Raw genomic sequence first — 52,113 nt, forward strand, 5'->3', positions numbered from 1 at the left:
AATCTTTGGTCGCTAGTCGATCGTTGCGAACTGATTCAATGCGCTGACTGACTTCGGGAAACTGATTGGCAACGTCCAGATCGGAATCCTCCAGCCAAAGGCAATACCTCTCCACGCCGTTGATGAACTCTGTCGAGCCCAGAAACCGCTTCAGCAACTGAATAGGGAATCCATCAGCCAATAGCCTACGCACTTCGCCCGGCGTCAAGATTAGGCCCGCCGATTTAGAATAATAGACACCGTAATCCATCGCCTCCTCAATAAATATCGGATTACGCGATGCCGGAACAATGTCTATTTTGTGCTCGGTCAAATAGGGATTGATATTACCAACCGCTCGCCTGCTATCTCCTTCTATCAAGTAGCGGTCACCGGCATCGTTCGCGTCAAGGCCGACAATTATCACGGTTACACCTGCGCGGTTCCTTGCCAGGTTAGACCAAATGAATGACCTGTACGCAAAGCGTATTCTAAAACCCAAATCTGTCAGTATTTTCCAAGTAATCGGGACTTGCTGTCCCTGACAAAGACTGTTGGTCGCGACAAAAGCGAACGGCGCACGACAATGGCTATTGTACTGAGCGGCTTTTACAAGCCACGCTCCCACGTAATCAACGTTCTTCCATTTGTTTGTGTAGCGAGAAAATACGGCATGCAGATCTTCCTTTTGATCGTCAGTTTGCCTGCGAGTACCGGTAAAGGGCGGATTTCCGCAGATGTAAGTTTCTCCGCCCTCGTTTTCGAAGTCGATTTGCGCCTGATCGATCGGCGTGTGAAACAGGTCATCGGCGTGGTGCTTCACGCCCGTACCTGTGGGTGGGCAAATGCTTAGCCAGTCCAGCCGCAGGGCGTTGCCACAGGTGATCCAGTTCATCGCATCGAGCGGCAGGAAGTCCCGCAGGGCTTCCTTCTGGCCGCGATAGAGAACGTCGCACTGATATTCCGCGATGATGAGCGCCAGCCGCGCGATCTCCGCCGGGAAATCACGCAGCTCTATGCCGCGGAAATTGGTCAGCGGGATATCGGACTTGCGGTCGTCCTCTCCGCGCCGGCGGTTGATCTCGGCTTCTATGCTGCGCATTTCCTTGTAGGCGATGACGAGGAAATTTCCCGATCCGCAGGCCGGGTCGAAAACCCTGATCTTCGCCATTCGGTTTCTGAGATTCAGGAGCTTGCGTGGGTTGTCGCTGGCCTCTTCGAGATTTTCCCGCAGATCATCGAGAAAAAGTGGATTGAGCACCTTCAGGATGTTGGGCACAGACGTGTAGTGCATCCCGAGCGCGCCGCGCTCCTCATCATCGGCGACAGCCTGGATCATCGAACCAAAGATGTCCGGGTTGATCTTCTTCCAGTCGAGATTGCCGATATGGATGAGATAGGAACGCGCGATTCTCGAAAAACGCGGCACCTCCACCGACCCGGAAAACAGCCCGCCGTTGACGTATGGAAACTGGTCCGCCCAAGGGCGGAAGCTGCTCGCTTTCCGATGCTCGGATTTCGTGTTCATCGCCCGGAAGATTTCCGAGATCACGAAATCCGTGTTGGAGGCATCGCGATCCGTGTATTGCTCCAGCGTGCGTGTAAACAGCCCTTCACCGTTGAAGATGTCGGTATCTTCGGCGAAGAAGCAGAAGATGAGCCGTGCCATGAAATGGTTCATGTCCGGCCGACGGGCAGCGCTGGCCCAATCGGGATTGTCCTTGAGCAGCTCGACATAAAGCCGGTTGAGCCGCCCGGTCGCCTTGATGTCGAAGGCGCTTTCGCGGACCTGCTTGACAGTAGTGATGCCGGCCAGCGGTAGGAAGAAACCGAAATGGTCGGGGAAATCAGGATAGTCGCAGACGACGACCTCGCCGCTATTCAGATCCTCCGCCTGGAATTCGTTTCCGTCGGTCGCCAGCACGAACTTGGCCTTGGCGCGCGCCGTGGCGGGGCTGGCTTTCAGGGCTGTGACTGTACTCGTCACCTCGCCTTCGGGACATACCTTGATATGGATGTTGCTGGTTTGGAGGACACCGCCCAGGTCAGACTTGTTCGATGCACCAGTGCGAAGGCGCTTGATGGTGGTCGGCTTGTTGCCAAAGGCCTCGAGGAATGCGTAAGGAAACTCAGCCGGGTCGAACGGCTGCTGGGCCAATGCTGATATCGCCTCCTCGATTTCGACCGCGTTCATACCTACTCCTAACAGACCTCTTTGGTGCTAACGCTGCGTTTCGCTCTCCTCGTCGCGCTGCGCCTGCCCGTTTTGCTGCTTTTTTACATATTCCCTCATGAACGCACGGATGACCTGGGCTGCGGGCAGGTCCTGCGCGCGACACGCTTTCAGGAACTCTTCTCGTAGGGTGCGCTCCACACGGATGCGCATCCCGGCGTCTTTTTCCGACATCCGGGCAGTGTAACCATCGGTTACACATTTTCCTAGTTTGAATTTAGAGCCTCTCAACGTCTGCTCACAGATTCGCGCTATTCTCCTTGGTCGTGTTTATGGCAAGAAACCTGCCCTGCCGACGCTTAGTCCGTCTGTGCTTAAGCTCCATTTCGAAGCAATTGACGATGTTCAGAGCAAGTATCGTGGGAATCATGAAATAATATATCCTCCATTGTGGAATGACGATCGTGAAAGAACAGACTGTCGAGTATGAGATGAAAACAATTGATATCGCACCCTTTTCCGATATCGCCGGCGAGGATGTGGTGTCGTTCATTTTCGAACACGCACCCCGGAAGGTGACGACGCGGGTTGCCAAAGCGCTCGATCACTATGTTCGCGCAACGATGCTAATCGACCTCGATGAGGAAATGGGGGCAATTCGGCTGATTGCGGCGGAAGAGGAACTAGTCGTAGCGATTTTTGAGTGGCTGAAGCTGAATGAGGACCGGTTTCCTGAACACAGGGACTTCGTTCGCAAGTTCAAAAACCACGTCGTGAAACTGTCCTTCTATCCGACCCTGGCTCAGTTCCGCTTTATCCTAGGTGACATGCTGGCGCACGGCTTTACGATGGAAGGACTGGAGGATGTTTTGAACTGGACCGCAATGCCAGTGATCGATGGCAAGGAGATCAAGCTGGCCATCATCGATGGCAAGGGAGAAGAGCTTATCCGGCATAATCCACTTGCAGTTTCGATTTCCCGAGATGACATTCCCGATGAAAAAATCGTCGAGACCCTGCTGAAAGAATTTACCGGCTTGGTCGAAAGGCAGCAAAAGAAAACGCTGAAAGCGTTTCTTCTGGAGCGTGCTGATTTTCGTAACAAGCTACTTTACGCAAGTGATGCAGGGTCGCTGGAAATGGCAGACCGGTTGGTCGACCTCATTGACGAATTCAAGCAGACCTATCACGATCTCTTGTGGACGCTCGCCGTGCTAATCGGTGCCGAACCGGCCATCAAGCATTGGGGACTGGTCAGCCAGTTCATCGCACTTTATCGCCGCGCGCTTATCGAAGCGGGAGTGCTGCGCGCCGACAACACAGTGGCTGAAGCGGAATAGGTCGCGGGCTCGGCCAGTATTCAAACCATTACGAGTTGTATTCGGAAAGACTGGGATCAAGTAGACCTCTTTGCCATGGGATGTCGGGGAGCCTGGAAGCGTACTGACTGGTGGTGCAGCGGCCAAACGACTGCGAGTGGGTTCAGGGCGGCGCGATAGCCCCCTGATCGCATGGGTGCAGGGAGGAGCGAAATCTCCCTGCGAGTGATCAATCGGCGATACGATTGGATGGCGGGAAAGGCTCGATGCCGGGTCCCGCCACGGCTTGAGGGATGCAACGGGAGAGCGCCAGCGTCTCCCTTGCCAAGATGGTGTGGTATTACCGCACACATCTTGCGAACCGCGATAACGGCAGTTCGGGTAATACATCGCTCTTTTGAAGTTGATCTGGCGAATTCGGAATGAGGTTCACGAGCAGATCAGACAATCAACATTTCGGTTTTCCGGCCATGCTCCTGATGAGGACATGGCGACGGGCATAAGCGGCACGTTCGCGCAGGTAGAGACTCATGACCGTCTGCATTTCTGGTCTGCCAGGCTCCAGTATCGCCGCAACCTGCTCCGGGCTCATTCTCAGCACAAACAGACAGCTGAATGCCATGTCCTGCCAGTCGCGCTCCGGCTTAGGTTTCGCTTTCATATTTCCCGTGCTTTGGCCCGTATCGCTTTCAAACTTTCATAGAGCGGGCTTTTCGAACAGGAACACGCTCGATCGCGTTCCGGCTACGAAACGAAGCTGCAGTTTCGAACTTCGGTCAGCGACTCAGTTGGGGAGCCCCGCTCCATCGTCAGGAAGTTTCGGGTTTGGCGGCTTAAAACTTCCACCAGAATAGAACCCGGCGGAACCTCCGGTCACAGCGGCGATTTCAGATGCTATATTTTCGATCCTGGGGATAGGCGTAGGATTGAAGCCGGGGACAATACCCGGCGCAGCGCGCGGGCGGCCTTTGCCCATTTTTTCAATCAGCGCCTCAGAGATATCAGAAACAGTTGTTTCCAAATACTTCATTAGCGTTCTGACAAATCCGTAGTCTTCGGCTTGCGCCGGGGTCGCGGCGCTGGAGAAAATGAGGGCTAGTGACACCGAACCGGCCTGCAAATATCGTTTCATTGCGCCGCTCCAATCACCCTAAACACACCTTGCCTGATGATCTTCTTTCCTTCTTTTACAGCCAATTCAGCGGTCGCCTTCCTTTGTTTTGTGCGGATACCGTCTTTTCCCTTGAACGATTCATTATACACAAATGTCGAAAACGCCATTTCGTGGTCAGAGCATCGATCAAATGATGCATCTAGCGCATCATTTGGAATAACCGTTTCTCCCCCATTCGTTTCGAAGAAATCAGTAAACACACAGGCAGTCCAACGATCCAGTAAGGGTTTTGAACCATCAGGAAAAGGTTGCGTATCTGTGATGCACCCCGCGAGCAGGAATATAGAACCTAAAATTGATAGAATTAAAGTATTTCGTTTTGTCATTACACACTCTGTCAGCGTATTTATTTTCCATGGTACATGATGTGATTTCCTTGGACAGGAAGCAATCCTTTTTCTCGAAGGTTCTGTCGACAGTCGCTCAAGCCCGGCGTTTTCAGGCTCCAGGGCTTCCACCATCACCATGCCCTGCATGCCGCGCCATATTCGTTCAGGGCGCTTCGTCCTTCATTCTTCATAGCCGCTTTTCTCATCTCGCATAGCTTTCAGACGCTCATAAAGCGGGCTCTTTCGAGCAGGAACACGCTCGATCGCGCCCCACACGACAAAGGGACCCTCGGGGTCGTGCCCGGTGCCGCCGCATTCCTCGCAGGGTTTCATCGGCATCGTGCCGTGAACGTCGTACTCCCCCGCTCCGTCACATACGAAGCAGGGGGTGATGCGCTTCTCGTGAAGCCGTCCGTCAATGATCTTTCGTTCAGGCATTATCGGCACAGGGCCTCGTCTTTCTTTGCATCAAGGAATGAGCCGAAAACACCGCCGTTTTTGATTGCCGCATAAATTCCGCCCGGCGAAGATATCTTTTCCTGAAACAGGTCCACGGCATGGTCAGCCAGACAAGTGCAAAACGTCGTCGCGTCATCCGCGGTCATCTTATCGAAAATCTTCGACTCCGTAACGCACTCGGGCACGCCTTCCGCGATCGCTACCTCCCTGTTCACGCATTGAGCGGGCATCGGCTCTTCAAAAATCCTATTCAACTGGTTCACCGAACCGACATAACCGTCGCCGTTAATTTCAGGGTGGTGTTCCTCCACATAGTCGAGAAACTGCCCGGCGACGCAGTCGCAATCGAATACGTCCAGATTTTCGCACTTGCGTCGAATTTCTGCTTCAACCTTTCGTACGGTCGGGGAGTTGCGGCCGGCGCCTTTCACGATGGCGTGCCAACCGTCTGGAACGGACGGACCAATCTTGCCGATATCCTGATAGGGAACGGCAATCGCGGTACACTCCCCTTCCGACAATCGCTGCATACCCTGCGCCAACGTGTCATACGGGATCGCTTCCGATTGCAGCCTGTAAGAACGAAGAATGGCTTCGCTCCAATACGTTGAGACACAAACCGGCTGCTCATAGAGGTCCATGAAATAGGTGATGGATTGTTCCCCAGTGAAAATCGCGTGGCCATGAATCCGGTCGAGCGGAACAGTTTCCTCGGCCCATACGCAGGTCGCCATGGCGAACAGCGCCATGGCGATTGATGCGGATCGGAGCGTCGCCAGCAACATTCGTCGCCTCCCTGCTTCCCGGCTACTCTTTGTTGAGCGAGGGGATGGGCTGAAACTCATCCGCCATCGTGGCACCCTTTAGGGCCTTCTCGCTTTCTTTGCGCTGCTCTCCCTCCGTCCACTCCAGAGCAGCCAGTTCGCAAAGAGTACCGACAGCAAGGAGAGCCTCGGCCGCTGATTGGGAGAACACGACGCCAAAGCCTTTGACCACATCGGGCTTGGCGGAGTAGAGCGGGCTCCATTCTTCGGTTGCGCACAGTTTGTAGCCGCGCACATCCTCCCCGTTTTCGATTTTATTCAGAACGTCCTCGAGCCATGTGAAGTACCGGAACTCCGGTTCCTGTGCTCCGGCCTGTACCGTGATGAGAGAGATCAACGCCGCAAATGCGACCGCGAGTATGCGTTTCAGCGAGGACATGCTGCTTTCTCCTTTGAGATTTTGGGGTGATGTGAAACCGTTCGGGCTACCTGACGAACAACAGATAGATCAGGCCGAAGAAGGCTCCGGCGAAGGCGGCAGCCATGGCGGCCTGCAAAAGCCAGTCGATGGCATAGATGAGCCCTGCCAGCGCGACGTGACCGGCGAAAAAGCCGCCAATGGCCGCCGCCGGAAAGGCGAGCCACGCCAGCCAGCCCGCATTGAACGCGAGAATGTCAGTGGCGATCGCGGGGAAACCGATATGGAGCGCCGCCATCGCGATAATCGCTCCAAGGCAGGAGAACAGGAGAATGACAGCCGCCGGCATGTTCTCGATCAGCTTTTCGGTCGTGCGAAACGGTCTGTAACCGGCGCCAAGCGGATGAGGCTCCCCAGCCGCAGTCGCCGGTCTTTTTCGCTCGTCCTTCAGGCGCCGTTGCCTTTGGTACTCGGCACGGCCCAGCTGCCCCAGGCCTGACGTGGCATAGGGATCGCCGTTCAGTCCCCGTAGTAAATCCAGGTGATCGTTAGACATATCCGGTGGTCTCCCGTTTCTGATGCAAGAGCAACCGGCGTCGGGGATGCGATAGTCTATTGTTTCTGCGCCATTTAATTCATTGGACTACAAGATAACAATAGGGGTTCCTTTTGATATATTGCCATAAACCAAGTTTTCGTGTTGATTTTTATTCGCTTCCCTGATTCGATAGGCGAAACGACCGGCCAGCGCGGCTTTCCGCCGGATGCTCAAAAGGGACCCCTTTTGTCAGCGACCAGCCGGAGCGTTTGCCATGCACCAACCACCTGAAATAGCAACGTTTTATTTCCCGTTGCGGCCCGCATCCGGCCCACGCACAATCTTCCCATGAGGATTGGCTATGTGCGGGTGTCCGATGACGATCAAACCGAAGCGCTGCAAATGGATGCTTTGCAGGCCAGTGGCTGCGACCTGATCTATGGCGATCACGGCATTTCCGGCGCACGAGTTTGCCGCAAAGGTCTGGACCAGGTTCTCGGTGGCTTACAGTCCGGCGATACGCTGGTCGTCTGGAAACTCGATCGTCTCGGCCGGTCCACCGTGCACCTGCTTCAGCTCCTCGATGATCTGAGAGAGCGACAGGTTGATTTCATATCCGTGACGCAGGGCATCGACACGACGACGTCGGTCGGACGGATGGTCTATGGCCAGCTTGCCGTCTTCGCGGAATTCGAGCGCGAGCAAATCCGCGAGCGGACAAAGGCGGGAATGGCTGCCGCCAGACGTCGCGGAAAACATATCGGCAGACCCCGCAAGCTGACAGCTGTTCAGGTTTGTCTCGCAGCCAAACGGCTGGAAAACCAGAGCGATACGATTATTGGTATGGCAAGAGATTTCGGGGTTGCGCCTGTTACGCTCAGCAGGGCGCTGAACGCACGGCGAAATGTGAAGGTCAGTCGGGCACGGGACCTGACTTAGGCTCCTTCCATTTCATATGGGGATGCCTCACGGACATTATGCTAGCGACTATGTCGGGAAAGTGCCGTCCGTGTTCCATGGCCGTCTTTCCGGTAAAGTCAGTTATTCCAGTGTCTATCCCCTCCTGTCGAAGAAGGAACTCGGTCAGACGTTTAAGACCGCTGCCCGAAGCGGCCATCAATGGAGTTACGCCAGTCCGCTTGTCCTGATAGTTCAAAGCAGATGGATTATCTTGCAGAAGGGCCTCTACGCCTTCGATGTTGTTTTGCAGGCTCAACGATATTATTTCCGCGGGATCACGCTCTGAAATTTCGATTTCAAGAACTTCCTCGTCCTTAAGCCGGCGAATAAGCTTCTGGACCGCTTGGTTGTCATTTTGGAAGGCGATATCCCAAGGCGTTCTCAACCAGCTATCCCGCACTGCCATATGGTTGCTGCCGCGCCTGAACAGTTCTTCCGCGAGTTTCAAATGCTCAGATGATATCTCAACTTGGCCTTCCGGAAGAACCGCAACTGCATGAAGCGGCGAAAAATCCAGTCGCTCTCCGGAAAGATCGATTTCACCGCCGAGAATCTGCCACGCCAAATTCCATTTTTTTTCGAAGATAGCCAAATTTAGGCGGTAGGCGGCCATTTGTGCTTTGCTAAGGTTTTCCTTCTTGTCCATCGAATATGAATTCTACGAGTCTTCTCGACCTGTAAGGTGGCTGTTTGTCCAGCCTACCGGCCGATAATAACCCGTCATTTATAGCTGAATTATACATCTATATATTATATCCTTTGTCAAATAAATCCAAGTATTTTTCGTCATAATTATGATTCTTATAAATAACTACTCCAGTATCGTTTGGTTTATCTCTAGCCATCATCTCTCTGTCTGGTCTGCGCCCTTTTGACCAGTTCTTAAAAAGCCATTTTTCAAAACGGACCAGTTTTTCAAAAGCAACGTCGCTATCAAAATCGATCGTACCGAGGCCTGCTTCTTCTGAGAAGTTCAAGTGTGACCACTTCTTAGGTTCACGCAAACGATTGTCGATTGCTCTGAATTGCATCGCAATCGTAACTCCGTTTTCAAGATTTCGCATATGGAGTTGGAGTTGGCCATTTGTCGGTATGGCAAATCCATCAAAGAAGAATCTTTGATATTCAAACGAATAACTAAAAGATAAAACTGCCCTCATAAGATGGACATTGTGTTCAGGAACATAATCCAGCAACAAATCACATAATATCGATCTGTTATCTTCCGATGCTAATGAGTAACATCCTGAGAACGATTTCATCGTCCCTGGATCTGTGTGTCTGCGTTTCATGATGGACATATAGGATTTCGCGCATTCCACTAAGTTCTCGTCTACGAAAAATATATTCATCCCAAAGGGTGAAGCTTGCGCAATGAACTCTGCAATTTGAAAGATTGTATTCTCGTGGCAGTTTTTGCCGTTACGTAGATTGTCAATAGCTTTGGCAGATATTTTTTGCCCGTTCGCACGACGGGGTGCGTTTACTGATCTTGCGGCCGCGATACGCTTGGCAAGTTCCCAGCTTGTCCAGCGCTGTTTGAGCAGGAGGATTTCAACCTCACGCTGAACCCGTTCTCGCAGAATGTCCTTCATTGCGGTCATTGGAGAAGTCTAGGCAGAAAACGCCGGATGGGAAATCCGATGCACTCACCAAATGGGACGAAATCCCGCTCAGTTGGTGAGTGAGAATGCAGTATTTCAGGGCTTGGTCGAATGGTTTGGCCAAGAACTGAAAGGAAAAACGATGTCCAACAAAGACGCTGAGCAAGGCCGCAGGGATGCCGGAAACGGCCTGCGCCCGAACCCCAATGGCAACGCGACTTACCAGTCAGCCTTCAAGAAGGCTGGCAAGTAAGGAAGCAACCCGCCGTCCGGGCTTTGCAGAGCCCGGACGGCATCTGCCCGGCTCTGGAAAGCCGGATGCCACACAGGATCAATTGGAGACTGACCGATGCGTGACCCATTCATCATTAGCGGCGATCCGTTCTGGACGCCACATCCCGAATGCCCTTTTTGCGGAAGTCCGTGGGGCAGGTTCGTGGTGGCAAAGCCATTTACCCGGCGGTGCCGCTGCATTCCACTCGGCCCGATATACCTGGCCTGATGGGTGCAGCGATCACTAGCGCCGCTTGAGAACCCAAACCTTTGTCACTTCCTGCAACGTCCCGGCCCTTCGCCGGGGCGAACGGGAAAGGTGCGTCCAAAACCGAGGAACCATTGTCATGAAGAAGCTGATCTCGATTCTGAGCAAAGCTGCCACGCTCGTTTTAGCCGTCTTTATCGGCGTCGTTGCCACCCTTGCACTCCTGACCACCAATGAACCGATCATGGCGGTCTTCGCAGCGATGGCGGATGATATTCCTGCCCGCTTCACTGTGGACTGCCGACAGGATGCGTCCGGGCAGGTCTGGTGCCGGAAGGTGTCGCCATGACGCCGTTCCATCGTTCCACCGGTGCCATCGCCACGATCAACCTGAAGTTCGCCTATGGGATTTGCTTCGGGTTCATCGCCTGGCTGATCTGGCCGACCGGCATCAATTATTGGGGCTTCGGCCTGCTGAGCATCATGATCGCGCTTTCAGCGCTTGCCGTAACGGGCGGGGCCATTGTCACGCTTGTCAAACTGCTCGCCATCGAAAGCGCCATCCGGAATTTCTCCAGGCGTGGCCGTCAGCCCAAATCCGCAAAGCTCGCCGGTGACGACGACCTCGAACAAGCGGGGATGTTGTGATGCGCCGGTTGTTCGAGAAATATTTCCGGCGAGCTGCTGACAACCGCAAGCAGCGCAGGAAGATACAAAGTCAGATCAGACGGGTTATCGGCCTGAGCCTCAAACTCGGCAAGCCGATATTCGAACCTGACAGCACGACCTCCTGGATCGTTTACGCCGCTTCGGGTGGCGGCAAGACAACCTGTGTTGCGGTGCCCGCAGTCCAAGCCATGCTTGCCGATCATCGCCGGGCCATCGTCATCAATGATGTGAAGTCGGGCGAGATCGCATTCCAGATCGCCAATATGTGCGTCAAGTACGGACGCAAGTTCGCGGTCATCGACGACAGTTTCGTCATGGGAGCGGATTGCCCCTACCGGATCAGCATCAATCCGCTCGGCAACCTCATCGACGCCTATGAGCGAAGGGCTCCGGACCTTGCCCTGGAAGTCGAAACCGCCTCGCACACCTTTATCAAGGAACCGGAGGGAGGCGAGGACAAGAACTATTACTTCCGGCAGACGCCGCGCGAGATCATCGAACTCGCCATCCTTACCCTTCTTTCGCACAACTCGCGACTGTGCACGCCAGGTGGCCTTGCTGCATTTCTTGGCGACCCGGACGTGTGGAATCCCGCCGTCGATATCGAGGCCGAAGAAGGCGACGAACTGACCCGCTCGCGCGCCAAGCAGGTCCGGGAACTGCGCGACAACGACCCTGAGCATTACAGCCAGCACTATTTGGCCGCGCTCTCTGCCCTCCGCATCTTTCAAGTCGGCGGGCCGATGCACGAGGCCGGGCGCGATGCCGATATCACCCATGCCGAGCTGCTTCGCGAGAGTTACATCGTTTGCCTCGTACAGAACCAGAAGAATGCCGCGCGGCTCGGCACCTATTACGGCCTTCACTTCAACGCGTTTCTGAGCGCCCAGCTCTCAGGGACATGTGGGCGCACGGACATCATTCTCGATGAAGCGGCGAACACGCCCGCCAGGGATCTGATCGAAAAAGTCACGATCTTCCGCGCTTACAAATTGCGCGTCATCTATATCGCCCAGTCGCGCGCCGACATGCAGCGCCAGAACGGCGAGAAGCTGATCGCGACGCTGGAAGATAATTGTCACAAACAGTTTCTGAAGCTGGCGAATTTCGAAGAGGCCGAACGGCTGTCAAAGGCGCTCGGTGAAGTCGACAATGTCAATTTCACCCAAGCAGAGAGCTTCGAGAAGCTTGACCTAACGCGAACCCACCAGACCGGCCGGGAGCGGATGTTCCCCGCCGATGAACTGCTCGCGCTCCCGAAAGACCAGCAAATATTGCTCCTCTCTGGGGTGGGCTTCGTTCACTGCCACACCGTTCGCCAGAACATGCTGGCACCAACCTGCGGAGGACCAATCATGATCGCTCTATTCCGCAGCTTGCGTTTCTTCGTGTGGGTTGTCGTGCCGGTCGCCGCATACCTGTTCTACCAGTTCATCGGCCTGCCGCACGTCATCTGGTCCTACTCGTTCCGCGACAACGGAAGCCCGTACGATCTGTCGGTGCCGCGCTATTACACGCGCTGCACGTTTGTCGGGCCATACGGCGCCATCAACGCCCTCCCCAAGAACGGGAAGTGCGAATGGGTCCGCTTCTTCCGGGAAGAGGATGCGGGTTAATGGTTAGAGACAACTTTCAGCCACGGCGTCACCGGCCTCCACTTCAACCCGTGGCGCTCCCTCAGTTCAACACGCGTCATATGTTTCAGCACGGCCAGCACGGTGTCTTCATCGACTTCGCCGGAACGGATTTGCGCATCGCAATGCGCGCGATCCTGCAGGACCAGATTGAAGGGCGCAATCGCGGTCCAGAACTCAAGATAGCTCATCGGCTCAAGCCAGGATTCGACATCATCGATGTATCTAAAATTTTTCACGCATCGATTTTAGCGAGCACGGTTCGGCGACTGCAAATTTCATGCGGAAAACGAGGCCAGCCATGACTTCCCGGCCGCCCAACCTTTCCGATCAAATTCGCCAAACCTTCAGGCTGGCAAACCTGCGCCATGAGGCTGCAAAAAGCCTGCGCGGCGAAGATCAGGTCGCCTACAACAAAGTGAGGACCGCCTATGCGGAGCAGCGAAAGACGGAAATCCACGCCTATCAAAGCGAATATCAGACGCGGGTCGAAGCCGAGCGCAGAAGGCTGATCGACAAGGCGGGACAGAAGAACAAGAGCTACCAGCATCGCGGGATGGGAGCCGACAAGTTCGACGGCGACGCCATCACACGCCAGGCCGAGCGCAACGTCCGGCAGGATCATGAACAGACGCTCGCCCGCCTCGACCAACAGGAAACCGAAATCGTGGGCGGCATCCTGGAGCGCGCCGCGCATCGCCAAGAACAGCGCGAAACCCCCAAACGCCATTTCCAGAAAGCCGTCGACCGCCGCAGCGGCCAGGAACGCAGAACCACGCGAAGTCGAGAGTGACCGGAGGCTTTGCGAGTAATGAGCAACAGAAATCAAAGCTTATTTCAAATATTACTTGAAATATATAGGAATTAATTCATAGTATGTTCCCTGTTTGTTCTAGATAACCGAAGAAAGGAGACGGAAATGGAACACTACTACAATAATAATGAGAAGGAACGGGTCGCCAGTGCCCGCGAAAGCTTCTCAGGCCGGTTGCTCACCGACGCGCAATTCGGCGAGGCCATGGCCATCACCGGCATCATCGAGAGAGAAATCAAACGCGCAGGCGCCTTCAAGGAAAAGTTGGGCGACTATGCCCATGCCTTTGCCCGCACCGAAAGATTCGATGCGATGAAAGCCGAAACGATCCTGCGCGACCTCTTCAAGGAACGTACCGGCCAGACCATGAACCAGATGCGTGAAAGTCTGATCGAACGCGAGCAGGCAATCACCGATGATCAGCGCCAGCAGGCTTATCAGTACGCCTGCGATATCGGCGACATGATTGAGCAGGGAAACAAGCTGACATTTCATCGTGCGTGCGCGAGCCAGGCGCAAACTCTGGCGGGCGAATTGGGCGTAACCGATGTGGCCGCAAGGCGGATCATGTCGGAAGAGTTCAATGCAGCCGAAGGGTCGCAGCTCCATGAGTGGGGCAAGGAACTGGATGAACAGTTCTACCGACCTCAGGTCGAAGCCGAGAAATCCCAACGCGAACAGGAACCGCAAGCACGGCGGCAAAACCGCACGAGAACGCGCCAGCGCGCACCAAGCCGATAACAGGGCGGGAACGGATAATGACAGACCACAAGACCAAAGAAGACAAAGCGATCCCTGACGAGCCGCGTTTGCCCGCTCGCCCGACGCTCACGCTCGATGTCGCGTTGTACCAGGAGTATCTGGACGACGCCGAACTGAGCGCGGAGCAGAAGCAGGAATTCATCGAGACGCTCTGGAACATCATCGTCGCCTTTGTCGATCTTGGCTTTGGAATCGACTCCGTTCAGACTGTTCTCGATGAAGCTGAACATGGAGATGATGTTGGCGCATTGCCAACGATCTCCGGTTCGGCGTTGTCGGAAAAATTCGATCATTCAAGAGACAAAAAGGAGAAGTCCGGAAAGGCAGTCCAGCCATGAACTATGAATACGGCCCCCGACACGGTGTCACCAAGGCGGTGATTTATTGCCGCGTATCGTCCAAGGCGCAGGTGCGCCGTGGCGACGGACTCGGATCGCAGGAAACGCGGTGCCGCCAGTATGCGGAAAGCCGCGCCTATTCGATCGAGCAGGTCTTCACCGACGACCTGACCGGGCAAAGGATCGACCGTCCCGGCGTCAATGCGCTGCTGACCTTCCTGCGCAAGAACCGCAACGATCCGCACGTCGTCATCATCGATGAACTGTCGCGCTTTGCGCGCAAGGTTCCCGTCCACTTCGAACTGCGCGAGGAGATACGGCAGGCTGGCGGAATTCTCGAATGCCCGTCAATGGAGTTCAAGGACGATGCCGACAGCGAGTTCAACGAATATATACAGGCTTCGGCTGCGCAATATCAGGCGCGCAAGAACGCCGAACAAACCCTCAACCGCATGAAGGCAAGATGCTTTAACGGCTATTGGGTGTTCCAACCGCCAATCGGATACCGATACGAAAAGCAATCCGGACACGGCAAACTGCTGGTGCGCGACGAACCGAACGCCTCCATCATTCAGGAAGCATTGGAAGGCTATGCGTCAGGCAGGTTCGACACACAGGCCGAGGTGAAGCGTTTCCTCGAAAGCCAGCCGGAGTTTCCGAAGGACCTGCCGAACGGGCAAATCCGCAATCAGCGGGTCAAGGACATCCTCGTCCGCTCGGTCTACGCCGGATATCTTGAAGTACCCAACTGGGACATTCCGCTCCGCCAAGCGCGGCACGTCGGACTGATCAGTCTCGAAACGCATCAAAAGATACAAGACCGTCTGACGGGCGGCGCACGCGTGCCCGCGCGCAAAGACATCAATGCCGACTTCCCGCTTCGCGGTTTCGTATTATGTGGTGACTGCCACAAACCTCTCACGGCCTGCTGGTCGAAGAGCAAGACCGGCAAACGTCACCCCTATTATCTCTGCTACAATCGGGAATGCGAAAGCCATCGCAAATCCATTCCGCGCGACCGGCTCGAAACGGACTTCGAAAAACTGCTGCGCAAACTCGGCCCCACCGAGTCGGTCTTCAAGATGGCCAGGGCCATGTTCAAGCAGGCATGGAACATTCGCCTGGGGCAGGCAGAAGAACGCCAGAAAGCAATTGGCCGTGACATCGTCAAAGCCGACCGCCAGATTGAACAGCTTGTCGATCGCATCGTCGATTCCGAGAGTGCGACCGCCGTCAAAGCCTATGAGCAACGGCTGGCGAAGCTGGAAAAGCAAAAGCTCGTTTTGAGCGAAAAACTGAAAAAAGGCACAGGGCCGAAACGCACCTTTGAGGAAATGTTCGAACTCGCCATGGGTTTCCTGTCAAACCCTTGGAATCTTTGGACTTCTGAGCACTTGGCGGACAAGAGAACCGTGCTCAAACTGGCGTTTTCGGACCGATTGGCATACCAGCGAAATGAGGGGTTTCGAACCCCGCAAGTCTCTGTTCCGTTTGAGTTTTTTCGAAATTTTACGGGAAAATGTGAAATGGCGCACCCGACAGGATTCGAACCTGTGACCTCTGCCTTCGGAGGGCAGCGCTCTATCCAGCTGAGCTACGGGTGCTTCGCGCAGCTCGTCCCATACCAAAGCGGTGCGTGCGCGTCCAACCCAAATTGACCGCACCCGCCGTGTCGGGAACGCGGCGGCCGGTTGCGGGTTATCCCCCGAACGAAGGGGCAATCGATGACCGAAAGAGACAATGACGGGTTTCTCGACTGTCTTGCCGCGCGCAATGCCGGCGAGGACGAGTTCCTCGAGGCGGTGCGCTCGGTACACCGGGACATCGCGCCCGTGCTCGACGCCAACGAAGCCTACCGCGAGGCGGCGATCCTCGAACGGCTCAGCGAGCCGGACCGGATCATCAGCTTCCGCGTCACCTGGCAGGACGATGACGGCGCCATTCGCGTCAATCGCGGCTGGCGCGTCCAGCATTCCAGCGCCATCGGTCCCTACAAGGGGGGCCTGCGCTTCGCGCCTTCGGTCAACCAGTCGGTGCTGAAGTTCCTCGCCTTCGAACAGACCTTCAAGAACGCGTTGACCGGCCTTCCGATGGGCAGCGCCAAGGGCGGCGCCGACTTCGACCCGCGCGGCCGCTCCGAGGGCGAGGTGATGCGCTTCTGCCAGGCGTTCATGCAGGAACTTTACCGCCACATCGGACCGAACACCGACATTCCGGCCGGCGACATCAATGTCGGCGAGCGCGAGATCGGCTTCCTGTTCGGTCAGTACAAGAAGATCACCAACACCTTCTCCGGCGCCATGACCGGCAAGGGGCTCGAATATGGCGGTGCGCCGATGCGCCCCGAGGCGACCGGCTTTGGACTGGCCTACTTCGTCGACCGCATGCTCGAGGAGCACGACCGCTCGATCGAGGGCCGGGCGATCGCCCTGTCGGGTGCCGGCAACGTGGCCATGCACGCCGCGCGCAAGGCGCTCGAACTCGGCGGCCGGCCGGTGACCCTGTCGAACTCGGACGGCTTCCTGCACGCCGAAAGCGCCTTTACGAGCGACGATCTAGATCTGATCGAGCGGTCCGAGGCGCGGCTCGAAGCGCTGGCCGACCGGCTCGACGCCACATGGCACGGCGGCGACAAGCCCTGGGGCGTCGAGTGCGACATCGCCTTGCCGTGCGCCACGCAGAATGAGCTCGATGCCGATGATGCCCGCGCGCTTGTCGGCAATGGCGTCGTCGCCGTCGCCGAAGGCGCCAACATGCCGTGCACGGCCGATGCGATCGAATGCTTCCAGTCCAGCGATGTCATCTTCGGGCCGGCCAAGGCGGCCAATGCCGGCGGTGTCGCGCTTTCGGGGCTGGAAATGAGCCAGAACGCGGCGTTCCAGTCCGGCGACCGGGAACATCTCGGCGAACGTCTCAAGGCGATCATGTGCCGGATCCACGACCGGTGCCTTGAACATTGCGGGGAGGGGGACGTCGTCGACTATGCGCGCGGCGCCAACATCGCCGGCTTCCGCAAGGTTGCCGACGCGATGCTCTCGTTCGGCGTGTCGTGAGGCGCGTCCCGCCTGGCGACGCGTTCGGACGATCAGATCGCGATGAGCAGAAGGCCGATCAGCACGACGGCGGCCCCGATCGCGACCGCAAGACGCCACCACGTACCGCCCGGCGAACGCGGCGGCACATGGGATTCAAGCTCCGTGTCGGTCTGCGCATCCTGCGCGATCTCACGGTTGCGCAGATCGGTGTTGGAAATGTCGGGGCTGGCGGTCGGTTGTCTGCTCATGTCGGTCTCCATCGCCTCGCGGGCGCCTACAACAAAGCGCTTCGCACGCCGAATGGTTCCGCAGGGGCCGTCGGGAACGCCGGGCGCGGTGCCGCGTTCGGCCCTGACAAGGCAGGAGTGATTCATCACCATGAACAACAACGACAACCCCATCGACCCGATCGACGTTCAGGTCGGTGGCGACGCCGATCCCGGCGGAATCGCCCAGACGATCACCTCCGAGGACATTCAGGCGTTGCTGCTGTCGCCCGATCCGGTCGACACGCGCCTTGAGGCGCTCAAGCAGATGCGCGCGGAGCTGGAAGCGCGCGCCGCAGCGGATCGGGGCGAGGAATTCGCGCCGCTGATCGCCGAGATCGACGACGCGATCGCGCAGCTCTCAGGCGGCGAAGCCCTCGGCTGAGCAGGGAACGGCGGAGCCTCCGAGCCGCATTACCTTGCGGAACCTGAATGCTTGACCGTGCGTTGGACCGGGTGAAGCGCCGTTTTCCGCGCTTCCGTCCGGCCCAATGCCCCATGGGGACCGGACAGGCGAGGCGCGCGTCGATCACAAGCGGCGCGGCGCCTCGCCATCCCCCTTTCCTACATGCCGGCGTCCCGCCCCATCCGCGTACGGATTTCCGACCTGTCGATGGTCAGCCGGTAGCGCAGACGGTCGTCGGCGATCGCAAGCTGCGCCTCGCCCTTCACCGCGCCCGGAACCACCCGTTCGAGCACCGCGCGGCTGAAGCCGTCGGGTTCCTGCGCCAGGCCGCCACGGGAGCCGAACAGTTCCTCCCACCGCATGCTCGCGAAGGGCAGGCCGGCCTCGTTGCGTGCGAGCACGCAACTGATCGAGACCGCGCCGTCGGGGCCGGTCAGCGTGCCGTTCTGCCAGGCGCGGGCGATCAGTTCATGAAGGGCAAGCCCCACATGGATCGCCGCGCTCGGCGAGAACAGGAGATCGTCTCCGCTGACCGTCACGCCGCGCGTATCGGAAGGAACGCGGTCGATGACCTGCACGCGCACCAGTTCGCGAAAGGGCGCGCCGCGCCATTCGCTGTCGGTGATCACGTTCTGGGACATGGCCAGCGACTGCACCCGGCCGGTGAGCGTGCGCGAGAAGCCCGCCACCGAGGCGGAGGTGCGCGCCGTCTGCGATGCGAGGCTGAGCACCATGGACAGCATGTTCTTGGAGCGGTGCGTCACCTCCTGCATCAGCGCCCGCAGCGTCTGCTCGCGCAGATACTCCTCGGTGACGTCGACACAGGAGCACAGATAGCCGCCGACGGCGCCGTCGCGACCGGCAAGCGCGCGCACCGTCGCCTTGACGAAACGGCCGTGTCGTTCGAGACCGACGGCAGGCAGGGCCTGAAGCTCGACGGTGACGGGACGGCCCTCGCGCGCGGCCTCGCGCCGGGCATCGCGGAGAACCGCGACGCTTCCCGGCTCGAGGACGTTGTCGTCGCGCAGCCCTACCAGATCGCCCCGCGCCCAGACCGACTGTTCGTTCTCGAACCATCGAAACCGTCCGTCGACATCCTGAAGAAAGATGGTGACGGGCGTGCCCTGAAGGGCGGTCGACAGGCTCTGGCGATCGGGGGCGCGCTCATTCATCTGGGGAAACGGAATCGACGGGCGGGATGGTCCCGCCCGCCGCAATCATGATGTTCGGGGCTCAGGTCCGGCGAAAGAGCCGGAACGCCAAGCTGATGACGAACAGCACCAGAAACAGAATGAACAGGATCTGGGCGATGCCCGCCGAAGCGCCGGCGATGCCGCTGAAGCCGAGGACGCCGGCAATCAGCGCGACGACCAGAAACAGAAGTGCCCAACCGAGCATGATCTTCCTCCATCGTTGTGATCGTGACCTGAACGGTTTGCGGGCCCTGGCGGTTCCCTGCCGTGCGGACGAAAGGCGTGATATCAATGGCAAATCCGCATGCGAACGCCCGACTTCGCCCCGGTTCAAGCGCCATGCCTGAGCCGTGCGATCGCCGCCTCGAGCCTGTCGCGCTGACCGATCAGCGTCGATCGCTCGGAATCCGACCACAGGTCCTGCGCAAGCACCTTGCGGGCCTGCTCGAGCACCCGCTTTTCGCCGTCGATGAGGCCGGGCAGGGCGTCCTTGTCGACACCGTCGAACAGGCCGCGCGCGGCCATCACGCCCTCGTGGACCCAGGACATCCAGCTTCCGTCGGGATCGGGCTCGCCGCCATGGTCGGCGAGAATGCGGGCGGACTGATCGGCCATCGTATCGTGCATCTCGACGAGTTCCGCCAGGATCGGCGCGACTTCCGGCTTGGCGCGGTCGAGGCCGGTCTTCATGCCGTTGGCGGCGTCGACGTGGCGCACCTGCAGGGTCGCCAGTTCGCTCAGCGATCCGTCGGCCTTCAACGAGGACGGGATGAGGTCGTCGCGGTTCATGACATTTCCTTTCGCGGCGGGTTCGCGCAGTCGCGCATGCATCGGCACCGCAACGCGCGGTCATCGCCGCCGGTTGCATCGGCGCGGACGGGCTTCGCGTCGCCGGAACCGACCGGCCGGTCGCGCGTTCAGGCTCAATGACAGTGCAGGAACGGCCGCCAGAAGGTCAGGACGCCGAAGTGCGCGACGTCGTCGAGGACGCGCGTCACAAATCCGTCGAGCAGGCAGCCAAGCTGTCGCCACGGCTCATCCACGAAGTCATCCGCTACGACGGCGAGGAGGAACTCGACCGGCCGTTCCGGTCGCTGTTCTGGTCGGGCATCGCCGCCGGCGTGCTGATCAGCTTTTCGGTGATCGGCAAGGGCGTGTTCCGCACCTATCTGCCCGAAACGGACTGGCGTCCGCTCGTCGAGAATTTCGGCTACAGCTTCGGCTTCCTGCTCGTCATTCTGGGGCGAATGCAGCTCTTTACCGAAAACACGATCGTCACCGTCCTGCCGGTGGTCGCGCAGCGCACGTTCGACTGCCTGCGGCGTCTGACGCGGCTATGGCTGATCGTGCTGGTCGCGAACGTGATCGGCTGCTTCATCGCGGCCACCGCGCTCGCCTACGGCAACATGATGCCGCCCGAACTGGCCGCCGAGGTGCGGGAGATCTCGGTCAAGGCCATGGCGATGCCGGCCGGCGAGCAACTGGCGCGCGGCATTCCCGCCGGCATCCTGATCGCCGCGCTGGTGTGGATGCTGCCGCAATCGGGCGCTTCGAGCTTCTGGGTGATCCTGCTGTTCACCTGGCTGATCGGCGCCGCCGGCTTCACCCACATCATCGCCGGCTCGGTCGAAATGGCCTATCTGGCGGTTCAGGCCTCGATCGGCCCGTGGGAGGCGTTGGCGGGCTTCTTCCTGCCGGTGCTGATCGGCAACATCGTCGGCGGCACGGCCATATTCGCCTTTCTCGCCTGGGCCCAGGTGCGCGACGAAATCGTCGGGCCGGACGGGGAAGGTGGCAACCGCGCGTCCAGCCTGCACGACTGAACGGAACTGGCCTCTATTCCTCGAAGACCAGCCCGTCCGTGTCGGCGCCCAGTTCCTTGAGTGCGTCGTTGATGTCGTCGACCATTTCGGGCGGGCCGCACACGTAGAACTTCTGGTCGAAATCGTCGATCCGGTCGCGCAGGAAGTCCTTGTCGATGCGACCGTGCTCGTAGGGCGCTTTCTGTTCGTCACTGAGTATGTGCACCACGTCGAGCCCCGCCATCGAATCCAGTTCGTTGGCGCAGAAGATGTCGCGTTCGGTGCTGTTAGCGAAGAACAGCCGGTGACCGGGCAGGTCGCCCTTGCGTTCCAGATCGCGCAGGATCGCGATGAAGGGCGTCATGCCGGCGCCGCCGGCGATGAACGTGCCCTTGCCCTTGTACTGGATCGTGCCCCACGGCTCCTCGATGATCAGTTCGTCCCCGACCAGAAGGTGCGCGAGCTGTTCGGTCACCCCGTCATGGTCGGGATAGCTCTTGATCGTGAACTGGAGGCGCTCCCAGCCGGGCAGGGAGGTGAAGGTGAAGGGCCGCTTCTCCTTCTCCCAGCCTTCCTTGGCGATGGCCACCTCGGTCGCCTGACCGGGTTCGAAGTCGAAGCCTTCGGGCTTTTCCAGATCATATTGGTAGACATTGTGCGCCAGCGGCGTGATCGCCCGTATCGCCAGACGATGTTCCATGCGGTTCTCCCTGGTTCTGATGCGGTCCGGTGCCCCGGGTCAGGCGTTGCCCTTGCCGAGATCGCGCTTGGCGCGTTCTTCCTTGTCGAGCTTCTCGAAGCTTTCGATCACGTCGTCGGGCTCCTGCTTGACCTCGGGCACGGCCTTGCGCTGGTTGCGAACCTTTTCCTGGTCGTCGCCCTGCAGCTTGTTGTCGCCCATCTCGTCGGACGCCAGATCGCTGCGATGAAGCTTGCCCGGCTTGTTGTCGGTCTTGCTCATGGCTTGACACTCCTTTGCCTGTCGTTGGTTTCGCGGCCGTCGCGCGACGGCCGTTTCATCGGCACGACGACATCGTCGGCCACGGTGTCGGCCACATACGCCCTGCGTTCGCCCATCGGCCGGTCGGGTCCGACCGTCGTGTCGCGGCGCGTGCGCCATTCAAGCTCGGCATTGAGCGTCGCGCCCGAAACCAGCACGATCGCCGAAAAGTAGAGCCACAGCATGAGGATGGCGGCCGCGGCGATCGATCCGAAGGTCGCGTCGTACCGGCCGAAATTCTCGATGAAGAACGAAAGGGCGGCCGAGCCCAGAAGCCACAGAAGCGTCGCCAGGGCAGCGCCCGGAAAGACCCATCGGGTTCGCGGCGAGCGCCGGTGGGGCGCGTGACGGTAGAGCAGCACGACGGCCACCCAGAGCACGGCCGCGACGACCGGCCAGCGAAGCCACAGGATGGCGTCCTCGCGCGATTGCGGGAAAGGCCAGATCATCGCGATCGTCGGCAGAACCGTCACGGCGGTCAGGATGATGGCGAGCGTGACAAAGGCGCTGACCGTTGCCAGCAGCGAGGTCACGATGCCCGCCAGGAAGCCGCGCTCGTCGCTTTCCTTGTGTGCCCGCGTGATCGCGAAGACCAGCGCGTTCATGCCGCGCGACCCGGTCCACAACGCGATGAGCAGGCTGACGCCGAGGCCGATCCCGAGCTTGGTCTCGCGTTCGGAGAAGGCGATCACCTGTTCGGTGATGACGACGGTCATGTCCTCGGGCAGTGCGTCGGTCAGCGGCAGGTCGCCCACCGCGATGGCGGTGGGGTCGGCCACGAGCCCGAACAGCGAGACCGCCGCACTGAGCGCGGGAAAAAGGGAAAGAAAGCCGAAAAAGGCGACGCCGGCGCATCGAAGGCTCGTGTCGAGCGCAAGGGCCTGTCCGATGGTGTTGCGCGCGGCCGACAGCCACGCCCGCCAGTCGAGCGCGGTCGGAACGCGCGCGCCGGGCGCCTGCTTCGGCTCCGGCGTGGACGCGTTCGCCGCGTCGGCGGATTGACGTGTGTCTTGCTGCATCTGGCTGAACGGCTCCCGTTCAGATTACGCGCCCGATGCGCCTCGGTTCCCTTTCGATTTCCTGTCGTGCGGTTTCCGGAACAGGCGCGGGTAGTAGGCGCTGCGCACGCGGAGCCGCGGTGCCAGCTTCCATGACAGCGGAATTGTAAGTGCTGCCGCCGTGACGATTACGACGGGCAGGATGACCTCCCGCCAGGGCTCGAGCGCCGGGATGGCCAGAACCGTCGTGAGGGCCACGCCGAAAAGGACGGCGTTGAGCGGCAGGGCGATCATGCCGGTCATGAGTGTGCGGGTGCGCATGGCGTTCCTCCGTTCGCATCTGAACGTTTCGGATCAGGAACGCGCGCCCACGCCCGGATGTTCCGGGCGGTTGTCGCAATCAACGCCGGCGGTCAGGACGGAACCGGTATCTCGCAGCGGAACGTGTAGCCGCGACCCGTCTCCACGGTGATCGCGCCCCCCCATTTCTGCTCGATCAGCGCCCGCTTGAGGCGGCTGCCGAACCCGCGCCCGGTCCCCTGACTGGAATCGGAGGGATGTCCGTCGCGCCATTCCAGCATGAAGGCGCGTTTCCCGTCCTTCGGCTGGCCCAGCGACCATCGCAGTTCGACCGTGCCCGTATCGCCTGCGAGCGTGCCGTACTTGGCCGAATTGGTCGCCAGTTCGTGCAGCACGAGGCCCATGTCGAAGCACAATTCCGGCGGCAGAAGGATGTCGCGGCCGGAAACGTCGACGCGGCTGGAGAACGTCTGCAGGGTCTGACCGACGATGTCGTGCAGCCGCGTCGGCGACCAGCCGCTGCGGGTGATCAGGTCGTTGGCACGCGACAGGGCGGCAAGGCGCTCGCGGAACGCCTCCTGCGCCGACTTGGGATCGGCCATCGCCCCGAAGGTCTGGTTGGCGATGGCGCTGACCAGTTGCAGCAGATTGCCGGCCCGGTGCGCCATCTCGCTCATCAGCAGCTTGTTCTGCTCGCGGGCCTCGGCCTGGCGGGCGCTGTTGGCGACGATGTTGGCCAGCGCGGTCAGCGTCTCGACGTCGAGTTCGTCGAACACCCGCACGTCGTTGGCGTGAATGCCGAATACGCCGAACGGGCGGGTGCCCACGCCGGCGATGATCACGCTCATGCCGCTGCGCACGCCGTGCTCGTGCAGAAGCGGCGGCCCGTCAAACCGGGTTTCCGTCCTGAGGTCGTCGACGATGATCGGATGGTCGCTGGCGAGCGTGTAGCCGGCCTGCGACTCCATCTCGACACCCACGCGCGCCTTGCCGACGAGGCCTTCCGCCCAGCCGACACCGGCCTTCAGCGTCAGTGCGTCGGCGGCGCCTTCAAATTGCAGGATCTTGGTCAGGGGAACATCGAAGATGTCGGCCGCAATCGCCACAGCCCGGTCCATCACCTCCTGCAGATCGTCCTGCCTGAGCGCGAAGGTGCCCAGTTCCTCGACACCCTTGTGCTGGGCGATGCGGCGGCGCAGATCACCTTCTGTTCTCACCCGATCGGTGATGCGCCGGCAGCTTCCATGGCAGGCTGCGCCGGCGCCTTCATCCGGGTGACCGGCGCTCGTCAGCTCGACCCATTCGGACGGGGCGTCGCCGCCTCCGGTCCGGTAGCGCAAGGAAAATGGCGTGCCGGACCGCAGGCCGTTTCCGAGCGCGGCCTCGACCGCCTCGCGATCGTCGGAATGGATGGCCGTGCAGAACGATTTGAGCGCGATGCGTGGCGCCGCAGAAGGCAGGCCGTGCAGGTTAAGCGCGGCTTCCGATAGGTTCAGTGTCGGGCCGCGTTTTTCGAGGACCCAGAGACCGATATCGGTCCGGTCCGCAGCATCCAGCAGTCGCCGATCGATATCCGGCAATGCACGAAACGAAGACTCGATGACGGCCATGGGCGGTTCCCCCGTCAGCTATGTCACGCCCCCAGATTGCAGAGAATCTGCCGCAAGGGAAGTGGCAAAATTAAGGCCTTGGCGTCCCGGCGGCGCGCGGCCGCCGGAGCACGGCTTTGGGGCACAACGCTCTGTGGTCGGTTACGCCTCTTCATCGCGGTCTTCGTCACCTTCGCCGAAAATCTGTCGGGCCAGGAAAGCACCGCCGACCAGCGCCGCGAGCGGCAATGCCGCGGTTCCCGATCGGCGCAGGCTGACCAGCGCCGTCGCGATGGCGGCGCTGCGAACCGCCGAGTTGCGACGGATTCTTCGCTTGGCGCGCGCCTGCAGGACGGCATTGATGATAAGCGCGATCGCGGCCAGCGCCAGGAACAGGCTGGCCGTGATCACCAGTGCGATCAGGAGATCATAGGTCTGCGCGATCGCCAGCGTCAGCGCGGTGGCGCCGAAGCCGAGCGCGAACAGAAGGCAGATCCCGCCGATCCCGTACAGCACCGCCGCCATCACGAGCCGCCGTTTGCGGCTCTGCAGGTCGGTGGCGGTCAGCTGGGCGAATGCCGTAAGCGGTGTCAGCATCTCAGCGGCGCAGCAGGATCGCCGTCAGGAAGCCGGCGCCCGCGGCGAGAGCGAGGGTCTGCAGCGGGTTGCGACGCACCGCCTTGCCTGCGCGCCGCTCGATGTCCTCGAGCTGCGTCGTCAGATCGTCGATCAGCGCGTCGGACTTCTCGCGGACCGTCAGGGCCGCATCGTCCCGATGGGTACGCGCGGTCTTGGCGCCGACCGTTGCGATCTTGCTCAGCCGTTCGGTCACGGCACCGACATCGGCGCGCAGCGCCTCGATTTCCGCGGCGAGATCGTCGTTCTTGCTGCGCGAAGTGCTGTTGCGCGTCTTGGCGCCGGTCGTCGTCTTCTCGGAAGCTGCTGACATGTCTGTCTCCTTTCAAGCGTCAAATGCGGTCGGGGGGTATCGGGTTCCTGGCCTCAGTGCCGGGCCCTCGGGCTGAGCATGCGGTGCAGCGCCGCAAGGCTGCTCGTCTTCTCGGCCGTCGCCTTGAGCACGACGAGCATCGGCACCGAGATGAACAGGCCTGCAAAGCCCCACATCCAGCCCCAGATGAGCAGGGACAGGATGATCGCCAGCGGCGCGATGTTGGTGCGCCGGCCGACAAGGTTCGGGGTCACGAAATTGGCTTCGAGGAAGTTCACGGCCATGTAGGCCGCCGCCGGCGCGAGCACCTGCCAGAGCGTGTCGAACTGGACGATCGAGACGGCCAGAAGCAGGCCGACGCCGATCGCCGGCCCGACAAAGGGCATATAGTTGAGAAAGGCCACCACGGCGCCCCAGAAGATCGGCATCGGAACACCGAGCTGCCACAGGATGATGCCGACGATCACGCCAAGCGCTATGTTGATAAGCGTCGTCACCAGCAGATAGTGGCTGACCTGCGCCTCGACGGCCTTCCACACGCGTGCGGCATGGAGCTTGCCGCCCATCGTGCCGTGCGGGATCGTCGCGATGGTCAGGAACGGCCGCCGCATGGCGAGGATGAAGCCGGCGATGGTCACGGTGATGACGATCGTGGTCAGCGACGATGCGAAGTTGGAGGCGGCGCGAACGAGGAAGTTCGGCTCGCGCACGACCACTTCCTCGACATTTTCGTCCTCAAGCGCCCGGCTGACTTCCTCGCCCACGTCGGAGATCGCCTTGCCCACCTCCTGGGCCTCCTCGAGCGAAAGCTGCAGCGTGAAGATCTTGTGGCGAAGCTGCCGCACCATGTCGGGATAGTTCTCGATCATCCGCTCGGTGGGACCGGACAGGAAATAGATCAGCGCGGCGATCGCGCTCGCAACCGTAAGGGTGAGGATCAGCGCCGACAGAAGCCGCGGTACGCCGGCCTTCTGCATCGCGGCGAGCGGCAGATGCAGCACGATCGCCAGAAAGAGCGCGATGAAGATGGGCACGAACACGGCCCGGGCGAGGACAAGCGCCGCCACCACCGCGAAAATCAGCGCGAGCGCCGCCAGCGTTCGAAACAACAGGCTGTCGAATGCGATCATGGGCGCCGGGGTTCTTCCTACCGAGGTAACGCGTGCGTGTGCGCCCCCGGATGAGGCGCGATATTCCGCCCTTCAACGCGCTGACCCCGCTTTGGTTCCCGAGGGCCGGCAGCATTCCGTTCGGGAACCGTCGCGCCCGATCCGGCATTTGTAAGGCGAAAGGAAATCATTATGGAACCGATCGTCTTTGCCATGTTCATTATGGGTTGCGGCCATAATCTGGATGTCTGCCGACCCGTCGACACATCCACCCAGCAATTCGAGACACGCGCCGCGTGCGAGGAGGCGATCCCTGACGCCGCGCGCGACGTGACCGGCTTTCCGACCGCCATCGGCGCCTGCGTCGGCCTGAGCGCCACCCAGGCGAGCGCGCGCCCCGACTATCTGTGGTACTTCGCCGCCGACGGCCGGCTTATCGTCGAGCCGAAGGACGAGGCGATCCAGCTCGCCGGCGGCACCGGCGGCTAGGTCGCCGATCCTAGTGCGGCGTCCGGATGGGAAAGCTCAACTCGACCCGGTAGGCGCCATCGGTCGCGTTGCGTTCGATGGTGCCCCGCTCCGAGCGGATGAGCCGGTCGATCAGCCGGGTGCCGAAGCCCGAACTCTGCGAGGCGACGGCGATCTGCTCGCCGTCGTGCCGTTCGTCCCAGAGCACGTCCAGATGCCGGCCTTCCTCTCCGATCCGGTTGGAAACGCGGATCGATCCGTCCTGGTAGATCAGCGCGCCATATTTGATGGCGTTGGTCGCCAGTTCATGGATCGCAAGCGCCACCGCCTGACCCAGCGACGGAGCGATCGGGACGTCCTCGATCGCGATCTCGATGCGCCGCTGCCAGTCGCGCGTCGCAAGAAACGGCGCCAGCGCTCCCTCGACGGCATCGCGCAGATTGACCAGCGTCGTGTCGCCGGTCGTTCCGATCGTCCGTTGCGCCCCGGCGAGGGCGTCGATGCGTCCGCGCAGCTTGTCGGCATAATCGTCGATATCGTCCGCCTCGCGCGCGGTCGCGGTCACGAGCGCGCTCACCATGGCGAGCGAATTCTTGATCCGGTGGCGCATCTCGCCGACGACGGCGATGAGCCGTTCCTCGCCGTTGACGAGGTCGGACACATCCATGTTGACGCCGATCACCGTCTCGGCGTCGCCATTGGCGGCGGTCGCATGCACTTCGCCGATCCCGCGCAGCCACCTGATGTGACCGTCACGGTCGACGACCCGGAAGCGCTGGTCGAACGGTTCGCCCGTCGCCACCGATCGGGCGAGCGCCTCGGCTGTCCGGATCCGGTCGTCGGTGTGGATCTGCTCGAGCAGCATCTTGCTGGTCATCGGTATCGCCGGGGGCAGGCCGAAAAGGGCGTTGAGGCCCGGATCGGCGTCGACCCGGTCGGACGCCACGTCCCACGCCCACGTCGCCACCTTGGCGTATCTCAGCGCCAGCGCGTGCCGCGCCTGGATGGTCATGTCGCCGAACGGGGCCCCGTTCGGCGCATCGATCATGTCTTCGCCGGCCTCGGCGCGCCAGTCGGCCTCGCCGGGTCGGATCGTCTCGGGATATGGTATCGAACGACCCATGTGTGCGACTCCGCCTCATTGCGTTGGCGTGATCGCCAGCATTTGCAGAAATTCCGGAACTGTCCTGCGATCATTACCGTACCAAAGCTGATCGCGACGCGAAAGATGGCCCGCCGTGGCGCAGAATAACGAATCACTACGTCATTTCATTACCGCCGAGGAGGCGTTTCCGGAGATGGAAGCGCTCGTCCTGTCGGCGACGGAGCGACTGTGCTGCGGCCTGCACATCTTCTCGCCGCGCACCAAGATGCGCTCGCGGCAGGCGCACCGGTCAGGCATCGTCGACTGGGGCGGGCTTCTGGCGGACGCGCTATCGCGCGGCGTCCACATCCGCATCCTGCTCAACGATTTCGACCCGGTCGGCGCCCCGGACATGCATGCCAGCGTCTGGGAGCGTATCGGCCTGTTCGGCGAGGCGCTGGCCGATCTCGATGCGTCGGCGCGCGGCCGGCTCGAAATGCTGGTCGCCCATCCCGGCGGGCAGGCGGGCTTCGTGCTGCGTGCGGCGATCTGGCCCAAGGTGCGCGCCATGATGCGATCGACCCGGCGCCAGTTCGCCGAGGAGGGACGGCCGCTGCCGCCCGGTCTCAGACCCGATCTTCCCGGCGATGCGACCATTGCCTGGTGGCCGCCCCGGCCCAATTTCACCCAGACCATGCACCAGAAGTTCCTGGTCGCGGACGGCCGGCGCGCCGTGCTCGGCGGGCTCGATATCGACGAACGCCGCTACGACGATCCCGGTCACCGGCGCAAGGCGGACCAGACCTGGCACGATGTCAGCGTTTCGTTCGAAGGCGACCCGGCGGCCGATCTTCAGGCCCATTTCGACACGTGCTGGAAGGCCGTGCGGCGCGACGGAGCCTCGCATGCCGATGCCTACCGCCGGCAGCACCCCGAAAGCCCGATCAAGTTCGTCGAGCCCGACCCGGGCTCGAAGGGCGAAACCGGGCCGCCTGCGCTGCCAGACCGGAACGGGCTGCGGATTGCGGTCACCCGCCCCGTCATGGGGCGCAGCCCGCTGCGCTTCGGCCCCTCGCCCCGCCAATGCTCCCTGGAAAGGGTTCACGTCGACCTGATCGGGTCGGCCCGCCGGCTGCTCTACCTCGAGACGCAGTTCTTCCGGTCCTCGATCATTCGCGATGCCCTGGCCGCGGCGATGGCCCGGAACCAGGGCCTTCACGTGATCATGCTGCTGCCGGGCGCGCCCGATGTGGTCGCCTATGACGGCAAGAAGAGCGGCGTGCATCGGTACGGGGAATGGCTGCAGATGCGCGCCCTCAACCGGCTCAGCAGCCAGTTCCCGGACCGCTTCGGCGCGTTCTCGCTGACCAACGACCGCACCCGGTCCGAACAGCACGAACGCGACGCGCTGCACGGCAAGGCGATGGTCTACGTCCATTCCAAGCTCGCCGTCGCCGACGACCGCAGCGCGATCGTCTCCTCGGCCAACCTGAACGCCAGATCGATGCAATGGGACATCGAGGCCGGCATCGCCGTCGACGATGCCCGCTTCGCCGCCGCCCTGCGTACCGACCTCTGGCGCAGCCATCTGGGCGATGTGGCCATGACGCTCGATCCGAACGACGACCCCGCCGGGGCACTCGCGGTCTGGCACGAACAGGCCGCCGAACGCCGGGCGGCCGGCAGCGCCCCGGCGAAGGCGGGGGTCGTTCCGTTCCCGCTCGAACGCACGAGGCGCTTCGCCAAGCGGCACATCTTCCTGCCCGAACAGCTCGTCTAGAGCGTTCGCCGCCGGCCGGAACCGAACGCGCGCTGACGCGTTGAGGCCCCGATATAGGACGGAGCAAGGAGGCAAGATGACCACCGAAGTGAGAACCGACCAGGCACGGCAGGGCCGTCGCGGAAGGCGCGTCCTGATCATTCTGCTTGCCGGTCTGGCGCTCGCCGTTGTGGGCGCCGTGTTCATGGAAATCATCGATGACGACACGGCAACCGACAATATCGGCGCGCCCGGCGTCGAGCCCGTCCCCGAGCAAACCGAAACCAACTGACTGGGAGATCCTTGATGAGCCAGGCCGTTCTGAAACCGGAACTGACCGCCGAGAACCCGTCGACGGGGATCGATGACGAATCGCGTCGCAAGATCGCCGAGGCGTTGTCGGCGGTGCTGACCGACACCTACTACCTCGTGATCAAGACGCACATCTATCACTGGAACGTTGTCGGACCGCTGTTTCACGCCGTCCACGAGATGACCGAAGAGCAGTACCAGAACCTGTTCGAGGCCGCCGACGAGATTGCCGAGCGCATCCGCGCACTGGGCCACAAGGCTCCGATCGCCGATTCGGCCGGTCCCGGCGAAGCCGTCGTTTCGACGGCCGCGTCGGCCAAGTCCGCCCACGACATGATCGCCGACCTGATCGCCGACCACGAGGCGGCGATCCGCAAGATGCGCGAAGCCGCCGAGATGGCCGAAGAGCACCGCGATCTGGTCACGCACGACATGTTGACGGCCCGGCTGACCTACCACGAGCAGGTCGTCTGGATGCTGCGCGCACTGGCTACGGAGTAAGACGATGGGTGTTGAAGTCGGAGGCCTTCTGGGCCTGCTGCTGCTGATCGCCATGGTCTGGGCGATCTACAGCATCTTTCAATCGACCGCCTCGACGGGCGCCAAGGTGCTCTGGACGGTTCTGATCATCGTCGTGCCCGTCGTCGGTCTCATCATCTGGCTGATCTTCGGACCGAAGGGCAAGAGCAGCCACGCGGTCTGACCGACCGCGTCCAAGCGAAAGGAGTTCGTCATGTCGACCAATCGCAGCCCCGGCATCATCAACCAGGCGCTCGGTGTCGAAAAGGACTACACGCCCGAGGAGATCGCAGCCCATGACGAGTGGAGCGACCAGCAGAAGCTGGAGCGTCTTCAGAAGATGAAGACCGACGCCATCGCGCTCCAGCGTGCCGAATCCGAGGGCATGGAAGGCGGCGAGAAGATGGACCTTCAATCGATCGAACGCGCCATCGAGGCCGTCAAGAAGAGCCAGAGCCAGGCCGACCCCGGCGACGGCAAGAAGGTGCGGCCCGAATGGACGTCGGGCGTCCAGTAGGACGTTCGACGCGGTTTTGAGCGAAACTGAGCGCATCCGGCGCAGCGCGCCGGGTGCGCTTTTTCGCGCGTGGCGTCCCGTTGCTTGCCCGGAGGGCAGATGCGTTCAGATGAACGGGCGCTTTTCGTCGGGCAGGCCGTCCCAGCCGGCGATCTCGCAGAGCTGGTCGAGGTCGGTGATCGAAAAGCCCGATTCGCGCCAGCCGATGACGCCGAGCTTCTGCAGCTTCTTGAGGGTCTTGTTGGTGTGGACAAGCGACAGGCCGAGCGTGTCGGCCACGTGCTGCTGGGTCAGTGGCGCGATCAGTGGCTTCTTGCCGAACAGGCCGACGCCCTTGGCGCGCTCCTGCAGATAGGCCAGCAGATAGGCCGACCGCTCGAGCGCCGACCGCCGGCCGATGCTGAGCAGATGCTCGTCGAGGATCTGCTCCTCGCGCGCGGCGAGCCATGTGATGTCGTAGGCGAGCGCCGGAAACTTCCGGTACAGTTCCGTCAGCCGGTCGCGTTCGAACAGGCACAGATGCATGTCCGACAGGCATTCGACCGAATGCTGCATCTCGGCCAGCAGCGAGCCCTGCAGGCCGACGAAATCCCCCGGCATGACGTAATTCAGGATCTGCCGCCGGCCGTCCTCGAGCATCTTGTAGCGGAAGCCCCATCCCGAAATCACCGTGTAGAGGTGCGGGCTGTTGGCGCCTTCCACAAACAGGGTCGAGCGGGCCTCGGCGAACAGTTCGCCGCGCTTGAAGCCCGAAACGTAGCTCACCTCGTTGTCGGTGAACTCGCGGAAGAAGCCGCTCGCACGCAGCGGGCACTCCTCGCACGGGATGGCGCGTGTCTTCGATGGCGGTGTCGTGTCCGGGCGCTTGTTCATCGCGCCGATGGCCCGTCGATCGGGTATGTCAAAGTTAAATGATCCCCTTTTGAGACTTTCGTATGAGCGGTGCGGCGCACGAATAAGAACTGGGGACTGCGTTGCCTGCCACTTTCAACGTTCTGATCATCGAGGACGAACTGCTGATCGCGGTCAGCATCGAACAGGTCGCGCTCGAGATGGGCGCCAGCGACGTGGCGATCCTGCGGCGGCAGGAAGCGCTGCGCTTCGTCCCCGGCAGCGATTTCACGGCCAACATCGCCATCGTCGACGAGCGCACCGCGAACCAGCATTTGCATGCCATCGTGGATCTGGTCGTGGAGACCGAGGCGGTGCTGATCGTCATGACCACCGACAGCGAGCCGGCCGGAGACGGCCTTCTGGAATCGGCGGCGGCGCTGCTCAAGAAGCCTTTCGGTGACGAGGACATCAGGCGCGCGCTCATGGCCGCCCTTCAGCGCATAAGGTCCTGATCGCCCGCCCGGCGGCCCGTTCATTTCGAACCGCTGGCCTTTTCGCTGCGCTCGAGTTCCTCGAGCAGGGCGGTGAACCGGTCCGGCACCGCCTCGCTGGCGGTCTCGTCATAGGTCTGGCGCAGCCGTTCGCCGATCTTGCGGACGACATCCTCGTCCACGCGGCTCCCTTGCGCCGGGTTTGTTTTCTTGTCAGTCTTCGATGTCATCACGTCTGGCCCTGTCCCGATCGCTGTTCAACGCAGCCGCCGCAAAAAAGTTCCGGGCAGGGGAACCCAATCGCGCAACAGTCGTTGAACGCTTGAATCTATGTTGTGTTCCGGAGGGAAACCAAATGCCGCTTGCCTCGCAAATTGCCCCGCATATTCCGCTCTTGCGCCGATTTGCCCGTGCCCTGACAGGTTCGCAACGCGCCGGCGACCGCTATGTGACGGCCCTGCTCGAGGCGCTCGTCGCCGATACAAGCATATTTCCCGCTCAGGACAATCCCAAGGTCGGCCTTTATCAGGCTTTTCTCGCGCTCTGGTCGTCGCTCGACGTCAATCTGAAGGCCGATGAACCCGGTGGCGGCGTCCTGCAGCCGGCCGAGCGCAATCTTCAGGCGATCGCGCCGTTGCCGCGCCAGGCGTTCCTGCTCACCTCGGTCGAGGGCTTCAGCCGCGAGGAAGCGGGCGAGATTCTCGGCGTTCCGGCCGGCGAGGTCGACACGCTGATCGATCAGGCGTCCAAGGACATCGCCAGCCAGGTCGCGACCAGCGTCCTGATCATCGAGGACGAGCCGCTGATCGCCATGGACATCGAGGCGATGGTCGAGGATCTCGGCCACCGGGTGACCGGCATCGCGCGCACGCACGAGGAGGCGATCGGCCTGTGCCGCAAGGAACGTCCCGGCATCGTTCTGGCCGACATCCAGCTTGCCGACGGCAGCTCCGGACTTGAGGCGGTCAACGAGATCCTCCAGTCGATGAGCGTGCCGGTCGTCTTCATCACCGCCTTCCCCGAACGTCTTCTGACCGGGGAACGGCCCGAACCGGCCTATCTGGTCACCAAACCCTTCCAGCCGCAGACGGTGGCCGCGCTGATCAGCCAGGCCCTGTTCTTCGAGCAGGGGGCGGAAAAGGCCGCCTGACCTTGCGCGGCGTCAAGGCATCGGCGGACATCCACTCAAGGCCGGCCCCTACGTCGGCGGACCCCGATGCGAGTACCAATGGAGTGACACGGCTTGGCGCAGCCAATGGCCTCGCTTGAACCGATAGCGGCGTTCGACCGGCCCGATCTCGACATGCTTTCGACGGCATTGGAGGGATCGCCGGTCACCGTCTTCTTTCAGGATGCCGACGACCGGTTCGTGTGGATCGAGAACCAGCAGTCGATCTGGGCGAGCGACAATCTGGTGGGCCTTACCGATGCCGAAGTGTTCACGCCCGAAAGCACCGAGCGCCTTGCCAACGTCAAGAAGCAGGCGCTCGAGGACGAGGCCAAGCAGACGGTCGAACTGACCCCGCTCGAAAAGGTCGTGGCGGACGGCTCCGAATGCCGGCTCAAGGTGACGGTCCAGGCAATGCGCGGCGCCGATGGCGCGCTGCGCGGCTATCTGTGCGCCTCGCTCGACATCACGCTGGAGATGCAGCGCGAACGCACGCTCAAGAGCCTGCTGCGCGAGGTCGCGCACCGGTCCAAGAACATGCTCGCCATGGTGCTGAGCCTGTCGGCGCAGACCGCGCGCTCGGCGAGAACCACCGACGGGTTCCTGCGATCGTTCACCGGCCGGGTACAGTCGCTCGCCAAGTCCCAGGACGTCATCACCGAACGCAACTGGACCGGCGCCGGCTTTCGCGACCTCGTCGACCAGCAGGTCTTCAAGGTCGTCCAGCTCGGCGGCGCCCGCATCGAGGTCACCGGCTCGAACCCTAACTTCACGCCCTCGGCCGCCCTGCATGTCGGACTGGCGTTGCACGAACTGGTCACCAACGCGCTCGTGCACGGCGCGCTGATCCAGCCGCAGGGGCGCATCGTCATCGATTGCACGATCGTCGAGGAGGCGGGCCATTCGCCCACCGCGCGTCTGACCTGGAAGGAAACAACGCCGGAGGAATTGGCGGTCCCGCCGGCGAGCGAGCGCAGTTTCGGGCGGACGATGCTCGAACGGGTCGTCCCCGCCGCCGTCAACGGCACGGGGACGCTGTCGTTCAGCACCGACGGCGTGCTCTACACGCTGACCATCGCCTCGACGGAGTTCTACTAAAGGGATTGGGGTGACGATCGCCGTCAGGCGACCGACACCGTCTTGGCGTTGACGAAGGCGAGGATCCCCTCGCGCGACAGCTCGCGGCCATAGCCGGAATTCTTCACGCCCCCGAACGGCAGGCGCGGATCGGACGCGACCATCTGGTTGACGAACACCGACCCCGCTTCGACCTCGTCGATGAACCTGTCGATCTCGGCCTCGTCGCGGCTCCATACCGAACTTCCAAGACCGAACGGCGTCTCGTTGGCGATCGCGATCGCCTCGTCGATATCGCCGACCCGGTGCAGCATGGCGACCGGGCCGAACAGTTCCTCGTAACGGCCGGGCGCGTCCCCCGGAACGTCCGTGACGATCGTCGGGGCAAAGAAGTAGCCCTGCCGCTGCACGGGCTTGCCACCGAGCATGATCGTCGCGCCGGACCTCGCCAGCGCGTCGACCTGCTCGGTCAGCGTGTCGAGCGCATCGGCGCTCGAAAGCGGACCAAGTTCGGTGTCCTCGTCCATCGGATCGCCGATCGCCAGGTCGCCGAACCGCTTGGCCATCGCCTCGGCGAACCGGTCGTGAATGTCGGCGTGGACGATGAAGCGCTTGGCCGCGATGCACGACTGACCGTTGTTGATCATACGGGCCTTCACCGCCGTCTCGACGGCCGCCTCGATGTCGGCGCTGGGCATGACGATAAACGGGTCGGAGCCGCCGAGTTCGAGCAAGCTGGGCTTGATCCTGTCGCCGGCCGTCGCCGCGACGGCCCGGCCGGCGCCCTCGCTGCCGGTCAGGGTCACCGCCTTGACGCGGTCGTCCTCGATGATCGCCTCGACCTGGTCCGAACCGATCAGTAGCGAGGCGAAGACGCCTTGCGGAAAGTCGGCGTCCAGGAACAATTCCTCGATCGCCTGGGCGCATTGCGGCACATTGCTGGCATGCTTGAGCAGGCCGACATTGCCGGCCATCAGCGTCGGCGCGGCGAACCTGAAGACCTGCCAGTAGGGGAAGTTCCACGGCATGACCGCCAGCACGATGCCAAGCGGCCGATACCGCACGAAGGCCCGTGAAGCGCTCGACTCGCGCGGGCTGTCGGCGAGGAAGTCCTCGGCATTGTCGGCATAGTAGCGGCATACCCAGGCGCATTTTTCGACTTCCGAGCGCGCCTCTGCGATGCGCTTGCCCATTTCCTCGGTGGCAAGGCGCGCCAGCGTCTCGCGGCGCGCGTCGAGAAGATCGGCGGCGGCGTGCATCAGCTTGGCGCGCTCCCCGATCGGGCGACCCCGCCAGTCGCCGAAGGCGCGCGCGCCATTGTCGATGGCGTGGCGCACGGCGGTGTCGTCATGACGGGTGAAGGCCTTGCGGGTTTCCGCCGTGGCCGGATTGACGCTGTCGGGCATGTCCTGCTCCAGAAAAAGTGGGAGAGAGGCCTTAGCGGGGGGCTTGGGGGAGGTAAGGCCTCTCTCCTACCGTCCGAAGCGTGGGACGGAGCCGGACGGCGATCCAGCGGATCATCGCCTTAACGCACCGTTCACCAGATCGTTCCTGATCGTGCGCAACAAAATCAGTGGTTGCGCAGGGCCGTGATCAGATCATCCTTCGACATGTCGGACCGGCCCTCGATGCCGATCTCCTGGGCGCGCTCGTAGAGCTCGTCGCGCGTCCATTCCTCATAGGCATCGGCCTTGCCGCCCTTCTTTGACGGGTTCTGGCTCTGGTTGGCCTGCGCGTTGGCGATCCGGGCCGCCTTTTCCTTCGACATGCCCTTGTCGCGCAGTTCGTCATAGGCGTCGTCGTTCTTGATCTGGGGTCCGTGGTCTTTACCGGGCATGGCTTGCCTCCGTGTCTGTTTCGGGTCTCAGGCGGCGATCATGGTGAAGCGCCAGAACAGCCAGAGCCACAACGGGCACAGCACCCAGCCGACAAGCGCGCTGAGCCCGTCGCGGGCGATGATCGCCACGGCGAACAGCAGAATGATCAGGCTGGGCATGACGACCGCCCAGGGAATGAGGACGACGGGAAGAAACGACAGCGCCAGCAGCACCGACGCCGCCGCCATCAGCTGGTTGGCCGGGCCCGACACGAACACTTCCAGCCGGCGGTGAAGCCAGCGGTCGATGCGCTCCGACCAGCGCCGCATGAAGGCCGTTCCGCGGTCGACGCGGTCGGCGGACACGGTCCGGTTGCGCAGAAAGCCGGGCAGCCAGGGGTTCTTGCGGCCGGCGACAAGTTGCGCGCCGACGAGGACGAGCAGGACGGCGATGATCAGCGATGCACCGGGAATGGCGCCGAGCGGCGAGATCGAGATCAGGGCGGGCACGCCGAGCAGCGCGCCGAACCCGCGATGCCCGAACGCGTCGACGATCTCGCCGACGCTCATCGTCTGTCCGTCATTGGCCTCGCTGAGGTCGTCGACGATCGATGTCAGGCTCGTCGTCCCGCTCATGGTCAACTCCGGTCGCCATTGGGCGGCGTTCAGCCGACCGCCGGTTGGGCCAGCACGTGGATCGACACCGAATCCGGGCCATAATCGCTGCTGTCGTCGACCTTGAGGATCTCGGCGAGCTTGTTGCGGGCGCGCGAGACACGGCTCTTGACCGTGCCGACCGCGCAGCCGCACACGGCCGCCGCTTCCTCGTAGCTCATGCCCGAGGCGCCGACCAGAATGATCGCTTCGCGCTGATCGTCCGGCAGGAGCTGCAAGGCCTTCTTCATGTCTTCCAGATCGAGCATGCCCGACTGTTCGGGATGCGTTGCCAGCCCTTCGGTGAGCGCGCCGTCGGCGTCGGACACCTCGCGGCCCTTCTTGCGCATCTGCGAATAGAACTCGTTGCGCAGGATGGTGAACAGCCAGGCGCGGATGTTGGTGCCGGGCATGAAGGTGCTCTGCTTGTGCCACGCCTTGACCAGCGTTTCCTGCACCAGATCGTCGGCGCGATCGGCGTTGCCGGCCAGCGACATCGCAAATGCCCGCAGGCTGGGAATGGATTGCAGAAGATCCGCCTTGAACTCTGCGCGTTCTGTCATTGACGGTGTTCCCTGTTGGAGGACGGCATGCCATCGATCGACGAGGCGCCCCCATTTGTGGCCGACTGGGTTTCGACCTGTTCAAGCTGCTCGAGCAGTTCGGCGAAGCGATCCGGCACGGGCTCGCGGGCCACCTCTTCATAGGTGGCCTTCAGGCGTTGGCTGATGCGATCAAGCGACTGCCAGTTCAGCCCGAGGGGCGGATCGGTCCGATATTCGAAGGGATCGGTACTCATGGACCTCTCATTTGCGTTCGCATTCGGTTCATAACGCCGCAGAGGCGCTCTGGTTCCGGGCGCCCGGGCGGGCATCAGGACTGCGGCTGCTGGCTGCCGAGGCGCTTGATTGCCTCGTCGATTTCCTTGGCGATCGGCTCGAGGTCGTGGTCGGGATCGGCCCGCATGCGCGCGTCGACCTCCCGCTTCATCGCTTCCAGCTCGGCCAGTTTCTCCGATGCGGGGGTCGCCGAAACCATCACCGCGCGCACGTCGCGCGGCGTGATCACGAGCGCGGTCTGCGCGACATCGGTCTCGTCGCCCACATCGGCCTTGACCGGCTTGTCCGTCTGACTGGCTTTGGCATTCATCGTTCTCTCCTTCCGGTCAGGCGCGCCTCGTGAAACGCCTCGGAACCAGCTCGTCAGGCCGGAACCCGGGCCCATCCGAGGCCGTTATCGATCCACCATAGGACGACAAGAAAGGCGCATTATGACCGACCCCGAACAACGCGACGATGTGGACCGTTACCACGATATCGAGGCGCGCAAGCGCGGCGTTCCCGAGCAGGCGGGCGATCTGGCCGATCTGCAATCGGTGACGCCGCCGACCTGGGGGCCGGGCATGTGGTGGCGTATCGGTCTTGGTGCGCTGGCGGTTCTCATTCTGGTCCTGCTCGTCGTTCGCCTCGTCTAGCCGCCCGACATAACAGGGTCGTCCGCTGCCGGACGACCCTTCTCTGTGACGGGCACAATGGCGCTCAGAGGCGGGCGGCCCATTCGTCGACTTCGCGTTCGGCCTCTTCCTTCGACTTGCCATAGCGCTGGCGGACCTTGCCGGCCAGTTCCTCGCGGTCACCGCGGGCCTCGGCGATATCGTCGTCGGTCAACTGGCCCCATTGCTGACGGGCCTGACCCTGAAGCTCGGTCCATTTGCCTTTGACTTGGTCCCAGTTCATTGCGTGCGCTCCTTTCTGAAGTGTGACGGCCAATCAACGCCGGCGACGGCCGATCGTTCCTTTCCGGAAAGGAGCCGGTGACCGATCGAGCGGGTATCCCCGCATGGAACCAATTGGAGCGCGTCGCGCTTGACGATTGACCACTCAGACCGACAATCGGAGCGAACCATGTTGCGAATCATCACGGCGACCATGCTGGCGACGAGCCTCGCATGCCTCCCCGTTACGGCCGCCGCCCAGACCGGGACGGGCGGCCAGGCGTCCTACGCGGCCCTGACCATGACTGCCGGCGCGCAACTCGACAGCATCCTTCTGGCGATGGCGCAGCGCAAGTTCGGGCGCACCGAGGAGGCGATCAAGCTGACGGGCGATGCGATCGAATATGCTGAGCAGCTCAACGCGACGCTTAAGCGGCTCGCCTCCGATCGCTCGGGCGACCAGGCAACGCTCTATGGCGAGGCCGAGCAGCTCTCCACCGAGATCCTCGAGCTGCTGCGCGAACAGCGCACGGCGCTCGAGCAGGGCGACCGTCAGGCGTTCGGTCGAACCCGTGTCGCCATCTATCAGCGCGTGTCCGATCTGCCGGATCCGGTCTTCGTCGGGCCCGAGGGCCAACCGGAAAATGAGCGGTGAAGTCGGGCGAGTGTCCATGTCGCAGGAGGAGGACCGGGCCGGGCAGGACGATGGTGACGAGCTGCGGTCGCTGACCCAGATCGTCGACCGGACGCTGCGCGAGACGCGACGCGATCAGGTGGCCGTCGCCGACGTGCTCGACGCTTTCGGCCATGCCAGCTTCGCGCCGCTGTTGCTGGTGCCCGCGATCGCCGTGGTCACACCCTTGAGCGGTATTCCCGCCTTCTCCGCGTTCAGCGGCATATTGATCTTTCTGATCGCCAGCCAGTGGCTTGTCGGACGCGACCATATCTGGTTGCCGCAATGGGTCTCGCGCCGCCATGTCGCCGGAGACCGGCTTGCCGCCGCGATGCGCAAGATCCGCCCATGGGCCCAGCGCGTCGACCGGCACACGCGGCCACGGTTGCGGTTCCTCTTTCACAGGCCCTTCCGTTTCCTGCCGCCGCTGGCCTGCACCCTGTTCGGCGCGATGATGCCGTTCCTCGAACTGGTGCCGTTTTCCTCGTCGCTGCTCGGTGCGGCCGTCGTGCTGCTGTCCCTGTCCATGCTGACCCGGGACGGTCTGTTTGCGCTGGTCGCCCTGGTGCCGGTCGGCGGCGTCGGCTGGGCCATCGCCACGCTTATCAGCTAGAACGTTCAATCTCATCACGGAACGCTCTGAAGACCTGACCCGAAGGCATCATTGGCACAGCCGGCCGCCCGCCGTAATGTGGCGGCGGAGAGAAGAGGCGGGAGTTGCCGCATGGCGCGCAGCGACGAACCGGAAGGCCTTGGGCGTGCGGGGCAGGGTGGTGCCGATGCGCCGTCGACGGCCGTCGGGACGCCCGATGGTCCCGGCGCGCCCGACCCCGGCCCGGTCTTCGGCGGCCAGTTGCCGACGGTCGGCGACGCGACCGCCGTGCCTGCCGTCCGTTTCAATCCGCTGTCGACGAAGCCGGTGCGAACCGTGTTCATTCACGGCGTTCTCGCATCGACCTCCATGTGGAAATCCGTCGTCTCGGGGAACCTTGCCGACGAGGCGGCTGCCCTGCCGCTGCCCGGCCATTTTCCGTGGGCAATCGATGCCGAGGCGGCAGGCCGCGCCTTCGATGATCTGCGGTTCCTTCAAGCCTACCGCGACTGGCTGGAAGATGCTGCCACCGGGCCCGTCCACATCGTTGCGCATTCTGCGGGATCGGTCGCCGCGCTCAAGTTCGCCGCGCTCTATCCCGACCGCGTCGGTCACCTGACGTTGCTGGGCACGTTCGGCGACGGCCCCTCGGCGGTCGCCGCCAGCCTCATGGCCCGCACGGTCACGCTGCCGCTTGTCGGGCGTCCGCTGTTCGAGCGCCTGCACCGGCTCTGGCTGCAATCGGCCGACTGGTACAATGCCGGTCTGGCGACCGCCAAGCCGCCGCCGCCCGGTCACTCCGACCAGCCGGTGCAGCCGCCCTCGCGCGCCGAACGCGCAATGCTGGCCGATCTGCGGCGCAGCGATCCCGAAGCGTTGCGGCGCGCCGTGTTGTGGCTGCAGCAAACCTCGGTGCGCGAGGAACTGGCCGGCATCAAGACGCCGGCCACGGTGCTGGTGTGCCAGGACGATCCCGTCGTCAGCCTCGACAAGCAGATGGATATCGTGCGCTCGCTGCCGAACGCGACGGCCGTCGTCTCACATGTGGGCCATCTGCCGATGTTCGAGGCACCGGACGTGCTCCGCCGCATCATCGAAGGCCAGAACGAGGCGATGTTCGGAGCGGCGGCGGGAAGATCGTAGACAGCAGCGACAACAAAACGCGCAAAAAAAAGGGGGCCGGTCGGCCCCCTTTCCAAGTGTTGCAGGATCACGTGGCGGCGTTAGCCGTCCCAGCGTTCCATGCTTTCCAGTTCTTCCTCGGTCGCATCGACATAGACGGCCGTCGCGCCACCCAGGCCTTCGCCGCCACGGCGAATGTCGACCTGGTCGAAGTCAAGCGCCACCGGCTTTTCGCCGATACCCAGGAAGCCGCCAAAGTCGACGACGACATGGGTGATGTTGCCGTTCTCGTCGAGCACCAGATCGCCGATCTCGCCAACCCAGTTGGAGTCACCGGCATAGACGCGGGCGTCTTCGAGGTCTTCGGCGGTCAGCGAGGCGACATCGACCGGGTCGAGCGTGTCGCGCTCGGGTCGTGTCATTTCGCCTTCGCCTTCGGCCATCATCTGGTCATCGGTCGCGGCTTCACCTTCAGCGGCGGTGCCTTCACCTTCGGCCATCATCTGGTCGTCGGAACCTTCACCGGTCGCCATATCGTCCTGCGCCTCGGCATAGACTTCGCGCGTCGACAGTTCCTCGCCACCTTCGCTGTCGGTGGCTTCGGCGGTCTGGTCGCCGCTCATATACTCTTCGCTGTCTTCCAGCAGCTGACGGTCGCCGGTGAAGACGACGAAATATTCGCCTTCGTCATCGTCGTCCGGGACGAAGCGCAGATTGTCGAGCGAGACGCGGGTCCGCTTCTCGCCGATGCCGAGGAAGCCGCCCGCATCGATCACAACGGCGGTGATTTCGCCTTCCGGCGTGATCAGGACGTCTTCAACGTCGGCGATGTTTTCCCAGCTGTTCGGCGCATCCGTATAGGGCGTCTCGAACATCGATTCCTCGGCGCCGCCTTCGGGCATGAACACCGCGCGGTTCATCAGGTCCGTCACGCGGATGGTCATGTCGCCGCTGGCATATTGCGCGGCGGAGGTCTGCTCGGCGTCGGCTGTGTTCATGGTGTGGTTGTCGGCCATGGCCGGCATCGCCATGACGGCGACAAGCGCTGTCGTTGCAAGCAAGCGTTTCATTTGTTCACGTCTCCTTTGTTCGTGCGGGCACTCGGCCCGGCTGGCAAATGAACGTGCCAAATCGCGAAACGTTGCCGTGGGTGCGACAAAAAAATCGGCAAATACTGGGGAACCAGGGCGGCTCTGTCGGCGTATTCTTTCTTCTCACCAAAACGACTGCACGGCGGGGGAACCAGGGCGGCTCTGTCGGCGTATTCTTTCTTCTCACCAAAACGACTGCACGGCGATTGCTCCCAGATAGACAAGCACGATGCCGGCGCTCTCGAAGCCGATGCCGCCCGGGCCGCGCCGTTCGCGCACGATCAGGCCGAGCAGCAGGATCGCGGTCATGACAAGGCCCGTCGCCAGCCAGAAGAAATCGTCCGGACCGAGCGCGTGATAGAGCGATCCCTCACGGTAGCCGAAATCCGACAGGGTCAGGAAGAGCGTGTCGAACGTGTTGCCGCCGATGATGCCGCCGACCGCCAGTTGCAGCGCACCGCGCCTGACGGCGGCAAGCGTGGTGACGAGTTCGGGCAGAGACGTGACGACCGCCGTCATCAGCGCGCCGACCAGCGAGGCCGACAGCTCGAACCGGTCGACCAGTTCGCTGGCCACCTGCGCGATTGTCCATCCGGCAGCGCCCATCAGCAGCAGGAGCGCGCCGAACACCGCGAACAGGCCGGCGTTGCCGCGCGCGTCCTGTGGATCCTCGTCGGGTTCGTCCTGCTGCGTGAGCCGTGTGCCGACCGGCTTCCACATCGGATCGTCGCGCACCCGCTTGGAGGCGACGACACCGGCCAGATAGACGGCGATCAGCGCGATCGAGGCCGGATGGATCGCAAGAATGGTCACGTCCGGTCCGGTGTAGGCCAGAACGGGGATCGCCAGCAGCAGGATCAGCAGTGCGCCCTGAAAGACGTTCGCCAGTTCGGCAGCGGCATGTTCGAGATTGGCGCGGCGGTAGATCATGTCGGCCAGCGCGAGGAACGCGGTCTGCGCCGCGATGCCGCCGACGCCATTGGAGAAGGCCAGTGATGCCCGCCCGTCGAGCGCCGAGGTGATCGAGACGACAGTTCCCGACAAGGAGGTCGCCGCGCCGAGCAGCACGCCGCCGATCAACGCTTCGCCGAGCCCGGTCCTGTCGGCGATCCGGTCGGCAAGACCCGTCATGCGTATGCCGCAGGCCAGCACGATCAGGCCGGCCACCGTGAAGATCGCAAGCAGAACCGGCAATGAAAATGCGGAAAATGACATCGAGAGCGCCCCTGAATGTCATTTCAATGTGCGGCGGCGCGATTGGTTCAAACCGGCATGGGCACCGGCAGGGCGCTCAGGCTGTCAGCGCAACGAAGCCGCCAAGGCCGGCCAGCAGAACCGCGCCGAGCATCAGGAAACGCCGGCGCATCCGTCGGTCAAGCCGCGAGGCCCCTTCCGAATAGTCGAAGCGCTCGTAGATCACGCGGTCCATCGGCATGCCCAGATCGATCAGCGTATCGGAGACGACCGTCACCATCGGTCCCGGTCCGCACATCAGCGCCACGGTGCGCGCCGGCTCGAGCCCGCCCAGCATCGTCACCAGCCTGTCCCGGTCGAGCAGGCCGGTCTCTCCGTGCCAGTCGGGAGACGCCGCCTCGCTGAGCAGAAGCGTGCGCAGATCGAGCGTCTTTCCGGCCGCCGCGATTTCGGGCAGGCAGACGAAATTGTCCGGCGCTCCGGCCGCATAGGCGAGGCGCACAGGCCCTTCATGGCCCCGCGCGACGAGGTCGCGCAGAATGCCGATGATGGGTGCGATGCCGACGCCGCCGGCAATCAGCAGCAACCCGTCGCTGTTATGTGCCTCGAGCGTGAAATGGCCGAACGGCCCGTCGATGCCGATCGGCGTGCCGGGCTCGAGCGTGCCGATGCCGTTGGTGAAGTCACCCGCTTCCTTGATGATCAGGCTCACCCCAGGGCGCGCCGGGCTGCCAGCAATCGAGAACGGATGGTCGAACAGCGGAAAGCGCCGCGCGCCCTCGGTCATCCATACGAACTGGCCGGCATGGTAGCGCAGCGGCGGTGTGCCCGGCGCGGGCTCGATGTCGAGTTCCCAGAGCCTGTCGGCAAGTTTGGTGACCGAGGCGAGCCGCCATGGCCGCAGGTGCAGCCGCGCCCAGCGCACACCGTAGAGCACCAGGACCACGGCACAGACGGCCGCGCCGACGATCCACCAATAGATGCTGACGGGTCCGGTCGCGCTGAACCGGCCCACGGCAAAGGCGTGGTGAAGGCCGCCGCCGAGCGCAACGATCGCCAGGATGATGTGCGCGGCGCGCCAGATCTCGTAGCGCAGCCGCAGCCGGTTCCGGAACGCCGATCCGACGACCAGCAGCGCGAGCGCGGCGAGCGCGATGACGCCGGTCCGATAGTGCGGCAGCGTCAGATAGGCCACCAGCCGTTCGCGGCCGAGTTCGGGGTCGGCTAGAAAGGTCGGGACGGTATAGGCGACGGGGTGCAACAGGAGCGCCAGCAATGCCCACCAGGCCGCGGTCTTGTGGAACGCCATAACCCTGTCGATGCCGAGCCGCCCCGATACGATCTCGAAGCGGCCGGACGTGACGAACTGAACGGCGATGACGGCGAGACCGACAAGCCCGAGCCCGGCGGCAAGGATTTCCCACGGCGCCGACGGCGCCACATCGCGCATCATCGCCAGCACCAAAGGCGCAAGGCACACCACCGGATACAGCACCGCAACCGCAGTAGCGGACAGGCGCAGCCCCGAGCCCTCCGATTGCGAGGACGTCTCTGACCCCGGCATGTCGCCTCCCCGTGAGTTTATCGGCGCCGGCATGGTGATAGAGTTGCCTGGCGCCGGATGTCGTTGATCGGAGTCAATGCGCGGCGATCCCGTCGCGTCCATAGAAAAATGGCGCAGTTCCGGCCACGCGACCCTGCCGAGACGAGCGCGCGCGAACCTTTGCGATGGGAAACGTCATGCGCATAGCCCGCCTGCTGCTCTTGCTCCTCGTGGCCGTATTTGCCGGCACTGCACCCCTTGCCGCGCAGGAGGACGGAACCGAACCGTCCGGCGCCGAGGCCCTCGAAAGCCTGTCGGACTTCGCCGAGGCCTGGTTGTCGGGCCCGCATGCGGACTATCGCTCCCCGTCCTTCACCCACTGGAACGAGGATGGCGAGATCCCGCCGCGATGCGCCGCCTGCCATTCAGAGACCGGCTTTCTCGACTGGCTCGGAGCCGACGGCAGCGCGCCGCTCGCCGTCGATCATCCGGCCACCATCAACACGGTCATCGGGTGCGCCTCGTGCCACGTCTCCGAAGCCGAAACGCTCGATGCGACCCCGTTTCCCTCCGGCGTGACCGTGACCGGCCTCGGCACGTCGGCAACGTGTACCGTGTGCCACCAGGGTCTGGCCTCGACCGACACGGTCGTCTCGGCGACCGAAGGCCTCGATCCCGACGCGGTCTCGGACGATCTGTCCTTCATCAATGTCCATTACGGTATCGCAGCGGCCGTGATGCACGGCGCCGAGGTTCGGGGCGGCTTTCAGTATGAGGGCCGCAGCTATGCGGGTCGCTTTACCCATGTGCCGAGCGCCAACAGTTGCGTTGCCTGCCACGAACCGCACACGACCGAGGTCGCGACCGAAGGGTGCCTTGCCTGTCACCAGGGCGTCACCGAGATCAGCGCGATCCGCACCCGGCACGCCGACTTCGACGGCGACGGCAACACCGCCGGCGGCATCGCCGACGAGATCGCCGGACTGCACGCCCGTCTCCACGACGCGATAAGGGCGTACGGCCGCGAGATCGCCGGCACGCCGATCGGCTATCACCCGGACAGCTATCCCTACTTCTTCGCCGATGGAAACGACGATGGCGCGATCGGCGCGGACGAAGCGATCTATCCCAACCGCTACCAGAGCTGGACGCCGCGCCTCGTCAGGGCCGCCTACAACTATCAGGTGGTCGCCAAGGACAAGGGCGCATGGGCTCATCATCCGCAATATGCGCTGCAACTGCTCCATGACAGCCTCGAAAGCCTGTCCGAAAGCGTCGATATCGACATGACCGGTCTGGTTCGGCCGTAGCGGCACCGGCGGGCGGACATCACCACCATGGAACAAGGCACGCTGCTCGTCGCGCTCGGCATCCTGTTCCTTGCAGGCTTGGCGCTCGATGCGGTCGGACGCATCGTACACATACCGCGCGTCACCCTGCTGATCCTGCTCGGTGCGCTGCTCGGTCCACCCGTGCTCAACATGCTGCCGGCGCCGCTGGCCACCGCCGATGGCATCTACGCCGATGCCGCCCTGACCATGGTCGCCTTCCTTCTGGGCGGCTCGCTCAAGCCGGAAACCCTGCGCGCCCAGGGACGCGAAATCCTCGTCGTCTCGTTGACCGTCGTCATCGTCTCCGTCGCGCTGGTCGCCGGCGGGCTCTATCTTGTGGGCGTGCCGGCCGCATTGGCCATCCTTCTGGGGGGCATCTCGTCTGCGACCGCGCCGGCCGCAACGCTCGACGTGATCCGCCAGTCCGGCAGCACCGGCCGGTTCGCCCGGAACATTCTGGGGATCGTGGCCATCGACGATGCCTGGGGCCTTCTGGCCTTCAGCGGTGCGCTGACGCTCGCCGGCACGATGGCCGCCGCCGGCATGCTGTCGGGCGCGGGCGCCGGCACGCTCGCCCATGGCGCCATCGAGGTCGGCGGCGCGATCGTGCTCGGCGCCGCCATCGGCTTGCCGGCGAGCTACCTGACCGGCCGGCTCAAGAAGGGCGAACCGACGCTGCTCGAAGCGCTCGGCGTCGTCTTCCTTTGTGCCGGCCTGGCGCTCTATTTCGAGGTCTCCTTCCTGCTGACGGGCATGGTCTGCGGCGCGGTCGTCGTCAATCTCGCCCGCCACCACGACCAGCCCTTCCATGAGATCGAGCGCATCGAATGGCCGTTCCTGCTGCTGTTCTTCGTCATGGCCGGCGCGTCGCTCAACGTGTCCATGCTCGAACAGATCGGCGGGATCGGCCTTGCCTATGTCGGGCTGCGCATCGTCGCCCGGATGATCGGCGGTCTCGCCGGCGGCGCGCTCGCCGGTCTGCCCCCGCGCGAAGGGGCGCTGACCGGACTTGCGCTGATGCCGCAGGCCGGCGTTGCGATCGGCATGGCGCTGGTGGCGAGCGAACGCCTGCCGCAATATGCGCCCCAGATCCTGGCGATCACCATCGCCAGCACGATCATCTTCGAGATCATCGGCCCGTTCTTCACGCAGTTCGCGATTGCCAGGGCCGATCGCGACGCGGCCGCCGGCAGGTCCGGCGTTGCCCGTTAGCGCGGGGTCCCGATCGACCTCGCGCGCACCAGCGGGAGGTCGCATTTTGGTATTATAAAGGTATTGTTCCCTCCCGCGATCTGTGGTGGAGTGCCGGGCATATCGGACGGGCCGCGCAGCGCGAGACAACGCCACACCCGCAAGGGGCGGGGCCCGGGCCGATCGTTCCGCCGCGTCACGTTCGTAACCCGACCAAGGAGACACTCGCCATGCAGCCTGCCTGGGCCATCGGTCTGATGACCGGAACCGTACTCGACGGTTTCATCGACATCGCGATGATCCGCACCGATGGCGAGACGATCGAGGATTTCGGCCCCTGGGAACTGGCGCCCTATCCGAGCGAGATCAGGCCGCTGCTGCGAAAGGCGTTCGAGGCCGCGAAGCAATGGCGCTTCACGGGCCCCGATCCCGACATCTTCCGCGAGGCCGAGATCGCGCTGACCAAGGCTCAGTCCGAAGCGGTCAACCGCTTTCTCGACAAGCACGGCTTTTCGGCATCCGATATCGCCGCCGTCGGCTTTCACGGCCAGACGGTCCTGCACGCCGCCCCGCAGAACGGCCACCGCGGCCACACCCGCCAGTTGGGCGACGGCGCGATGATGGCCGAGATCATCGGCACCGACGTCGTCTACGATTTCCGCACCGCCGACATGGACGCGGGCGGGCAGGGCGCGCCATTGTCGGCGATCTACCACAAGGCCATGCTCGAGAAGATCGGCGCCGGCCCCGACACCGTGATCCTCAATCTCGGCGGCGTCGCCAACATAAGCTGGTATGACGGCGACCGGCTGATGGCCTTCGATACCGGCCCCGCCAATGCGCCCGTGAACGACTGGGTCAACGCGCACTCGGGCGCCGACATGGATGTCGACGGCGCCATCGCGGCGCGAGGAACCGTCGACGAGGCGCGCCTGGCCGAGATGCTGCGGCATCCGTACCTGTCGGCGGCGTTCCCGAAATCTCTCGACCGGTTCGACTTCTCCGCCTCGATGGCCGACGGGCTCGGGCTGGAGGACGGCGCGGCGACGCTCACCGCCTTCACCGCCGGGGCGGTCGGTCGGGCGCTCGACCTGCTGCCGCAACGGCCCGAGCGGATCGTTGTGTGCGGGGGCGGACGCAAGAACCCCACCATGATGCGCGAACTGGCACGACGCACCGGTGCCCGGATCATCCCGGCCGAGGATGTCGGTCTGCGCGGCGACGCCGTGGAGGCCGAGTGCTTTGCGTTTCTCGCCATCCGGGCGATGCGGGCGATGCCGTACAGCTATCCGCTGACCACGGGCGTCAGCGAGCCTCAGACCGGCGGCCGGATCGCGCGTCACGCCGCCGCGTGAAGCACCGGGAACCGATCGTTCGCGCCCGGGCTCAGCTCTGCCGCAGCCTCGGATCGAGATTGTCACGCAGCGCGTCGCCGAACAGGTTCAGCGCGAAGGCGACGATCAGGATGGCGAGCCCCGAAAAGATCGCCGCCCAGGGCGCCAGGAACAGGAAGTTCCGTCCCTCCGACAGCATCATGCCGAGCGAGGGCAGCGGCGGCTGCGTGCCAAGACCCAGAAACGACAGCGACGCCTCCACCAGGATCGCCGACGACAGGAGCAGGCTGACCTGCACCAGGATCACGCTCGCCAGATTAGGCAGGATGTGGAAGACGATGATGCGCAGATCCGACGCGCCGATCGACCGCGCATTGAGGACATAGTCGCTCGAGGCGATGACCAGCGCCGGCGCGCGCAGCAGGCGCGCGAAGATGGGCGTGTAGACGATCGCGATCGCCGCCGCCGTCGGGAAGCTACCGGGACCGAGCAGCGCGATCACGCCGATGGCCAGCAGCATGACCGGAAACGCGAACAGGACGTCCATCAGCCGCATGATGATGCGGTCGGTCCAGCCCCGGTAGTAGGCGGCCAGAAGGCCCAGAATGCTGCCGAAGAGCAGCGCGACGGCGACCGCACCCGCCGAAATCGCCAGCGATGCGCGCAGCCCGTGCATGATCCGGGAGAGCAGGTCACGACCGAGCTGGTCGGTCCCCAGCCAATGCGCCGCCGACGGTCCCTGCAGTCGCGCCAGGATATCCTGCTCGAGCGGCCCGTACGGCGCGATCCAGGGGGCGGCGACGGCGACGAAGGCGATGATGGCGATCATGCCGAGCGACAGATTGTAAAGGCTCGGCTCGGGCAGGGCGAACCGGCGCGCGCGCCCGGGCTGCCGTTCCGGCTCGGCGGGCTTTTCGGCGGTGCCGGCGCTCATTCGCTGATCCTCGGATCGATGACCGTGTAGATGACGTCGACAAGGAAGTTGACGAGCACGAAGCAGCAGGTGACCAGCAGGATCGCGGCCTGCAGCAGCGGGTAGTTGCGCTCGGCGATCGCGCCAAGGATCAGGCGCCCGAGGCCCGGAATGGCGAACACCTGCTCGATCACGATGGCGCCGCCGAGCAGATAGCCCGCCATGATGCCGACGCTGGTGACGAACGGGATGATGGCATTGCGCAGCGCATGCCGATAGAGGATCCGCCGGGCCGGCACACCCTTGGCGCGGGCGGTGCGGATATAGTCCTGCTGCAGCGCCTCGAGCAGCGTCGAGCGCAACAGCCGCGCCAGATTGGCCATGATCGGCAGGCTCAGCGCGAAGGCCGGCAGAAGCAGGCGCTGGATGTTGCCGATCGGGTCCTCGGAGAACGGCACGTAACCGAGCATCTGAAGGCTCGGCGCCAGCGTCGACAGCAACAGGATCATGATGATCCCCAGCCAGAAGGGCGGCACGGTCAGGCCGATCACCGAGCCGGCCTGAACGAAAGCCTCGCCGCGCCGGCCGCGAATGCGCGCCATCAGGATGCCGAGCGGTATGGCCAGCACGATGGCGGTCAGCAGCGCCAGAAAGGTCAGCTGCAGGGTCGGCCAGACATGGTTGCCGATCTCCTCGATCACCGGCTTGCCGGTCCAGATCGACACGCCGAAATCGCCGCGCAGAACCTTCGACAGCCAGTCGAGATATTGTTCATGGATGGGCAGGTCGAGGCCGAGCCGGTTGCGGATGGCGTCGATGCGCTCTTCGGTCACCTCGGCGTTGGCGCCAAGCATGATCGCCACCGCGTCGCCGGGGATCATGCGGATGAAGCCGAAGACCAGGATCGACACGCCGAACATGACGATCGCCAGATCGATCAGGCGTCCGCGAAGGCGTCTGAGAAGGACCATCGTTTGCCTTCACCCGGTCGGGTGTCTTGACGGGTTGACGGGCGGGACGCCGTTGGTGTCCCGCCCGTCGCGAGTTTCCATCCTATTCGGCGATGGAGGTGTCGGCCAGCGACCGCATCGACCGGTTCGGGCTGATGGTATAGCCCTCCACGTTCTCGCGCATCGCGGTGTAGAGCTGGCCGTAGGACAGGAACGCGACCGGTCCGTCGCACGCCAGTTCCTCCTGCACGTCGGCGTAGATCTGCTGGCGCTGTTCGGTGTCGGTCTCCTGGCGTCCCGCATCGAGCAGCGCGTCCAGATCCTCGTTCGAATACTGGAACACGTTGGTCGAGCCGCCGCTGCGGAACGTGCGGTAGAAATAGTCGTCCGGCTCGATCGTGCCCGAGTTCAGCGAGACGAACATGTCGAAGTCCGAATTGCGCCAGTCCTGCACGAACTTGCCGATCTCGGGAATGTCCAGCGTCACCTCGATGCCGACCGCCGCGAGCTGCTGCTGCACCACCTGCGCGATGCCGCGCGTGGAATCCCGCGGCAGGACCAGCAGCGTCGCCTCGATCGGCGTTTCCACGCCCGCTTCCTCGATGAGCTGCCGGGCGGTGTCGGCCGATGTGCTGAAGCACGGAAACTCGCTGACCGGGGTCGCATAGTTGGTCAGCGCCGGCGACAGCGGTCCGCCCGGAACG

General features: G+C 62.8%; 67 protein-coding genes, 1 tRNA gene and 1 pseudogene (2 of these 69 running past the window's edge). 28 read left to right on the plus strand and 41 right to left on the minus strand.

Going from position 1 to position 52,113, the window contains the following annotated elements; all coding sequences use genetic code 11:
• Both E0E05_RS03710 and E0E05_RS03715 read right to left on the minus strand, forming a co-directional pair.
• Positions 1–2,173, minus strand: the 5' portion of a protein-coding gene (locus tag E0E05_RS03710) for a class I SAM-dependent DNA methyltransferase (protein ID WP_131615498.1). Its footprint begins 590 nt before the window's first position; the window shows 2,173 of its 2,763 coding nt (coding positions 1–2,173); it begins with the start codon at positions 2,171–2,173; the stop codon falls past the left edge of the window.
• Positions 2,174–2,200: 27 nt separating this feature from the next.
• A complete protein-coding gene (locus tag E0E05_RS03715; RefSeq protein ID WP_046281673.1) occupies positions 2,201–2,386 on the minus strand; it encodes a hypothetical protein in 186 nt (61 codons plus the stop codon).
• A 230-nt stretch (positions 2,387–2,616) separates the two neighbouring features.
• Here E0E05_RS03715 and E0E05_RS03720 point away from each other — a divergent pair, with 230 nt between their 5' ends.
• The gene (locus tag E0E05_RS03720; RefSeq protein ID WP_131615499.1) at positions 2,617–3,492 is read left to right on the plus strand and encodes a hypothetical protein; all 876 of its coding nucleotides are present in this window, start codon (positions 2,617–2,619) and stop codon (positions 3,490–3,492) included.
• A gap of 763 nt (positions 3,493–4,255) precedes the next feature.
• Here E0E05_RS03720 and E0E05_RS03725 read toward each other — a convergent pair.
• Genes E0E05_RS03725 through E0E05_RS03750 form a run of 6 tightly spaced genes read right to left on the minus strand, consistent with a single transcriptional unit; the run spans position 4,256 to position 7,171 of the window.
• Positions 4,256–4,603, minus strand: a complete 348-nt coding sequence (locus tag E0E05_RS03725; RefSeq protein WP_131615500.1) for a hypothetical protein — start codon at positions 4,601–4,603, stop codon at positions 4,256–4,258.
• Positions 4,600–5,121 carry a hypothetical protein gene (locus tag E0E05_RS03730; RefSeq protein WP_131615501.1) on the minus strand — a complete coding sequence of 174 codons (522 nt, stop codon included), beginning with the start codon at positions 5,119–5,121 and terminating at the stop codon, positions 4,600–4,602. The genes E0E05_RS03725 and E0E05_RS03730 overlap by 4 nt, the downstream gene beginning before the upstream one ends.
• Before the next feature lie 33 nt (positions 5,122–5,154).
• Positions 5,155–5,412: a hypothetical protein gene (locus tag E0E05_RS03735; protein ID WP_131615502.1), complete on the minus strand. Its 258-nt coding sequence runs from the start codon at positions 5,410–5,412 to the stop codon at positions 5,155–5,157.
• The gene (locus E0E05_RS03740) at positions 5,412–6,218 is read right to left on the minus strand and encodes a hypothetical protein (protein ID WP_131615503.1); all 807 of its coding nucleotides are present in this window, start codon (positions 6,216–6,218) and stop codon (positions 5,412–5,414) included. The genes E0E05_RS03735 and E0E05_RS03740 overlap by 1 nt, the downstream gene beginning before the upstream one ends.
• Positions 6,219–6,240: 22 nt before the next feature.
• Positions 6,241–6,636 (minus strand): hypothetical protein, encoded by a 396-nt coding sequence (locus E0E05_RS03745; protein WP_131615504.1) that lies wholly within the window; start codon positions 6,634–6,636, stop codon positions 6,241–6,243.
• Between the two features lie 46 nt (positions 6,637–6,682).
• The gene (locus E0E05_RS03750; protein WP_131615505.1) at positions 6,683–7,171 is read right to left on the minus strand and encodes a hypothetical protein; all 489 of its coding nucleotides are present in this window, start codon (positions 7,169–7,171) and stop codon (positions 6,683–6,685) included.
• A 330-nt stretch (positions 7,172–7,501) separates the two neighbouring features.
• Between E0E05_RS03750 and E0E05_RS03755 the strand changes: the two genes are divergently transcribed.
• Positions 7,502–8,092, plus strand: coding sequence for a recombinase family protein (locus E0E05_RS03755; RefSeq protein WP_192900434.1), 591 nt, complete (start codon positions 7,502–7,504; stop codon positions 8,090–8,092).
• Here E0E05_RS03755 and E0E05_RS03760 read toward each other — a convergent pair.
• Both E0E05_RS03760 and E0E05_RS03765 read right to left on the minus strand, forming a co-directional pair.
• Positions 8,067–8,759: an ankyrin repeat domain-containing protein gene (locus tag E0E05_RS03760; protein ID WP_131615506.1), complete on the minus strand. Its 693-nt coding sequence runs from the start codon at positions 8,757–8,759 to the stop codon at positions 8,067–8,069. The genes E0E05_RS03755 and E0E05_RS03760 overlap by 26 nt on opposite strands.
• Positions 8,760–8,856: 97 nt before the next feature.
• On the minus strand, positions 8,857–9,708 hold the full coding sequence (locus E0E05_RS03765; RefSeq protein WP_131615507.1) for a hypothetical protein: 852 nt from the start codon (positions 9,706–9,708) through the stop codon (positions 8,857–8,859).
• 629 nt (positions 9,709–10,337) lie between these two features.
• Here E0E05_RS03765 and E0E05_RS03770 point away from each other — a divergent pair.
• Genes E0E05_RS03770 through E0E05_RS03780 form a run of 3 tightly spaced genes read left to right on the plus strand, consistent with a single transcriptional unit; the run spans position 10,338 to position 12,483 of the window.
• On the plus strand, positions 10,338–10,547 hold the full coding sequence (locus E0E05_RS03770; RefSeq protein ID WP_131615508.1) for a hypothetical protein: 210 nt from the start codon (positions 10,338–10,340) through the stop codon (positions 10,545–10,547).
• The gene (locus E0E05_RS03775; protein ID WP_131615509.1) at positions 10,544–10,846 is read left to right on the plus strand and encodes a hypothetical protein; all 303 of its coding nucleotides are present in this window, start codon (positions 10,544–10,546) and stop codon (positions 10,844–10,846) included. The genes E0E05_RS03770 and E0E05_RS03775 overlap by 4 nt, the downstream gene beginning before the upstream one ends.
• On the plus strand, positions 10,846–12,483 hold the full coding sequence (locus E0E05_RS03780; protein WP_131615510.1) for a type IV secretory system conjugative DNA transfer family protein: 1,638 nt from the start codon (positions 10,846–10,848) through the stop codon (positions 12,481–12,483). The genes E0E05_RS03775 and E0E05_RS03780 overlap by 1 nt, the downstream gene beginning before the upstream one ends.
• Here E0E05_RS03780 and E0E05_RS03785 read toward each other — a convergent pair.
• A complete protein-coding gene (locus tag E0E05_RS03785) occupies positions 12,480–12,692 on the minus strand; it encodes a hypothetical protein (RefSeq protein WP_131615511.1) in 213 nt (70 codons plus the stop codon). The two genes, E0E05_RS03780 and E0E05_RS03785, sit on opposite strands and share 4 nt — an antisense overlap.
• 110 nt (positions 12,693–12,802) lie before the next feature.
• Here E0E05_RS03785 and E0E05_RS03790 point away from each other — a divergent pair, with 110 nt between their 5' ends.
• The 4 genes and pseudogenes from E0E05_RS03790 to E0E05_RS17880 all read left to right on the plus strand — a co-directional run.
• Entirely contained in the window at positions 12,803–13,294 is a 492-nt protein-coding gene (locus E0E05_RS03790) for a hypothetical protein (RefSeq protein ID WP_131615512.1), read from the plus strand.
• Positions 13,295–13,420: 126 nt separating this feature from the next.
• Entirely contained in the window at positions 13,421–14,056 is a 636-nt protein-coding gene (locus tag E0E05_RS03795) for a hypothetical protein (protein WP_131615513.1), read from the plus strand.
• 17 nt (positions 14,057–14,073) lie between these two features.
• Complete coding sequence (locus tag E0E05_RS03800; RefSeq protein WP_131615514.1) at positions 14,074–14,415, plus strand: hypothetical protein; 342 nt, start codon at positions 14,074–14,076, stop codon at positions 14,413–14,415.
• Positions 14,412–15,404 (plus strand): annotated as a pseudogene (locus E0E05_RS17880) (recombinase family protein); the annotation flags it as partial. The gene E0E05_RS03800 and the pseudogene E0E05_RS17880, both read left to right, overlap by 4 nt.
• Here the strand turns inward: E0E05_RS17880 and E0E05_RS17620 are convergent.
• Both E0E05_RS17620 and E0E05_RS03815 read right to left on the minus strand, forming a co-directional pair.
• Positions 15,309–15,689: a hypothetical protein gene (locus tag E0E05_RS17620; protein WP_131615515.1), complete on the minus strand. Its 381-nt coding sequence runs from the start codon at positions 15,687–15,689 to the stop codon at positions 15,309–15,311. The pseudogene E0E05_RS17880 and the gene E0E05_RS17620 sit on opposite strands and share 96 nt — an antisense overlap.
• A 253-nt stretch (positions 15,690–15,942) precedes the next feature.
• A tRNA-Arg gene (locus E0E05_RS03815) sits at positions 15,943–16,019 on the minus strand.
• A 120-nt stretch (positions 16,020–16,139) separates the two neighbouring features.
• Here E0E05_RS03815 and gdhA point away from each other — a divergent pair.
• A complete protein-coding gene (gdhA, locus tag E0E05_RS03820) occupies positions 16,140–17,468 on the plus strand; it encodes an NADP-specific glutamate dehydrogenase (RefSeq protein ID WP_131615516.1) in 1,329 nt (442 codons plus the stop codon).
• A gap of 32 nt (positions 17,469–17,500) precedes the next feature.
• On the opposite strand, the gene E0E05_RS03825 is transcribed toward gdhA, so the two are convergent.
• Positions 17,501–17,698 (minus strand): hypothetical protein, encoded by a 198-nt coding sequence (locus E0E05_RS03825; protein WP_131615517.1) that lies wholly within the window; start codon positions 17,696–17,698, stop codon positions 17,501–17,503.
• Positions 17,699–17,828: 130 nt separating this feature from the next.
• Between E0E05_RS03825 and E0E05_RS03830 the strand changes: the two genes are divergently transcribed.
• Positions 17,829–18,101: a hypothetical protein gene (locus E0E05_RS03830; RefSeq protein ID WP_131615518.1), complete on the plus strand. Its 273-nt coding sequence runs from the start codon at positions 17,829–17,831 to the stop codon at positions 18,099–18,101.
• A gap of 179 nt (positions 18,102–18,280) precedes the next feature.
• Here the strand turns inward: E0E05_RS03830 and E0E05_RS03835 are convergent, their stop codons facing one another.
• The 3 genes from E0E05_RS03835 to E0E05_RS03845 form a co-directional block, all read right to left on the minus strand.
• Complete coding sequence (locus E0E05_RS03835) at positions 18,281–19,294, minus strand: HWE histidine kinase domain-containing protein (RefSeq protein ID WP_131615519.1); 1,014 nt, start codon at positions 19,292–19,294, stop codon at positions 18,281–18,283.
• Between the two features lie 61 nt (positions 19,295–19,355).
• A complete protein-coding gene (locus tag E0E05_RS03840) occupies positions 19,356–19,520 on the minus strand; it encodes a DUF1328 domain-containing protein (RefSeq protein ID WP_131615520.1) in 165 nt (54 codons plus the stop codon).
• 125 nt (positions 19,521–19,645) lie between these two features.
• On the minus strand, positions 19,646–20,104 hold the full coding sequence (locus tag E0E05_RS03845) for a DUF2383 domain-containing protein (RefSeq protein WP_158629266.1): 459 nt from the start codon (positions 20,102–20,104) through the stop codon (positions 19,646–19,648).
• Between the two features lie 179 nt (positions 20,105–20,283).
• Between E0E05_RS03845 and E0E05_RS03850 the strand changes: the two genes are divergently transcribed.
• A complete protein-coding gene (locus E0E05_RS03850; protein ID WP_210215754.1) occupies positions 20,284–21,138 on the plus strand; it encodes a formate/nitrite transporter family protein in 855 nt (284 codons plus the stop codon).
• A 13-nt stretch (positions 21,139–21,151) separates the two neighbouring features.
• Here E0E05_RS03850 and E0E05_RS03855 read toward each other — a convergent pair whose 3' ends face one another.
• The 8 genes from E0E05_RS03855 to E0E05_RS03890 form a co-directional block, all read right to left on the minus strand.
• Entirely contained in the window at positions 21,152–21,817 is a 666-nt protein-coding gene (locus E0E05_RS03855; protein WP_131615523.1) for a ferredoxin reductase domain-containing protein, read from the minus strand.
• A gap of 39 nt (positions 21,818–21,856) precedes the next feature.
• The gene (locus E0E05_RS03860) at positions 21,857–22,078 is read right to left on the minus strand and encodes a hypothetical protein (protein WP_131615524.1); all 222 of its coding nucleotides are present in this window, start codon (positions 22,076–22,078) and stop codon (positions 21,857–21,859) included.
• On the minus strand, positions 22,075–23,136 hold the full coding sequence (locus E0E05_RS03865; RefSeq protein ID WP_131615525.1) for a YihY/virulence factor BrkB family protein: 1,062 nt from the start codon (positions 23,134–23,136) through the stop codon (positions 22,075–22,077). Before E0E05_RS03865 ends, E0E05_RS03860 begins: the two co-directional genes overlap by 4 nt.
• 24 nt (positions 23,137–23,160) lie before the next feature.
• The gene (locus E0E05_RS03870; protein ID WP_192900435.1) at positions 23,161–23,436 is read right to left on the minus strand and encodes a hypothetical protein; all 276 of its coding nucleotides are present in this window, start codon (positions 23,434–23,436) and stop codon (positions 23,161–23,163) included.
• A 92-nt stretch (positions 23,437–23,528) separates the two neighbouring features.
• Positions 23,529–25,025: a sensor histidine kinase gene (locus E0E05_RS03875; RefSeq protein WP_131615526.1), complete on the minus strand. Its 1,497-nt coding sequence runs from the start codon at positions 25,023–25,025 to the stop codon at positions 23,529–23,531.
• 141 nt (positions 25,026–25,166) lie between these two features.
• On the minus strand, positions 25,167–25,601 hold the full coding sequence (locus tag E0E05_RS03880; protein WP_131615527.1) for a phage holin family protein: 435 nt from the start codon (positions 25,599–25,601) through the stop codon (positions 25,167–25,169).
• Position 25,602: 1 nt separating this feature from the next.
• Complete coding sequence (locus E0E05_RS03885) at positions 25,603–25,953, minus strand: ElaB/YgaM/YqjD family protein (protein WP_131615528.1); 351 nt, start codon at positions 25,951–25,953, stop codon at positions 25,603–25,605.
• A gap of 53 nt (positions 25,954–26,006) precedes the next feature.
• Positions 26,007–27,083, minus strand: a complete 1,077-nt coding sequence (locus E0E05_RS03890) for an AI-2E family transporter (protein ID WP_131615529.1) — start codon at positions 27,081–27,083, stop codon at positions 26,007–26,009.
• 171 nt (positions 27,084–27,254) lie between these two features.
• On the opposite strand from E0E05_RS03890, the gene E0E05_RS03895 reads away from it, so the two are divergent.
• Positions 27,255–27,551, plus strand: a complete 297-nt coding sequence (locus E0E05_RS03895; RefSeq protein WP_131615530.1) for a hypothetical protein — start codon at positions 27,255–27,257, stop codon at positions 27,549–27,551.
• A gap of 10 nt (positions 27,552–27,561) precedes the next feature.
• On the opposite strand, the gene E0E05_RS03900 is transcribed toward E0E05_RS03895, so the two are convergent.
• Positions 27,562–28,653, minus strand: a complete 1,092-nt coding sequence (locus tag E0E05_RS03900; protein WP_131615531.1) for a sensor histidine kinase — start codon at positions 28,651–28,653, stop codon at positions 27,562–27,564.
• A gap of 115 nt (positions 28,654–28,768) precedes the next feature.
• Between E0E05_RS03900 and E0E05_RS03905 the strand changes: the two genes are divergently transcribed.
• The 5 genes from E0E05_RS03905 to E0E05_RS03925 all read left to right on the plus strand — a co-directional run bounded on the left by E0E05_RS03905 (position 28,769) and on the right by E0E05_RS03925 (position 31,721).
• Entirely contained in the window at positions 28,769–30,394 is a 1,626-nt protein-coding gene (locus tag E0E05_RS03905) for a phospholipase D family protein (RefSeq protein ID WP_131615532.1), read from the plus strand.
• A 76-nt stretch (positions 30,395–30,470) separates the two neighbouring features.
• Entirely contained in the window at positions 30,471–30,665 is a 195-nt protein-coding gene (locus E0E05_RS03910) for a hypothetical protein (RefSeq protein ID WP_131615533.1), read from the plus strand.
• Between the two features lie 14 nt (positions 30,666–30,679).
• Positions 30,680–31,186 (plus strand): Dps family protein, encoded by a 507-nt coding sequence (locus tag E0E05_RS03915; RefSeq protein WP_039723660.1) that lies wholly within the window; start codon positions 30,680–30,682, stop codon positions 31,184–31,186.
• Between the two features lie 4 nt (positions 31,187–31,190).
• Positions 31,191–31,388 carry a PLD nuclease N-terminal domain-containing protein gene (locus E0E05_RS03920; protein WP_039723661.1) on the plus strand — a complete coding sequence of 66 codons (198 nt, stop codon included), beginning with the start codon at positions 31,191–31,193 and terminating at the stop codon, positions 31,386–31,388.
• 30 nt (positions 31,389–31,418) lie between these two features.
• On the plus strand, positions 31,419–31,721 hold the full coding sequence (locus E0E05_RS03925; protein WP_039723662.1) for a hypothetical protein: 303 nt from the start codon (positions 31,419–31,421) through the stop codon (positions 31,719–31,721).
• 105 nt (positions 31,722–31,826) lie between these two features.
• On the opposite strand, the gene E0E05_RS03930 is transcribed toward E0E05_RS03925, so the two are convergent.
• A complete protein-coding gene (locus E0E05_RS03930) occupies positions 31,827–32,594 on the minus strand; it encodes a Crp/Fnr family transcriptional regulator (protein ID WP_131615534.1) in 768 nt (255 codons plus the stop codon).
• Between the two features lie 101 nt (positions 32,595–32,695).
• Between E0E05_RS03930 and E0E05_RS03935 the strand changes: the two genes are divergently transcribed.
• On the plus strand, positions 32,696–33,067 hold the full coding sequence (locus E0E05_RS03935) for a response regulator (RefSeq protein ID WP_131615535.1): 372 nt from the start codon (positions 32,696–32,698) through the stop codon (positions 33,065–33,067).
• 20 nt (positions 33,068–33,087) lie between these two features.
• Here the strand turns inward: E0E05_RS03935 and E0E05_RS03940 are convergent, their stop codons facing one another.
• A complete protein-coding gene (locus tag E0E05_RS03940) occupies positions 33,088–33,228 on the minus strand; it encodes a NepR family anti-sigma factor (protein WP_131615536.1) in 141 nt (46 codons plus the stop codon).
• Positions 33,229–33,401: 173 nt separating this feature from the next.
• On the opposite strand from E0E05_RS03940, the gene E0E05_RS03945 reads away from it, so the two are divergent.
• A complete protein-coding gene (locus E0E05_RS03945; RefSeq protein WP_131615537.1) occupies positions 33,402–34,196 on the plus strand; it encodes a response regulator in 795 nt (264 codons plus the stop codon).
• A gap of 105 nt (positions 34,197–34,301) precedes the next feature.
• Positions 34,302–35,312, plus strand: a complete 1,011-nt coding sequence (locus E0E05_RS03950) for a sensor histidine kinase (RefSeq protein WP_131615538.1) — start codon at positions 34,302–34,304, stop codon at positions 35,310–35,312.
• 23 nt (positions 35,313–35,335) lie between these two features.
• Here E0E05_RS03950 and E0E05_RS03955 read toward each other — a convergent pair whose 3' ends face one another.
• From E0E05_RS03955 to E0E05_RS03980, 6 genes are all read right to left on the minus strand, one after another.
• Positions 35,336–36,697: an NAD-dependent succinate-semialdehyde dehydrogenase gene (locus E0E05_RS03955; RefSeq protein ID WP_131615539.1), complete on the minus strand. Its 1,362-nt coding sequence runs from the start codon at positions 36,695–36,697 to the stop codon at positions 35,336–35,338.
• 164 nt (positions 36,698–36,861) lie between these two features.
• On the minus strand, positions 36,862–37,128 hold the full coding sequence (locus E0E05_RS03960; protein ID WP_131615540.1) for a DUF7218 family protein: 267 nt from the start codon (positions 37,126–37,128) through the stop codon (positions 36,862–36,864).
• 27 nt (positions 37,129–37,155) lie between these two features.
• Entirely contained in the window at positions 37,156–37,743 is a 588-nt protein-coding gene (locus tag E0E05_RS03965; protein ID WP_131615541.1) for an exopolysaccharide biosynthesis protein, read from the minus strand.
• A 29-nt stretch (positions 37,744–37,772) separates the two neighbouring features.
• Positions 37,773–38,324, minus strand: coding sequence for a sigma-70 family RNA polymerase sigma factor (locus tag E0E05_RS03970; protein WP_131615542.1), 552 nt, complete (start codon positions 38,322–38,324; stop codon positions 37,773–37,775).
• Positions 38,321–38,560 carry a NepR family anti-sigma factor gene (locus E0E05_RS03975; protein WP_158629267.1) on the minus strand — a complete coding sequence of 80 codons (240 nt, stop codon included), beginning with the start codon at positions 38,558–38,560 and terminating at the stop codon, positions 38,321–38,323. Before E0E05_RS03975 ends, E0E05_RS03970 begins: the two co-directional genes overlap by 4 nt.
• A gap of 74 nt (positions 38,561–38,634) precedes the next feature.
• The gene (locus E0E05_RS03980; RefSeq protein ID WP_131615543.1) at positions 38,635–38,910 is read right to left on the minus strand and encodes a hypothetical protein; all 276 of its coding nucleotides are present in this window, start codon (positions 38,908–38,910) and stop codon (positions 38,635–38,637) included.
• A gap of 121 nt (positions 38,911–39,031) precedes the next feature.
• On the opposite strand from E0E05_RS03980, the gene E0E05_RS03985 reads away from it, so the two are divergent.
• Positions 39,032–39,235 carry a hypothetical protein gene (locus tag E0E05_RS03985; protein ID WP_131615544.1) on the plus strand — a complete coding sequence of 68 codons (204 nt, stop codon included), beginning with the start codon at positions 39,032–39,034 and terminating at the stop codon, positions 39,233–39,235.
• A gap of 64 nt (positions 39,236–39,299) precedes the next feature.
• Here E0E05_RS03985 and E0E05_RS03990 read toward each other — a convergent pair whose 3' ends face one another.
• Positions 39,300–39,497, minus strand: coding sequence for a CsbD family protein (locus E0E05_RS03990; RefSeq protein WP_131615545.1), 198 nt, complete (start codon positions 39,495–39,497; stop codon positions 39,300–39,302).
• 168 nt (positions 39,498–39,665) lie between these two features.
• Between E0E05_RS03990 and E0E05_RS03995 the strand changes: the two genes are divergently transcribed.
• The 3 genes from E0E05_RS03995 (at position 39,666) to E0E05_RS04005 (ending at position 41,883) form a co-directional block, all read left to right on the plus strand.
• A complete protein-coding gene (locus E0E05_RS03995) occupies positions 39,666–40,130 on the plus strand; it encodes a hypothetical protein (protein ID WP_131615546.1) in 465 nt (154 codons plus the stop codon).
• A 16-nt stretch (positions 40,131–40,146) separates the two neighbouring features.
• The gene (locus E0E05_RS04000) at positions 40,147–40,761 is read left to right on the plus strand and encodes an exopolysaccharide biosynthesis protein (RefSeq protein WP_131615547.1); all 615 of its coding nucleotides are present in this window, start codon (positions 40,147–40,149) and stop codon (positions 40,759–40,761) included.
• Positions 40,762–40,872: 111 nt separating this feature from the next.
• Complete coding sequence (locus E0E05_RS04005) at positions 40,873–41,883, plus strand: alpha/beta fold hydrolase (protein WP_131615548.1); 1,011 nt, start codon at positions 40,873–40,875, stop codon at positions 41,881–41,883.
• Between the two features lie 80 nt (positions 41,884–41,963).
• Here the strand turns inward: E0E05_RS04005 and E0E05_RS04010 are convergent, their stop codons facing one another.
• The 3 genes from E0E05_RS04010 to E0E05_RS04020 all read right to left on the minus strand — a co-directional run bounded on the left by E0E05_RS04010 (position 41,964) and on the right by E0E05_RS04020 (position 45,711).
• Positions 41,964–42,932: a PRC-barrel domain-containing protein gene (locus E0E05_RS04010; protein WP_131615549.1), complete on the minus strand. Its 969-nt coding sequence runs from the start codon at positions 42,930–42,932 to the stop codon at positions 41,964–41,966.
• A gap of 204 nt (positions 42,933–43,136) precedes the next feature.
• Positions 43,137–44,168: a sodium:calcium antiporter gene (locus E0E05_RS04015; RefSeq protein ID WP_131615550.1), complete on the minus strand. Its 1,032-nt coding sequence runs from the start codon at positions 44,166–44,168 to the stop codon at positions 43,137–43,139.
• Between the two features lie 76 nt (positions 44,169–44,244).
• Positions 44,245–45,711 carry a ferredoxin reductase family protein gene (locus E0E05_RS04020; protein WP_131615551.1) on the minus strand — a complete coding sequence of 489 codons (1,467 nt, stop codon included), beginning with the start codon at positions 45,709–45,711 and terminating at the stop codon, positions 44,245–44,247.
• Positions 45,712–45,887: 176 nt separating this feature from the next.
• Here E0E05_RS04020 and E0E05_RS04025 point away from each other — a divergent pair, with 176 nt between their 5' ends.
• The 3 genes from E0E05_RS04025 (at position 45,888) to E0E05_RS04035 (ending at position 49,567) form a co-directional block, all read left to right on the plus strand.
• Positions 45,888–47,000 carry a polyheme membrane-associated cytochrome C gene (locus tag E0E05_RS04025; protein ID WP_244597915.1) on the plus strand — a complete coding sequence of 371 codons (1,113 nt, stop codon included), beginning with the start codon at positions 45,888–45,890 and terminating at the stop codon, positions 46,998–47,000.
• 27 nt (positions 47,001–47,027) lie between these two features.
• Entirely contained in the window at positions 47,028–48,233 is a 1,206-nt protein-coding gene (locus E0E05_RS04030; RefSeq protein WP_131615552.1) for a cation:proton antiporter, read from the plus strand.
• Between the two features lie 209 nt (positions 48,234–48,442).
• Entirely contained in the window at positions 48,443–49,567 is a 1,125-nt protein-coding gene (locus tag E0E05_RS04035) for an anhydro-N-acetylmuramic acid kinase (RefSeq protein WP_131615553.1), read from the plus strand.
• 31 nt (positions 49,568–49,598) lie between these two features.
• On the opposite strand, the gene E0E05_RS04040 is transcribed toward E0E05_RS04035, so the two are convergent.
• The 3 genes from E0E05_RS04040 to E0E05_RS04050 all read right to left on the minus strand — a co-directional run.
• The gene (locus E0E05_RS04040; RefSeq protein ID WP_131615554.1) at positions 49,599–50,480 is read right to left on the minus strand and encodes an ABC transporter permease; all 882 of its coding nucleotides are present in this window, start codon (positions 50,478–50,480) and stop codon (positions 49,599–49,601) included.
• Positions 50,477–51,430, minus strand: coding sequence for an ABC transporter permease (locus tag E0E05_RS04045; protein WP_131615555.1), 954 nt, complete (start codon positions 51,428–51,430; stop codon positions 50,477–50,479). The genes E0E05_RS04040 and E0E05_RS04045 overlap by 4 nt, the downstream gene beginning before the upstream one ends.
• Before the next feature lie 82 nt (positions 51,431–51,512).
• On the minus strand, positions 51,513–52,113 hold the end of the coding sequence (locus E0E05_RS04050) for an ABC transporter substrate-binding protein (RefSeq protein ID WP_131615556.1). 908 nt of this gene lie beyond the right edge of the window; the window shows 601 of its 1,509 coding nt (coding positions 909–1,509); its start codon lies beyond the right edge, outside the window; its stop codon occupies positions 51,513–51,515.

This window comes from Roseitalea porphyridii, from assembly GCF_004331955.1.
GTDB classification, from domain to species: domain Bacteria; phylum Pseudomonadota; class Alphaproteobacteria; order Rhizobiales; family Rhizobiaceae; genus Roseitalea; species Roseitalea porphyridii.

What these genes read in the sequence shown, in the direction of transcription:
- E0E05_RS03775 (WP_131615509.1), top strand. Translation starts at nt 10,544, where the DNA reads ATGACGCCGTTCCATCGTTCCACCGGTGCCATCGCCACGATCAACCTG.
- E0E05_RS03900 (WP_131615531.1), bottom strand. Translation starts at nt 28,653, where the DNA reads ATGGGTCGTTCGATACCATATCCCGAGACGATCCGACCCGGCGAGGCC.
- E0E05_RS03945 (WP_131615537.1), top strand. Translation starts at nt 33,402, where the DNA reads ATGCCGCTTGCCTCGCAAATTGCCCCGCATATTCCGCTCTTGCGCCGA.
- E0E05_RS03950 (WP_131615538.1), top strand. Translation starts at nt 34,302, where the DNA reads ATGGCCTCGCTTGAACCGATAGCGGCGTTCGACCGGCCCGATCTCGAC.
- E0E05_RS03740 (WP_131615503.1), bottom strand. Translation starts at nt 6,218, where the DNA reads ATGTTGCTGGCGACGCTCCGATCCGCATCAATCGCCATGGCGCTGTTC.
- E0E05_RS03765 (WP_131615507.1), bottom strand. Translation starts at nt 9,708, where the DNA reads ATGAAGGACATTCTGCGAGAACGGGTTCAGCGTGAGGTTGAAATCCTC.
- E0E05_RS03980 (WP_131615543.1), bottom strand. Translation starts at nt 38,910, where the DNA reads ATGAATGCCAAAGCCAGTCAGACGGACAAGCCGGTCAAGGCCGATGTG.
- E0E05_RS03755 (WP_192900434.1), top strand. Translation starts at nt 7,502, where the DNA reads ATGAGGATTGGCTATGTGCGGGTGTCCGATGACGATCAAACCGAAGCG.
- E0E05_RS03760 (WP_131615506.1), bottom strand. Translation starts at nt 8,759, where the DNA reads ATGGACAAGAAGGAAAACCTTAGCAAAGCACAAATGGCCGCCTACCGC.
- E0E05_RS03955 (WP_131615539.1), bottom strand. Translation starts at nt 36,697, where the DNA reads ATGCCCGACAGCGTCAATCCGGCCACGGCGGAAACCCGCAAGGCCTTC.
- E0E05_RS03830 (WP_131615518.1), top strand. Translation starts at nt 17,829, where the DNA reads ATGAACAACAACGACAACCCCATCGACCCGATCGACGTTCAGGTCGGT.
- E0E05_RS03885 (WP_131615528.1), bottom strand. Translation starts at nt 25,953, where the DNA reads ATGTCAGCAGCTTCCGAGAAGACGACGACCGGCGCCAAGACGCGCAAC.
- E0E05_RS03915 (WP_039723660.1), top strand. Translation starts at nt 30,680, where the DNA reads ATGAGCCAGGCCGTTCTGAAACCGGAACTGACCGCCGAGAACCCGTCG.
- E0E05_RS03870 (WP_192900435.1), bottom strand. Translation starts at nt 23,436, where the DNA reads ATGCGCACCCGCACACTCATGACCGGCATGATCGCCCTGCCGCTCAAC.
- E0E05_RS03715 (WP_046281673.1), bottom strand. Translation starts at nt 2,386, where the DNA reads ATGTCGGAAAAAGACGCCGGGATGCGCATCCGTGTGGAGCGCACCCTA.
- E0E05_RS03960 (WP_131615540.1), bottom strand. Translation starts at nt 37,128, where the DNA reads ATGCCCGGTAAAGACCACGGACCCCAGATCAAGAACGACGACGCCTAT.
- E0E05_RS03910 (WP_131615533.1), top strand. Translation starts at nt 30,471, where the DNA reads ATGACCACCGAAGTGAGAACCGACCAGGCACGGCAGGGCCGTCGCGGA.
- E0E05_RS04025 (WP_244597915.1), top strand. Translation starts at nt 45,888, where the DNA reads ATGCGCATAGCCCGCCTGCTGCTCTTGCTCCTCGTGGCCGTATTTGCC.
- E0E05_RS03855 (WP_131615523.1), bottom strand. Translation starts at nt 21,817, where the DNA reads ATGGAACATCGTCTGGCGATACGGGCGATCACGCCGCTGGCGCACAAT.
- E0E05_RS03795 (WP_131615513.1), top strand. Translation starts at nt 13,421, where the DNA reads ATGGAACACTACTACAATAATAATGAGAAGGAACGGGTCGCCAGTGCC.
- E0E05_RS03785 (WP_131615511.1), bottom strand. Translation starts at nt 12,692, where the DNA reads ATGAGCTATCTTGAGTTCTGGACCGCGATTGCGCCCTTCAATCTGGTC.
- gdhA (WP_131615516.1), top strand. Translation starts at nt 16,140, where the DNA reads ATGACCGAAAGAGACAATGACGGGTTTCTCGACTGTCTTGCCGCGCGC.
- E0E05_RS03990 (WP_131615545.1), bottom strand. Translation starts at nt 39,497, where the DNA reads ATGAACTGGGACCAAGTCAAAGGCAAATGGACCGAGCTTCAGGGTCAG.
- E0E05_RS03880 (WP_131615527.1), bottom strand. Translation starts at nt 25,601, where the DNA reads ATGCTGACACCGCTTACGGCATTCGCCCAGCTGACCGCCACCGACCTG.
- E0E05_RS04020 (WP_131615551.1), bottom strand. Translation starts at nt 45,711, where the DNA reads ATGCCGGGGTCAGAGACGTCCTCGCAATCGGAGGGCTCGGGGCTGCGC.
- E0E05_RS04040 (WP_131615554.1), bottom strand. Translation starts at nt 50,480, where the DNA reads ATGAGCGCCGGCACCGCCGAAAAGCCCGCCGAGCCGGAACGGCAGCCC.
- E0E05_RS03845 (WP_158629266.1), bottom strand. Translation starts at nt 20,104, where the DNA reads ATGAACCGCGACGACCTCATCCCGTCCTCGTTGAAGGCCGACGGATCG.
- E0E05_RS03835 (WP_131615519.1), bottom strand. Translation starts at nt 19,294, where the DNA reads ATGAATGAGCGCGCCCCCGATCGCCAGAGCCTGTCGACCGCCCTTCAG.
- E0E05_RS03975 (WP_158629267.1), bottom strand. Translation starts at nt 38,560, where the DNA reads ATGAGTACCGATCCCTTCGAATATCGGACCGATCCGCCCCTCGGGCTG.
- E0E05_RS04005 (WP_131615548.1), top strand. Translation starts at nt 40,873, where the DNA reads ATGGCGCGCAGCGACGAACCGGAAGGCCTTGGGCGTGCGGGGCAGGGT.
- E0E05_RS03925 (WP_039723662.1), top strand. Translation starts at nt 31,419, where the DNA reads ATGTCGACCAATCGCAGCCCCGGCATCATCAACCAGGCGCTCGGTGTC.
- E0E05_RS03750 (WP_131615505.1), bottom strand. Translation starts at nt 7,171, where the DNA reads ATGTCTAACGATCACCTGGATTTACTACGGGGACTGAACGGCGATCCC.
- E0E05_RS04030 (WP_131615552.1), top strand. Translation starts at nt 47,028, where the DNA reads ATGGAACAAGGCACGCTGCTCGTCGCGCTCGGCATCCTGTTCCTTGCA.
- E0E05_RS03745 (WP_131615504.1), bottom strand. Translation starts at nt 6,636, where the DNA reads ATGTCCTCGCTGAAACGCATACTCGCGGTCGCATTTGCGGCGTTGATC.
- E0E05_RS03965 (WP_131615541.1), bottom strand. Translation starts at nt 37,743, where the DNA reads ATGAGCGGGACGACGAGCCTGACATCGATCGTCGACGACCTCAGCGAG.
- E0E05_RS03920 (WP_039723661.1), top strand. Translation starts at nt 31,191, where the DNA reads ATGGGTGTTGAAGTCGGAGGCCTTCTGGGCCTGCTGCTGCTGATCGCC.
- E0E05_RS03780 (WP_131615510.1), top strand. Translation starts at nt 10,846, where the DNA reads ATGCGCCGGTTGTTCGAGAAATATTTCCGGCGAGCTGCTGACAACCGC.
- E0E05_RS03860 (WP_131615524.1), bottom strand. Translation starts at nt 22,078, where the DNA reads ATGAGCAAGACCGACAACAAGCCGGGCAAGCTTCATCGCAGCGATCTG.
- E0E05_RS03895 (WP_131615530.1), top strand. Translation starts at nt 27,255, where the DNA reads ATGGAACCGATCGTCTTTGCCATGTTCATTATGGGTTGCGGCCATAAT.
- E0E05_RS03730 (WP_131615501.1), bottom strand. Translation starts at nt 5,121, where the DNA reads ATGCAGGGCATGGTGATGGTGGAAGCCCTGGAGCCTGAAAACGCCGGG.
- E0E05_RS03800 (WP_131615514.1), top strand. Translation starts at nt 14,074, where the DNA reads ATGACAGACCACAAGACCAAAGAAGACAAAGCGATCCCTGACGAGCCG.
- E0E05_RS03735 (WP_131615502.1), bottom strand. Translation starts at nt 5,412, where the DNA reads ATGCCTGAACGAAAGATCATTGACGGACGGCTTCACGAGAAGCGCATC.
- E0E05_RS03890 (WP_131615529.1), bottom strand. Translation starts at nt 27,083, where the DNA reads ATGATCGCATTCGACAGCCTGTTGTTTCGAACGCTGGCGGCGCTCGCG.
- E0E05_RS03875 (WP_131615526.1), bottom strand. Translation starts at nt 25,025, where the DNA reads ATGGCCGTCATCGAGTCTTCGTTTCGTGCATTGCCGGATATCGATCGG.
- E0E05_RS03930 (WP_131615534.1), bottom strand. Translation starts at nt 32,594, where the DNA reads ATGAACAAGCGCCCGGACACGACACCGCCATCGAAGACACGCGCCATC.
- E0E05_RS03825 (WP_131615517.1), bottom strand. Translation starts at nt 17,698, where the DNA reads ATGAGCAGACAACCGACCGCCAGCCCCGACATTTCCAACACCGATCTG.
- E0E05_RS03790 (WP_131615512.1), top strand. Translation starts at nt 12,803, where the DNA reads ATGACTTCCCGGCCGCCCAACCTTTCCGATCAAATTCGCCAAACCTTC.
- E0E05_RS04015 (WP_131615550.1), bottom strand. Translation starts at nt 44,168, where the DNA reads ATGTCATTTTCCGCATTTTCATTGCCGGTTCTGCTTGCGATCTTCACG.
- E0E05_RS03970 (WP_131615542.1), bottom strand. Translation starts at nt 38,324, where the DNA reads ATGACAGAACGCGCAGAGTTCAAGGCGGATCTTCTGCAATCCATTCCC.
- E0E05_RS03985 (WP_131615544.1), top strand. Translation starts at nt 39,032, where the DNA reads ATGACCGACCCCGAACAACGCGACGATGTGGACCGTTACCACGATATC.
- E0E05_RS03840 (WP_131615520.1), bottom strand. Translation starts at nt 19,520, where the DNA reads ATGCTCGGTTGGGCACTTCTGTTTCTGGTCGTCGCGCTGATTGCCGGC.
- E0E05_RS03995 (WP_131615546.1), top strand. Translation starts at nt 39,666, where the DNA reads ATGTTGCGAATCATCACGGCGACCATGCTGGCGACGAGCCTCGCATGC.
- E0E05_RS03770 (WP_131615508.1), top strand. Translation starts at nt 10,338, where the DNA reads ATGAAGAAGCTGATCTCGATTCTGAGCAAAGCTGCCACGCTCGTTTTA.
- E0E05_RS04035 (WP_131615553.1), top strand. Translation starts at nt 48,443, where the DNA reads ATGCAGCCTGCCTGGGCCATCGGTCTGATGACCGGAACCGTACTCGAC.
- E0E05_RS03865 (WP_131615525.1), bottom strand. Translation starts at nt 23,136, where the DNA reads ATGCAGCAAGACACACGTCAATCCGCCGACGCGGCGAACGCGTCCACG.
- E0E05_RS04010 (WP_131615549.1), bottom strand. Translation starts at nt 42,932, where the DNA reads ATGAAACGCTTGCTTGCAACGACAGCGCTTGTCGCCGTCATGGCGATG.
- E0E05_RS04000 (WP_131615547.1), top strand. Translation starts at nt 40,147, where the DNA reads ATGTCGCAGGAGGAGGACCGGGCCGGGCAGGACGATGGTGACGAGCTG.
- E0E05_RS03725 (WP_131615500.1), bottom strand. Translation starts at nt 4,603, where the DNA reads ATGAAACGATATTTGCAGGCCGGTTCGGTGTCACTAGCCCTCATTTTC.
- E0E05_RS04045 (WP_131615555.1), bottom strand. Translation starts at nt 51,430, where the DNA reads ATGGTCCTTCTCAGACGCCTTCGCGGACGCCTGATCGATCTGGCGATC.